Genomic DNA, 55780 nt, shown 5'->3' with positions numbered 1-55780 from the left:
TGGCGGCATCGCCCTGCTCACGATCGGCATCGCCGCCTGGACGATCCGCGCGGGCGACGATTTCGCCGCCGTCGTCGGCTTCATCGCCTATGGTCTCGTTCTAACGCTCGCCTGGACGCGGCTCGGCGCCTACGACGTCGCGCTGACGGAGGCGGCCATCGGCGGCGGCGCGACCGGCGTCATCCTGATGCGGGCCGGCGCGCGGGTGAAGCCGGCGCCGGCGAGCCGCCCGTCCAGGCTTGCGCGGATCATCGTCGGCGCTCTCTCGGCGGCCGTCGCGGCCGGCCTTGCGGCGGTGGTCCTGCTGCCGCCGCAGCCGGCGCCGAGCCTCGCCCTGGACGTTCGCGAGCATCTCGCCTCGACCGGGCTCGGCAATCCGATCGGCGGCGTCCTGATGGCCTATCGCGCCGCCGACACCTTCCTCGAGACGGTGGTGGTCCTGCTGGCGCTGTTCGGCGTCTGGTCGCTCGGCCGCGACGCGCATTGGGGCGGACGCCCGGGACCTGCCCCGCGGCCGGGGATCGGCGGCCCGCTGCCGCTCTTCGCGCGCATCCTCGTCCCCGCCGGCATCGTCATCGGCATCTACATCGTCTGGGTCGGCGCCGACGCTCCGGGCGGCAAATTCCAGGGCGCGACGATCCTCGCAGCCATGGCGATCCTCGCCGGCATGGCCGGCCTCGTGGCTGCGCCGGCGACATCCGGGCGGCGACTGCGCTGGCTGCTCGCCGCCGGGCCGATCGTCTTCGTCGGCATCGGCCTTGCCGGCATCCCGCTCGCCGGGGCTTTCCTCGCCTATCCGCCCGGCTTCGAAAAACCGCTGATCCTGGTTATCGAGGTGGCGCTGACCGTCTCGCTCGCCGCCATGCTGGCGCTGATCGTCGCCGGCCCGCCGGAGCGGTCTCCATGAGCCTCGCCCCGTTCGACGCCGCCACCCTGTTCGGGCTGATGGGAGCGATCCTCGTCGGCCTCGGGCTCTATGGCGTCGTCCTGCTCGAAAGCTTCCTGCGGCGGCTGCTCGCCTTCAATCTCCTCGGCGGCGGCGTCTTCATCCTGTTCGGCGTCGTCGCCCGCCGCGGCGCCGGGGCGGGCTTCAGCGGCGATCCGGTGCCGCAGGCGCTGGTGATCACCGGCATCGTCGTCGCCTTCTGCGCCACCGCGCTCGCAATCACGCTGATCGAGCGGCTCGGCGAGGAGGACGGCGACGACGCGTCCGGAGGCGGCTCGTGAACGCCGCGATGCTCGCGACGACCCCGGGCGGCGGACTGCTCGTCGCCGCGATCACCGTGCCGGTGATCGGCATCCTGCTGCTCTGGCTGGTCCGCCCGCGCGACGTCGAGACCGTGGCGCTGGCCGCCCTCCTCGCCAATCTCGGCGTCGCTCTCGCGGTCCTCGAGAAGGTGGCGGCGGGCGCCGCTCCGCTCGTCTATCTCATCGGCGGCTGGCAGCCGCCGCTCGGCCTCGCGCTCCGCGCCGACGGCATCGCCGCCGTCTTCATGGCCATGGCCGCCATCGTGCTGGTGCCGGTCGCGGTCTATGCCCGCGGGCAGTTCGGCGCGCCCGGCGAGCGGCGGCCGATGGTCTTCTGGACCATGCTGCTCGCCATCACCGCCGCGCTGAACCTGATCTTTCTCGGCGAGGACCTCTTCAATCTCTATGTGGCGCTCGAACTGCTGACCTTCGCGGCCGTGCCGCTGGTCAGCCTCGACGGCAGCCGCGAGACGCTGAAGGCGGCGCTGCGCTATCTCGTGTTCGCGCTCGCGGGGTCGGTTCTCTACCTGCTCGGCGTCGCGATCATCTACGGCGCCTATGGCACGCTCGATCTCGGCGGCCTCGCCGCGCTGCGCGGGCCGGACGGCGCGCTGCTCGTCGCGGTCGGCCTCATGACCGCGGGGCTCGCGGCGAAGACCGCGCTCTTCCCGCTGCATCTCTGGCTGCCGCCCGCCCATGCCGGCGCGCCGCCGGCGGCGAGCGCCGTCCTGTCGGCTCTGGTGGTGAAAGGCTCGTTCTTCATCGCGCTGAGGCTCTGGTTCGACCTCCTGCCGCCGGAGCGGGCGGTGGCGGGATCGACGCTGCTCGGCGTGTTCGGCGCCGCAGCCGTCGTCGTCGGATCGGCCATGGCGCTGCGCCAGGCGCGGCTGAAGCTGCTCGTCGCCTATTCGACCGTCGCGCAGCTCGGCTATCTGTTCCTCGTCTTCCCGCTCGGCCTCGGCAGCGGCGCCGCGCCGTTCGAGAGCACCGCCTGGACGGCGGGCGCGCTGCAACTGATGGCCCACGCCTTCGCCAAGGCGGCGATGTTCATGGCGGCCGGCCTCGTCTACGAGGCCATCGGCCATGACAGGATCGCCGAATTCCGCGGTCTCGGCCGCATCGCGCCGCTCACCGTGCTCACCATGACGCTCGCCTCGATCTCGCTGATGGGGCTGCCGCCGTCCGGCGGCTTCTCCGCCAAGTGGCTGATGCTGACGGCGGCCTTCGGCGAGGGGGCGTGGTGGTGGGTGCTGGTGATCGCCGCCGGCGGCCTGCTCGCGGCCGGCTATGTCTTCCGCATCCTCGTGCCGGCCTTCACGCCGCCCGAAGAGCCGGCCGCGCGCAAGAAGCCGGTCGTCGTCACGCGCGAAGCGGCGGCGCTGGCGCTCGCGCTCGCCGCCATCCTCATCGGCTTCCTGCCGCTCGCGCCCTGGCCGCTTCTCGCCGTCGGCCGCATCGCCGCGGGGGCGCCATGACGCCGGACGCCGCCCTCTCGCCGCTTGCCCCGCTCCTGCTCGCGCTCGCCAGCCTCTTTCCGCTGGCACTTCTCGCTCTGACGCTTGCTGCACCCGGCTTCCGGCCGAGGCTCGCCGGCCTGCTCTGGCTGGCGCCGCTGCCGGGGCTCGCGGCGGCGCTCCTCGCGACCGGAGGCGCCGTCGCCCTCCCCGCGCCGCTTGCGCTTGGGCTCGCGCTCGACGAGCCCGGCGCGCTGCTGCTCGGTTCCGCCGCGCTCATCTGGTGCGCCGCCGGCATCGCAGCGCCGGCCTGGTGGGGCGAGCGGCTGCGCAGCCTGCCCTATCAGGCCTGGTGGCTGGCGACGCTCGCCGGCAGCATGACGGTCTTCATCGCCGCCGATCTCGTCACCTTCTATCTCGCCTTCTCGCTGGTGAGCCTCGCCGGCTACGGCCTCGTGACGCGCGACGGGACGCCCGCGGCGCTGAAGGCCGGCCGCGTCTATTTCGCCCTGGCCGTCACGGGCGAGGCGTTCCTGCTCTCCGGCTTCGTGCTGCTGGCGCTCGGCGCCGGCGGGGAAACGCGGATCGCGGCGATCGTCGCGGCGCTGCCATCCGCGCCACTCGTGACGCCCGCCCTCGTCCTCGTCCTTCTCGGCCTTGCCGCGAAGCTCGGCCTGGTGCCGCTGCACCTGTGGATGCCGCCGAGCTATGGCGCCGCGCCCTACCCCGCCGCCGCCGTCCTCTCCGGCGCGGCGGTGAAGGCCGGAGTGATCGGCCTCGTGCGCTTCCTGCCCTTCGGGACACCGCTCGAGACGCTCGGCATGGCGCTCGCGGTCGCCGGCTTCTTCTCGGCCTTCTTCGGCGTCGCGGTCGGCCTGACGCAGCGCCACCCCAAGCACGTCCTCGCTTATTCCAGCATCAGCCAGATGGGAGTCATCGCCGCGGTGGCCGGGCTCTCGCTCGCCGCCGGTCGCGCCGTAGCCCCGACCGAGATCGCCTTCTATGGCCTGCACCACGTCTTCGCCAAGGGCGGCCTCTTCCTCGCGCTCGCCGCACTGTCCATGAACGGTGGCCGTGGCCGGGCGGCTCTCTTCTGGCCGGCGGCGATCGTGGCGCTCGGCATCGCCGGCCTGCCGCTGACGGGCGGCGCGCTCGCCAAACTCGCCATCAAGGACGCTCTCGGCAGCGGCTGGCCCAAGACGCTCGGCAGTGTCTCGGCGGTCGCGAGCACCGTGCTGATGCTGCATTTCCTGACGCTCGCGAGCGTGGCCCGGTCCCGCGACGCCTCAGCCATTGCGCCGGTCGCGATCCGCGCCGCCTGGTGGGGTACGGCGCTGGCCTCGCTCGTCCTGCCCTGGCTGCTGTTCCCCATGGTCGGCGGCAGCATCGCCGAAGCCCTCGCGCCGTCATCGCTCCTCGAACTCGCATGGCCGGTCATGGCTGGCGCCGCGCTCTTCGCGCTGCTGCGCCTCTGGCGGAACCGGCCGAGCCTGCCGCCCGGCGACATCCTCGCGATCATCCGGCAGGGGGAGCCCTGGCTTGGCAGGCTCTCGAACGGTGTCGCGGCGATCGAGGGCTTCCTCACCGACTGGACGGTGGCGGGCGCGGTGCTGCTGCTGCTCGCCATCGCGCTGGCCGGCGCGATGCTCTGACGTCTCGCGCGATCAGGCGCCGATGCGGTTCAGGATGTCGCCGAGCGAAGACCCGCCGGGACCCATGCCGGGCCGGCGCATGCTCGGCGCCGCCGTCCTCCGCGCAAGCGCGGCGCGGGCCTGGCTCGGGCTGTAGCCGAACTCGGCGCGGAAGGCACGGCTGAAGGCGGAGGCGTCCGGGAAGCCGACCCGCTCGGCGATCGCCACGATGGCGCTCGTCTCCAGCGGATCGAGAAGCGCACGATGCGCGGCGAGCAGCCGCTGGCGGCGGATATAGGCCGTGACGCCGCCGAGCGGCTCGAACAGGCGATACAGCCGGGAGCGCGACACGCCCAGCATGCGGCCGAGCTGCACCGGACCGAACGCGAAGGCGCCGAGATGCTGGTTGACGATGCGCCGGGCGCGATCGACCAGTGAGGCTGCCAGAACGTCGTTGGCCGCCTCAAGGCGGTCGGCACTCGGCAGCAGGCAGGCGCCGATCATTTCGCGCGTCGCTTCGATCACCGCCGGAAATGCCTCCGGCGGCAATTCCGGCAACCGGCGCGACAGGCTGAGAACGTAGTCCGCGAGGAGCGCGGAGAGCGGACCGGACGGAATCATGTTGTCGAGCCGGTCGAGCGTCGCGGCGCCACTGCGGAAGAGATCGCGCGGCACATAGAGACTGACGACGGTCTCGGCGCCGTTGCCATACCCCTCGAAGGGACGGGCGAGCGAGCGGAGGAAGAGCTCGGGCTCTGCGGACCGCGCCCGGTCCGGGATCACCAGTACGAGACACCAGTGATCGAGCGGATGGCGATCGAGATGATGCCAGACCCGCTCGCCGCCAGGCATGCGGGCCCGCGCCAGCGCCATGCTGCCGAGGTTCCAGACCTCCTGCTCCGCGTCGAAGCCATCGTCGGTGTCGGTGGGGAGTTCGATGTCGATCGCAGCCGACATGAAGTCCCGCCACGCCTCGAACTGCTCGGCGAGCGCGAGTTCCTTCGTGACGATCCGAATCGGCTCGACCTTGCCAGATGGCAGCGTCGACGAAACTTCCCCTAAGGGAACGGCCATGCCCATGGTGCGAACCCCCGATGCCCGCGACCTCCGGCGACACTACACCCGCTGCGACAAAGTCGCAAAAAAGGCCGAAGAGCACGCCGGAATCGCGTCCGGCATAGCGCGTGTCATGCGGACAGGCGAGGCATCGTGTAGTTTTGCACAATCGGAGCGGATGGGAGCCGGCATGGCCAGGAACACGCGACCCCGGACGAAACCCGCGGACGCCGAGAAGGCGGACAGTGCAGCGCCGGAAGGCCGCGACGCCGGCAGCGCGCCGGCCGAGGGACCCATCCTCATCGATCTCGCTCTCCAGGGCGGCGGCTCGCATGGCGCCTTCACCTGGGGCGTGCTGGATCGCCTGCTGCAGGACGAGCGCTTCACGATCGACGGCGTTTCGGGAACATCGGCCGGGGCCATGAACGCGGCCGTGATGGCGGCCGGCTTCGCGAAGGGCGGCGTCGCCGGCGCCCGCGCGGCTCTCGATGCCTATTGGCGCAGCGTCGCCGATGCGGCGCAGTTCAGCCCGTTCCAGCGCGGCCCGCTCGACGTGCTCCTCGGCCGCTGGACCCTCGATCACTCGCCGCTGTTCGTGACGATGGACATGATGTCCCGTCTGTTCTCGCCCTATGACTTCAATCCCACGGGCCGCAATCCGCTGCGCGGCCTGCTGGAGGAGGCGATCGATTTCGAGGCGCTGAAGGTCTCGCCCATCCGCGTCTTCATCACCGCCACCAATGTGCGCACCGGGCGCGGCCGCGTCTTCCGCAATGCCGAGATCACGCCCGACGTCCTGCTCGCCTCGGCCTGCCTGCCGACCCTGTTCCAGGCGGTGGAAATCGACGGCGAGAGCTACTGGGACGGCGGCTATTCCGGCAACCCGACCATCACGCCGCTGGTGCGCGAGTGCCAGTCGAACGACACGATCCTCATACCGATCAATCCGGTCGAGCGGCGCGGAACGCCCGAAACCGCGCGCGACATCATGAACCGCCTGAACGAGGTCTCGTTCAACGCGGTGCTGCTGAAGGAGCTGCGCATGATCGCCATGCTGCGGCAGGTCGCCGATCCCGGCCACAGCGAAGGCGCGCAATGGGCGAGGATGCGTATCCACATGGTGCGCAACGAGATCATGTCGACGCTCGGCTATTCCTCCAAGCTGAACGCCGAATGGCCGTTCCTCTCCATGCTGCGCGAGGAGGGCTCCAAGTCCGCATCCGACTTCCTCGCGATCAACGGCGACGAGATCGGCAAGCGCTCGACGCTCGATCTCGATCGCCTGCTGGAGGGCGTGTGATGGGCCTCGCGCTGGGGCTGGTCGGCATTCTCTGCGGGCTCGGCCTGCTGGTCTTCCTCGCCTATCGCGGCTGGAGCGTCCTGCTGCTGGCCCCCGCCGCGGCGCTCATCGCGGCGCTCTTCTCGGGCGAGCCCCTGCTGGCGCACTGGACGCAGACCTTCATGGGAAGCGCCGCACTGTTCATCGGCCAGTTCTTCCCGCTCTTCCTGCTCGGCGCGTTGTTCGGCAAGCTCATGGAGGACAGCGGCGCCGTCGCCACCATCGCCGAATTCATGACCGAGAAGCTCGGCACGGGACGCGCGGTTCTGGCCGTCGTCCTCGCCGGCGCCATCGTCACCTATGGCGGCGTCAGCCTCTTCGTCGCTCTGTTCGTGATCGCGCCGATGGCCGAGGCGCTGTTCCGGTCGGCGGACATACCGCGCCGGCTGATGGCTCCCGCGATCGCGCTGGGCACCTTCACCTTCACCATGATGGCCCTGCCCGGCACACCGGCGATCCAGAACGCGATCCCGATGCCGTTCTTCGGCACGACGCCCTTCGCAGCGCCCGGCCTCGGCATCATCGCCTCGGCGATCATGCTCGGTTTCGGCCTCTGGTGGCTCGCGATGCAGGAGGGCAAGGCACGGCGCGCGGGAGAGGGTTTCGGCGGTGTCGTCGGCGCCGCCGCCCCAGACCTCGCCGATCCGGTCCTGCGCGAGAGGGCGACGACGGCGCGCGAATTCGATCCGGCCGAGATCGCCCATGGCCATCAGAGCGCGGACCACCCGCCGATCGCCATCGCCGCGCTGCCGCTCGTGCTCGTCATTCTCGTCAATCTGCTGATGTCCTTCGTCGTCCTGCCGCGGCTCGATTTCGCCTTCCTCGCCGAGCCGCGCTGGGGCGGCATTTCGCTGGCGGCTGTGAGCGGCGTCTGGTCGGTCGCGGTGGCGCTGTTCGTGGCGATCGTCGCGACGGTGGCTCTCAACAGGCGCCGCCTGCCGAAGCTGCGCGAGACCATGGATGCCGGCGCCAATGCCTCGGTGCTGCCCATCATGGGCGTCGCGAGCCTTGTCGGCTTCGGCGCGGTGGTCGCCGCCCTCCCCGCCTTCGCGCTGGTGCGCGACTGGGTGCTGTCGATCGGCGGCGGCCCGCTCGTCTCGATGGCGGTGGCGACCAACATCCTCGCCGCGCTCACCGGCTCGGCGTCCGGCGGCCTCACCATCGCGCTCGACGCGCTGGGCGGCACCTATCTCAAGCTCGCGGCCGAACTCGGCATCGATCCGTCGCTGCTGCACCGCGTCGCCGTCATGAGCGCGGGCACGCTCGACAGCCTGCCGCATAGCGGCGCAGTGGTGACGCTGCTCGCCGTCTGCGGCGTGACGCCGAAGGACAGCTACCGCGACATCGTCATGGTGGCGATCGTCGGCGCGATCCTGGCGCTGATCGCCGTGATCCTGCTCGGCTCGCTGTTCGGATCGTTCTGAGGAGCGCTTTCCTCAGTGATGCAGGATCTGGCTGAGGAACAGCTTGGTCCGCTCGTGCTGCGGATTGGTGAAGAAGGTCTCCGGGTCGGCCTGCTCGATGATCTGTCCGCCATCCATGAAGATGACGCGGTTGGCGACCTGACGCGCGAAGCCCATTTCGTGCGTCACGCAGATCATGGTCATGCCCTCCATGGCGAGGCCGACCATCACGTCGAGCACTTCCTTGATCATCTCGGGATCGAGCGCCGAGGTCGGCTCGTCGAACAGCATGACGCGCGGATTCATGCAGAGCGAACGCGCGATGGCGACGCGCTGCTGCTGGCCGCCCGAGAGCTGGCCCGGATATTTCGCCGCCTGCTCGGGGATCTTCACCCGCCGCAGATAGTGCATCGCCACCTCTTCCGCCTCGGCCTTCGGCATCTTGCGGACATGGATGAGCGCCAGCGTGCAGTTCTCGAGGATCGTCAGATGCGGAAACAGGTTGAAGTGCTGGAACACCATGCCGACCTCGCGCCGCACCTCGTCGATGCGCTTCAGATCGTTGGTGAGCTCGATGCCGTCGACGACGATCTTGCCCTTCTGGTGTTCCTCCAGGCGGTTGATGCAGCGGATCATCGTCGACTTGCCCGAGCCCGAAGGCCCGGCCACGACGATGCGCTCGCCGCGCATCACCTTGAGGTTGATGTCGCGCAGCACGTGGAATTCGCCGAACCACTTGTTGACGTCGACCATCTCGACGGCGGTGTCGGTGGCCGAGACGGTGAGCCGCGGCGGCTTGGCCTCGATTTCGGACGAGAGGGTCTCGGACATGGAATCCCCTTGTGACAGCCTTATCGGCGGCGGCCTCTGTCGAGCCGCCTTTCGGTGAACGCGGCATAGCGGGACATCGCGAAGCAGAATGCCCAGAACACCATGGCCGCAAAGATATAGCCGGTGATGCCGGTGACGGGCGATGCCCATTTGGCGTCGTTGGCGGAGGCCTGGATCTGCCCGAGCAGATCGAAGAGGCCGATGATCGCCACCAGCGTCGTGTCCTTGAAGAGCGAGATGAACGATCCGACGATGCCGGGAATGACCAGCCTCAGGGCCTGCGGCAGGATCACGAGGCGCATCCGCTGCCAGAAACCGAGGCCGAGCGCCATCGCGCCTTCGTATTGCCCGCGCGGGATCGCCTGCAGGCCGCCGCGGATCACCTCCGCCAGATAGGCCGCCTCGAACAGCGCCACGCCGACCAGCGCGCGCAGCAGCTTGTCGAAGGTGACGCCGTCGGGAAGGAAGAGCGGCAGCATCACCGAGGCCATGAAGAGCACGGTGATCAGCGGCACGCCGCGCCAGAACTCGATGAAGGCGATCGACGCCGTCCGCACGACCGGCATGCTGGAGCGCCGTCCGAGCGCCAGCCCCACGGCGAGCGGCAGCGACGCCACCATGCCGGTGACGGCGACGACGAGCGTGACCAGCAAGCCGCCCCAGTTCGACGTCTCGACCGGAACGAGCCCGAAATCGAAGCCGGTGACGAGGAAGACGACGGCGAGCCCGCCGATGACGACGGCGATGCCGGATCCCGACTGTGCCGCCGGGCTGCCCGTCAGCCAGCTGACGAAACCCATGGCCAGCAGCACCGCCCCGGCGACCAGCGCGAATTCGATGGCAAAGCGGAGCGGTCCCGGCGCCACGATCTCGGCGGGCAGGAAACTGCCGCGATAGCCGAGGCCGCCGCCCGTCAACAGCACGAAGGCCGCGAGCGGATAGGCCGTCAGGAGCAGGATGGCGTTGAGACGCTTCCACGGCACGCGCGGGATCAGCATCGGCACCAGCATCAGGACGAGCAGCAGGAAGACGATGTCGACGCGCCAGCGCTCCGGGATCGGATAGCGGCCGTAGATGAACTGCGGCAGATAGGCCTTCACATAGGCCCAGCACGCTCCGGTCGCCTGCGCGCAGGCGGCGCGGTCGTCGCCGGTCCAGACCGCGTCGACGATCGTGAAGCGGATCACCGGCACCAGGCACCAGACGATGAACGCCGCGGCGAGGATCGTCAGGACGGTGTTGAAGGGGCTGGAAAAGAGGTTGGTCCGCGCCCAGCCGACGGCGCCGACCGTGCTCGGCGGCGCCGGTCGCTCGGCGATGATCTGTTCGCGCACGTAGCTGGCGGGGGCGGCGGTGTCGCTCATCGACTCACCGCTCCACCAGCGCGACGCGCCGGTTCCAGACGTTCATGACATAGGAGGTCAGGAGGCTGAGGCCGAGATAGAAGATCATCCAGATGCTGACCATCTCGACGGCCTGGCCGGTCTGGTTGAGCACCGTGCCGCCGACCGAGACGAGATCGGGATAGGCGACCGCGACGGCCAGCGACGAGTTCTTGGTCAGGTTCAGATACTGGTTGGTGAGCGGCGGGATGATCACGCGCATCGCCTGCGGCACGATCACGTAGCGCAGCGTCTGGCCCTGGCGCAGGCCGAGCGAATGCGCCGCCTCCGTCTGGCCTTCGTTGACCGCGCGGATGCCGGCGCGGACGACTTCCGCGATATAGGCCGCGGTGTAGATCGACAGCGCAATCAGCAGCCCGAAGAATTCGGGGATGACCGTGAGGCCCGAGCCGGCCTGGAAGCCCCGCCGCAGCAGCGGTCCCTGTTCGTTGAAGACCGGAACGTCGAAGGAAATCGGCCGTCCGGCGAGGAAGAACACGACGAGCGGCAGGCCGACGACGAGCGCGAGGCTGATCCAGCCGGACGGCGGCGCCTGGCCCGTCGCGTCGAGGCGCTTCCGCCCCCAGCGCACGACGATCAGCGCGGCCAGAATGCCGATGAGCAGCGCCGCGCCGACCAGCGCCGCGCCGTCGGCGAAGACGGGCCGGGGAATGTGCAGGCCGCCGATATTGATGTGGAAGACGCCGAGAAAGGACCATTTCTCGCGCATGCCCGGCACCGAGCGGAGCACGGCGAAATACCAGAAGAAGAGTTGCAGCAGCAGCGGGATGTTGCGGATGATCTCGACATAGGCGGTCGCGATGCGGGCGACCAGCCAGTTGGACGAGAGACGGGCGACGCCGACGAGGAAGCCGAGCGCGGTGGCGAGCAGGATTCCGAGGCCAGCGACGAGCAGCGTATTGAGCAGGCCGACAAGCAGCGCCCGCCCATAGGACCGCGCCTCGTTGTAGTCGATCAGCGCCTGGACGATGCCGAAGCCGGCCGTGCGGTCCAGGAAGCCGAAGCCCGAGGCGATGTTGGCCTTCTGGAGATTGCGCGCCGTGTTCTCGATGATGTCGTAGGCAAGCCAGCCGAGCACCACGAGAAAGGCGATCTGGAAGAGAACGCCCCTGACCTCGGGATTGTTGATGAAGCCGGCCGCTCGTCCGGCCTTCCGGCCCGCATCCTGTCCGCCTGATGCCATATCCCCTCTCGGGCCGGAACCCGGCCGCTCTGGCGATTGCGCCCCATCCGCGCGGCCGGGTCTTGCTGCCCGGTATCGGCGCCGGATGTCGGCCGCGGGCGTCGCCGCCCGCGGCCTTCATACGATAGGCGTCAGCGGATCGGCGGCGCGTACTGGATGCCGCCCTTCGACCAGAGATTGTTCAGACCGCGCGCGATGCCGAGCTTGGTCGAGGGACCGACATTGGCGTCGAACAGTTCGCCGTAGTTGCCGACATCCTTGATGACATTGTAGGCCCAGTCGTTGGTAAGGCCGATCGCGCTGCCGAAGTCGCCCTCGACGCCGACGAAGCGCTTGATCTCCGGATTGTCGGAGGTCTTCTTCTCGTCGATGTTGGCCTTGGTGAGACCGAGTTCCTCGGCGTTGAGCAGCGCGAACAGCGTCCACTTCACAACCGTGAACCACTTGTCGTCGCCCTGGCGAACCGCCGGTCCGAGCGGCTCCTTGGAGATGATCTCCGGCAGGATCATGTGCTCGTCGGGGCTCTGCAGCTTGAGGCGCTCCGCATAAAGGCCGGAGGCGTCGGTCGTGTAGGCGTCGCAGCGGCCGGCCTCGTAGGCCTGAAGCACTTCCTCGTTCTTCTCGAACGCCACGACCTCGTAGGGCATGTTGTGCGAGCGGAAATAGTCGGCGAGGTTGAGCTCGGTCGTCGTGCCAGTCTGCGTGCAGACCTTGGCGCCCGACAGTTCGAGCGCCGAGGAAACGCCGAGCGACTTCCTGACCATGAAGCCCTGGCCGTCATAATAGGTCACGCCGGCAAACATCAGGCCGAGCGAGGAATCGCGCGACATGGTCCAGGTCGTGTTGCGCGACAGCAGATCGATCTCGCCAGACTGAAGCGCCGTGAAGCGCTCCTTGGCGTTGAGCGGCACGAACTTGACCTTGGTCGGATCGTTGAAGATGGCCGAGGCGACGGCGCGGCAGAAATCGACGTCGAGACCGCTCCACTCGCCCTTTTCGTCCGGGGCGCCGAAGCCGATCAGGCTCGGGTTGACGCCGCACTGCAGGACGCCACGCGCCTTGACGTCTTCCAGCGTGCCGGCACCAGCGGCGGAGGCGCCGGCCACCATGGCGGCACCAGCGACGATGGATGCGATGAGTTTCTTCATTGTCTGCAGCCCTCTGTTCTTGTCGGGTCTTTTGACCCTCGACGCCGAAGCGCGGGTCGCCGTCTCATTCTCGGGGAAGCGATCCGCCGAGCGAACCTCTCCATTCCCGCCGCCGCACTGGCAGGCGCATCGCAGCACAACCAGCGCGGGGAGCCTTCGTGCCCCGGACGACGTTTGACCCCGGTATCACAGGCGATTATGGCAAGCGGGTCAAGTGCGGAACGCCGCTTCGTGCCCGGTTTGCGCACATTCGAGCGGCACGATGAAATCCGCGCCAGTCGATGAGCGCTCCGGAGAACAAACATGGTGGCATCGGGCCGCAGGCAGGAAAACCGCCGGCTCCTGACGAAGATCGCGCAGGGCGGCCGGGATCCGGCGCTCACCGGCCCCTTCGTCAATCCGCCCGTCGTTCACGCCTCGACGGTGCTGTTCGGCGACGTCGACAGCATGCGTCCGGGCGGGCAGCCCTATGTCTATGGCCGCATCGGCACGCCGACGACGGAAGCGCTCGAATCCGCCATCACGGAGCTCGAGGGCGCGGAGAGCACGGTGATCTGCCCCTCCGGCCTGGGCGCGATCTCGGCGGCGCTGCTGGCGCTGCTGTCGAGCGGCGACCATCTCCTGATGGCCGACAATGTCTATGATCCGGCCCGCACGCTCGCCACGACGCTTCTCGCCCGCATGGGCGTCGAGACTACCTTCTTCGATCCGACGATCGGCGCGGGCATCGAGAGCCTGATGCGCGAGACGACGCGCGTGGTCTATCTGGAAAGCCCAGGCTCGCTCACCTTCGAGATGACCGACATTCCGGCAATCGCGAGCGTGGCTCATGCCCGCGGCGCACTCGTCGTGGCCGACAACACCTGGGCGACGCCCTATTTCTGCCGCCCGCTGGCGCTCGGCGCCGATGTGTCGCTGATGGCCGGGACGAAATATATCGGCGGACACTCGGACGTCATGATCGGCACCGTCGCCGCCGCGCCCTCGGCCTTCGCCAGAATCCGCGAGGCCTATGTCACCCTCGGCCTCTGCGTCGGGCCGGACGATATCTTCCTCGCGCTCCGGGGCCTGCGGACGCTCGGCGTTCGTCTCGAACACCACATGCGCTCCGGCCTTGCCGTCGCCCGCCACCTCGCCGGCCGGCCGGAAGTGGCCGCCGTGCTCCACCCCGCCCTCCCCGATCACCCCGGCCATGCGCTGTTCGAGCGCGACATGGACGGCGCCTCGGGCCTCTTCGGCGTGGTGCTGGACGGCTGGAGCCGCGAGAAGACGAACGCCTTCCTGGAGGCGCTGTCGATCTTCTCGCTCGGCTATTCCTGGGGCGGCTTCGAGAGCCTCGCGATCCCGGCACGGCTGAACCGCACCGCGACGCGTTGGGACGCCGCCGGGCCGCTCATCCGCCTGCATGTCGGGCTCGAGGACACGGAAGACCTGATCGCCGATCTCGACGCCGCCTTCGCGCGGGTCGACAATCTCGCCTGATCAGGCCGCCTCGCGCCGCTCGCGGCGGATGAACCAGACATTGCGCAGATAGATGAACAGGCCGCCGGCCTGTCCGGCGATGAACACCGGATCCTTGCGATAGATCGCATAGACGAGCAGCAGCGCGCCGCCGAGGATCGAGAAGGTCCAGAACGAGGCGGGCACGACGCTGCGCCGGGCCTTCTCGCTCGCCACCCACTGCACGACGAAGCGCATGGTGAAGAGCACCTGCGCCGCGAAGCCGAGCATCACCCAGGCGTCGAGCTGCTGCACGAACACGGCATGCAGCCAGCCGCCGAGCGTGTTGAAGATGTCAGCCATCGATGGAAATCTCCGTGGGGCTGGGGATCCGCTTGCGCCGCCGCTTCAGCCACCAGACGCCGATGAGGTCGAGCGCGCCCTGAAGGCCGCGGTCGAGAATGCCGTATTTCGACTGGCCGTGCCGGCGGTTGCGGTCGACCACATCGATATGCGTGACGCGGTAGCCCTCGCGGATGGCGAGCGCCGGCAGATAGCGGTGCCATCCGTCGAAATAGGGAAAGAGCAGGAACATCTCGCGGCGCAGGGCCTTCAGCCCGCAGCCGGAATCGCGCGTGCCGTCCTGGAGGATCGCGCCGCGCACCTTGTTGGCGACGCGCGAGGCGATGCGCTTCGCGCCGGAATCGGTCCGCTTCAGCCGCTGGCCCGCGGCGATGCCCATCATCGGCCCGCCTGCCACCAGCGCGTCGATCAGTGCCGGCATGAAGGCCGGGTCGTTCTGCCCGTCGCCGTCGATCGTGACGACGATCGGCGCCCGCGCGGCGAGAAGACCGGTGCGCACAGCGGCGCTCTGGCCGCAGGATTGCGCATGACGGACGAGCCGCAGCCAGGGACGCTCCCGCATCAGGGCGAGGATGGCGCGGTCGGTGCCGTCGTCCGATCCGTCGTCGACGACGATGACCTCGAAGGCGCGGGCGCCGAGCGCAACGCGGATTTCCTCGATCAGCTCGGGCAGGTTCTCGGATTCGTTCTTGCCCGGAATGACGACCGATACCGATGGCGGGCCCGCGTCAGGCGCCATCGCTCGGCTCTGTCCGGTGAGTAAGTCTTGCATCGGCGCCGTCTCCAAGCGAAGCCAGCGCCGGGATATAGCGCGGCCGGCCGGCCATCGCGTCGACGAGGCCGGCCAATGCCGTCACGGTCCGCGCGGGGCTTCGCCATGCGCCGCGGATCGTTCCGAGGCGCGCCGTTATAGTGCCCGAGCGGCCACGGCGGAAGGCCCAACCGGCGCGCGCAAAGACCGCAGCCAGCCACATCGTGAAGCCGAAGCCCAGCAGCAGGCCGGCGGTGACGTCGGAGGGATAATGCGCGCCGACCACGACGCGGCTTGCGCCGATCAGGAGGCCGAACAGCAGCAGTGCGATCCGCCAGCGCGTGAAGACCAGCAGGCCGAGCGCGATCAGCGCCCCGCCGGTGACCGAATGGCCGGAGGGGAAGCTCTGGAACGCCCAGTCGAAGCGCAGCGGCTGCAAGGTCAGCGCTCCGAATTCGTCGAAGGTCGGCGGCCGGCCCCGGCCGATCGGCTGCTTGACGATGTTGACGAGGAGCCCGACGCCGCCGATCGAGGCGAAGACGAAGGCGGCGATCGCCCCGACCTCCGCCCAGAAGGCCCGAACGAAACGCGGCACGCGCCCCCAGTTGCCGAAGAGGAGGAACAGGAAGAACAGCCCGGCCGGCCACAGTTCCCACTGCGACTTGCCCGCGTCCGAGATGATCTCGAAGATGCCGTGGATGAAGGGCGGCACGGCCCGCGCGCGGGCGACCGAGAGCGCGTCGAAGGCGAAGCCGACCGCAAGGACGATCAGGAAACAGGAAATCCAGATCGCGATCCACTCCGCCGCCGAAAGGCGCGGCGCAGGCCGCTGACGCGCGCCGACGCGGAGCGCCCGCGCGCGAATCGCCGCGACATTGGCGGAGAAGCGATTGCCGAGCGCCCTGGCCCCGGTCGGCTCCCTGGACCTGGTCGGCTCCGGCCCCGTCACTTCGCAGCTCCCGAAGCCGTGAAGACGTGCATTTCGAGGAACCGCCCGCCATTGATGTTGTAGCCGCCGACCACCGCCCTCTCCTTTGGCGCAAGGCCGAGATCGTCGGCGCGCGAATTGAACATCGGCAACTGGCGCTTCTCGACGAAGGCCACGCGGCAGCCGCCCTCGGCGAGGAAGCTGGCGGCGCGCTCGCCGTCGACGAGCGCGATCGACGTTCCCCCGAGGAAGACGAGGCTCGGCTCCTCGAAACCGGCACTCGCGAAGGCGGGCCTCGCACAGGAAGCCGCGGCGTCGCCGGCGGCGACGAGCCGCTCGCTGAGACGCGTCTGCTGCAGGCCTGGAAGGACCTGACCGAAGGCGCCCCAATAGGCCACGACCGCCGCGAGACCGGCGACGAAGGCACTCGCAACCGTCGAGACGCGGAAGAGGCCGGCCGAGACGAGGCCGACGCCCGCCGCGACGACAAGGATGAGGACGCCGGCCACCGAAACCGGATCCCCGAGCAGCAGCGCGATCGCGACGCCGACGATGGCGAGCGCGAGCGGCATCAGGACTGGCGCCAGCGCAAGGAAACGCATGAACCAGTGGCGGCTCTCGCGGTGGATCACGCCGCGGTCGATCGCATCCGCCGTCACCATCGCCATCAGGGGAAAGAGCGGCAGCACGTAATGCGGCAGCTTGGTGGGCACCGCCTCGACGGCCAGCCAGTAGGGGATGACCGAGGCCGCTGCATAGAGAAGCGCCGGCTGCCGCAGCCGGTCGAGGATCGAACCAAGCCCCGCCAGGAAATAGGCGGCGAGCGGCCAGAAGGTGAAGACGAAGATCAGCGCATAGGCGCCGGGCGGCGCGCCATGCGATTCCTGGACGCTCACGACCTTCTGGAAGAGGTCCTTGCCTAGCGCCTCCTGGTAGAAGGCGCCGCCGCTCGCCAGCCCGATGGCGATGAACCAGGGCGCGACCACGATCACCATCCAGACGAGGCCGGGCAGCGGCGCGAGCCGCTTCAGCCAGGCGAACGACCCCTTGGCGATCGACAGGACGACGACCGGGCAGACGATGGCGCCCATCCCGACCGGGCCCTTGAGCAGGATCGACGCTCCCAGAGCGGTCCAGAAGATCGCCGCGAGCCGCAGCGAACGGTCGTGGACCGGCGACAGGAAGGCCCGGGCGAGCGCGCCATGCGCCGCAGTGATCGTCACCAGCAGCATCATGTCGGTCTTGGCGAGCCGCGCCTCGACGCCGAGCAGGATGGTCGTCGCGACCAGCATGCCGGCGAGCAGCGCCGCGCGCGGTCGTCCGAAGGCGATGGTCACCCACCAGGTCAGCATGGCCGCCGCGATGCCGCCGATGATCGACGGCAGGCGATAGATGTAGATCGGCGCGTCGGGCCCGCTGCCGGTCAGGAACACCGCAGCCGATTGCAGCCAGTAGATGCCGATCGGCTTCTTGTATCGGGCCTCGTCCTGGAAGCGGATGTCGAGATAGTTGCCGCTCTCGACCATCTGGTGCGTCGCCTGCGCGAAGCGCGGCTCGTCGCGATCGATCGGCGGCAGCGTCGTGAAGCCGGGCAGGAAAGCGAGGAAGGCGACGATGGCGATCGCGGCCAGACTGGCGGCCGGCGAAGCGGCGAGCCTGTCGACCAGCGTCTCGATGGCGCGAGCGATGCGCCGGAGGCGCTCACCGTCTGCCGCTGTGGGCGTCACCGTGCTGCTCACGCGAACCTTGCCGTTGCCTCTTCCGCCTCCGCCCTTGAAGCGGGATACAGGGAAGAACGCGGCGCAGCAACACTCGTCGCGCCGGCAGGTCCCTCTCTCCCCGGCATCACGGTCGCTCCCCGGGACCGTTCTCCACAAGGGGGGACGGATAGACGCGCATCACAACCTCGCCGCGATGCGCGTGCTATGCCATCCCCCATGGATGGACTTATCGCCCTCGGAATCCTGCTGCTGCTCGCGCTGCCGGTCATTACGGTGGTGTCCTTCTTCATGCTGATCGGCACCCGCCGGCGCCTGTCGGAGGTCGAGAAGCGGCTGATCGCGATGGAGCTTCGGGCGGCCGGCGGGCAGATAATCGCCGCTGCACCGGCCGCTCCGGAGGAGACGACGGCCCCTTCGGCCGAAGCCGCGCAGCCAGAGACCATGGACGCGGCAGCGGCGGTGAACGAAACGCCGGAGACATGGACGGAGGCGGTCGACGAAACGCCTTCCGCGCCGCCCGGGCCGCCTGCCCCGCCTCGGCCGGCGAAGCCGCGCGAGAGCCTCGAGCAGCGTCTCGGCGCGCGCTGGGCGGTCTGGGTCGGCGGCCTCGCACTGGCGCTCGGCGCCATCTTCCTCGTCCGCTACTCGATCGACGCCGGACTAATCGGACCGGGGGTCCGGATCGCCCTCGCCGCGGCCTTCTCGCTCGCCCTGCTCGCCGGCGGCGAATGGTTGCGCCGCTCGCCGCGCGTCACCGCCTTCTCGGCCATTCCCGCCGCCAACATTCCCGGCATCCTGACCGCCGCCGGAACGGTGGGCCTCTTCGCGACCGCCTATGGCGCCTATGCGCTCTACGGGATGATCGGCCCCGCCGCCGCCTTCGTGCTGCTCGCCGCGATCGGTCTCGCCACCATGGCGGCGGCGGCGCTGCACGGCCCCTGGCTGTCGGGCCTCGGTCTCGTCGGCGCGCATGCCGCGCCGCTGCTCGTCACCTCGACGAAGCCCGACTTCGCCATCCTCGCCCTCTACCTCACCATCGTGACCGCCGCCGCCTTCGGCCTCGCGCGGCTGCGGCGCTGGCGCTGGCTGGCGGTGGCGGCGTCCGTGGCGGCGCTCGCCTGGGGCTTCTTCGTGCTCTTCATCGGCGGCGACCCGGTCGTCGAAGCGGCCTATGCCATCGCCTTCATGATCCTCGCGCTGCTCGCGCTCGTCGTCGACGCCCATGATGTAGATGAAAGCCCCGCGCGGCCGGATTTCCTGGCGACGCTGGTTCTCGCCGGCACGGCGGCGCTGCTGCTGACGGGCGCGATTGCGGATGATTTCGGGGCGACCGGCGTCTTCGCGGCACTGATCGGCGGCGCGCTGCTGCTGGCCGCCGCCTGGCGCTATGACGCGGCGGCTCTGCTCTCCGGCGTCGCGGCGCTGCTGCTGCTCGGCCTCACCTATTTCTGGCCGGCCGCCGCGCAGGTCGCCGCCGCGCCGACGACCTATGTCGCCGATGCCGTCGCCGCCTGGTTCCCGCTGCCCGACGCCGTCGCGTTCTTCGCCAATACGGCGGCGATCGGCGGTGCGGCGCTGATCGGCGTTGCGCTGCTGCATCCGCGCCGCCGGCCCGCGCCCGTCGCCTTCGCCGTGGCCGCGCTCGCCGGCGCCGCAGCGGCAGGCCCGCTGCTCGCGCTCGCCGTCGCCTATCTCCGGATCTCCGGCTTCACCTCGAACCTCGTCCTCGCCGCGATCGCCTTCGCGCTCGCCGGCCTTTACGCCGCGCTCGCAAGCCGGTCGGTGGCGCGGGAAGCGGATGATCCGACGGCCTCGATCGCGACAGGCATGTATGCCGCCGGCGCGGTCGGCGGCGTCGCCTTCGGCCTCACCATGGCGCTTAACGGCGGCATGCTGACGACCGCGCTGGCGCTGGCGAGCCTCGGAACCGCCTGGGTGGAGACGCGCCGGCCGATCCCGGCGCTGCGCTATGCCGTGCTCGTCATGGCCGCGGCCGTGTTCGGCCGCATCGTCTGGGACCCCTATGTCTTCGACGTGAGGAGCGGCGGCGCCGTCTATGGCTCCATCCTCGCCGGCTACGGCATCCCGACGCTCGCCTTCGCCGGCGCCGCCATGCTGCTGCACCGCCGCGCAGGCGACCGGCCCGCGCTGGCCGCAGAGGGCATCGCGATCACGCTGTTCGCGCTGATGGTCGTGTTCGAGATCCATGCCGTGACCTTCGGCGGTGACCTCCTCACGCCGTCGACCCGCCTTGGCGAACAGGGCCTCCTGACGGCGGCTGCCTTCGCCTTCTCGCTCGGGCTGGCCCGGATCGGCCGCAAGCGTTCGAGCCCGGTCTTCGCCGCGGCGGCGATCATCTTCCGCGCGCTCGGCCTCGCCAATGCCGTGCTCTCGCTCGGCGTCGCGCTCAATCCGCTGGTGACGGGCGACGCGGTCGCGGGCTCGGCCCTGCTCAACGAGATCGTGCTCGCCTACTGGCTGCCGGCGATCCTCGCGGGGCTTCTCGCCCTCCAGCCCCTGCCGGCCGGCGCGACGGCCGTGCGGCGCTGGCTCCGTGTCGCGACGGGCCTCGTCGCGCTCGCGCTCGCCTTTGGCGGCGTCTCGCTGGAAATCCGCTTCCTCTTCGCCACCGGCCCCGATCTCTCGGCGGGCGGCGTCGGCGCGGCCGAGTCCTACACCTATTCCGCCGTCTGGCTCGCGATGGGCCTCGGACTGCTGCTCGCCGGTCTCTTCGCCGATGCCAAGGCGATCCGCATCGCCTCGGCGGCGCTCATCCTCATCGCGGTGCTCAAGGTCTTCCTGATCGACATGAGCAATCTCGAAGGCGTCTGGCGCGCCCTCTCCTTCATGGGCCTCGGCCTCGTGCTGATCGGCATCGGGCTTCTCTATCAGCGGCTGCTCTTCGGGCGGCGACCGGCCGATGCCCTTCCCGACAGCTGACCGGAACCCTGCCGGGGGCGGCGCGTTCCCCTGAAGAACAGGGAGAACGCTCATGTCCGATCCGACCCAGCCTTATCCGCTTCCCGGCCAGCCGGGCGAGGGCGTACCGCCCGGGCAGCCGATGCCGCCGATGCACGATCCGATCCCGTCGCCGGAGCCGACCCGCCAGCCGCCGGACATCCCGGGCAACGTACCGCGCGAACTGCCGCAGCAGGAGCCGCAGGAGCTTCCGCCCACCAATCCCAAGGGCGGGCGCACGCCCTATCCGGTCAATGATCCGCCGATCGAGGACCAGCCAGGATCGGAGCCGGACTATGTGCCGCCGCTGCAACCCGAGCCGCCGGTGATGTGAGGCGGTACAATCCGCTTGACGCTTCGGGACGGCTTGGCCATGACAAGTCCGAGCCCGGCATGAAAGACAGCGACCGCACAGCGCCCATCCTGATCGTCGGCCCGTCCTGGGTCGGCGACATGGTCATGGCCGCGAGCCTGGTCGCAGCGCTGAAGAAGCGTCATCCCGGCCGGGCGGTCGACATGCTCGCCCCGCCCTCCTCTCTTCCCATCGCGGGCCTCATCGCCGGCGTCGAGCGGACCATCCCCCTCGCGCTCGGTCATGGCGAGCTCGGCCTTCTCGACCGCTGGAAGATCGGCCGCGCCCTCCGCGAGCATCGCTACGGCACGGCGATCATCCTCCCGCGTGCGTTCAAGGCGGCCATCCCGCCCTTCGCCGCCGGTATTCCCGAGCGCATCGGCTATGCCGCCGAGGGGCGATCCATTCTCCTGACCGACGCCCGCCGTGACAGCGATCGCAAGACGGCCCGCACCATCGACCGTTTCGTCGCGCTCGCGGGCCCGGCCGGAGATCCGCCGCCCTCTCCCCGCCCCGTGCTGCGCATGCCGCACCACGACCGGAGCGAGCTCGAGGCGAAACTCGGGCTCGACCTGTCGCTGCCGTCGATCGCGTTCTGTCCGGGCGCCGAATACGGGCCGGCGAAACGCTGGCCGGCGGAGAAATTCGCGGCGCTCGCCGGCATCGCCCATCGCGGCGGCTACCGCGTGCGCCTGTTCGGCGGGCCGAAAGACAAGCCGATCACCGCCGAGATCGCCGCGAAGGCCGGTGTGCCGCTCGACGACCTCGCCGGTCGCACCAGCCTCGTCGATGCCGCGGTCCTGCTCGGTCTCTCCGATGTCATTGTCAGCAACGATACCGGCCTGATGCATGTCGCGGGCGCCCTCGACCGGCCGCTGGTGGTGCTCTACGGCTCGAGCTCCGAGAAGATGACGCCGCCGACGGCGCCGAATGCCGAGTCGCTGTCGCTCGAGCTCTCGTGCCGGCCCTGCTTCCAGCGCACCTGTCCGCTCGGCACGCTCGCCTGCCTCGAAGGCATCGAGCCGCAGTCCGTCTTCGCCGCCGTGCGCCGCGTCGCCGCCGCGGCTCTTTCCATGCCGGGGCAGCTTGGGCTATCCACGCGGCGGCCGTCGGGCATTTGACCGCGGCAGGCGGGACGGACGCATGGCGAAGACGGCAAGGAACGGGCGCGACACGATCCTGGTGACGGGCGGCGCGGGCTTCATCGGCTCCAACATCGCGCGGGCGCTGGCCGCCGATGGCTGGCGCGTCGTCGTGTCCGACTGGTTCGGGACGGGCGGAAAGTGGAAGAACCTCGCCGGCGTCCTCCTCGACGACGTTCTCAGGCCCGAAGAGACCGCACACTGGCTCACGGCGAACCACGGCCGCGTCGAGGCCGTCGTCCACATGGGCGCCATTTCGGCGACGACCGAGCCGGATGTCGACCTCATCGTCGCGCGGAACATCCGCGCCACCTTCGACCTCTGGGACATCGCCGCGCGCGAGGGCATCCGCTTCGTCTACGCCTCGTCGGCGGCGACCTATGGCGATGGCAGCGCCGGCTTCGTGGACGATGCCTCGGCCGAGCACCTCGCGAAGCTGCGGCCGCTCAACGCCTATGGCTGGTCGAAGCTCGTCGCCGACCGACGCTTCGTGGACGACGTCGTCGCCGGGCGGGCGACGCCGCCGCAATGGGCGGGCTTGCGCTTCTTCAACGTCTACGGACCTCACGAGACGCACAAGGACGACATGCGGTCGGTCATCCACAAGATCTGGCCGCTCGCCGCCGCCGGCGAGACGGTCACGCTCTTCCGATCGCATGACCCGGCCTATGAGGATGGCGGCCAGCTGCGCGACTTCATCCATGTCGACGACTGCGTGGCGGTCGTGCGCTGGCTGATCGAGACGCCGACCGTCAGCGGCATCTTCAATGTCGGCACCGGTGTCGCCCGCTCCTTCGCCGATCTCGCCCGCGCGGTCTTCGCCGCCGTCGGCCGCGAGCCGCGGATCGAGTATGTCGACATGCCGGAACGGATCCGCGGCGCCTACCAGTATTTCACGCAGTCGGACCAGACCAAGCTGCGCGCGGCGGGCTATCAGGGCCAGTTCACCACGCTCGAGGACGGCGTCGCGCGCTACATCGCCGCGCTCGAGGCGGCGAAGGCGTGACGACCGCCCGGCGACCGGCCGCCTTCCTCGACCGCGACGGCGTCATCAATATCGACCATGGCTATGTCGTCCGGGCCGAGGACCTCGCCTTCGTCGAAGGCGCTCCGGCGGCGATCCGGCGGCTGAACGAGGCCGGCTATCTCGTCGTCGTGGTCACGAACCAGTCGGGCGTCGCGCGCGGCTATTTCACGGAAGCCGACGTCGGCCGGTTTCACGACCATCTCAGAGCCGAACTCGCGGCCCATGGCGCGCGGATCGACGCGATCTACACCGCCCCGCATCATCCGGAGGCGACGATCGCGGCCTATCGCGCCGATCATCCGGACCGCAAGCCGCGGCCGGGCATGCTGCTCAAGGCTTTTGCGGAGCTTCCGATCGAGACGCGTGGCTCGTTCCTCGTCGGCGACAAGGCCAGCGACGTCGAGGCGGCACGCGCCGCCGGCATCCCCGGCCATCTCTTCCCCGGCGGTGATCTTGACGCCTTCATCGCCGGCGTGCTCGCTCTCGCCACAACGAATCCGGTCTTCGGGGAGGATCGATGAGCCCGACCAGGACGCTCGCCCGCATCGCCGTCATCGGCGATGTGATGGTCGACCGCTATATCACCGGCTCGGTCAGCCGCATCTCGCCCGAGGCGCCGGTGCCGGTGCTGCTGCACGGGGCGGAGCGGATCGTCGCGGGCGGCGCCGCCAATGTCGCCGCCAATGCCGCGGCGCTGGGCGCCGCCGTCGCCCTGGTCGGCCTCGTCGGTCATGACCAGCCGGCCGAGCAGCTGCGCGGCGTCCTCTCGGACCACCCCTCGATCGATCTTTCCGGCCTCGTGATCGACCCGGCCCGGCCGACCGTGACCAAGACCCGCGTCATGAGCGGACACCAGCAGATCGTGCGCATCGACGCCGAGCTGAGCGCGCCGGCGGCCGGTCATGTGGCAGAAGAGCTTGTCGCCCGCGGCCGCGTCGCGATCCGCGGCGCCTCGGTCGTCGTGCTTTCGGATTACGCCAAGGGCGTTCTGACCGACGCCGTCATCGGGGCGCTGATCGCGGAGGCGCAGGCGCAGGGCGTGCCCGTGATCGTCGATCCGAAGCGGCGGACCTTCGAGGCCTATCGCGGCGCGACGCTGGTGACGCCCAACCGCAAGGAGCTGTTCGAGGCGACGGGCCTCGCCGACGACACCGACGAGGAAGCGGCCCGCGCCGCCGAAGCCGCCGCCCGGCAGTTCGGCGGCGATGTCATGGTCACGCGCGCCGAGAAGGGCATGACGCTCTGGCGCCGGGGCGGCGACGTGAAGCATGTGCCGGCCCATGCCCGCGAGGTCTTCGACGTCTCGGGCGCCGGCGACACGGCGCTGGCCGCCCTCGCCGTCTCGCTGGCCGACGGACGCGAGATCGAGACGGCGATGGAGATCGCCAACGCCGCCGCCGCGATTGCCGTCTCGAAGCTCGGAACGGCAATCGTCACCCGCGGCGAACTCGAAGCCGCGCTCAACCGGCAGATCGCCGATGCCGTGCCGCCGGGCGCGCTGGTCAGCCGCGAGGAGGCCGTCGCCATCGCCGCCGCCTGGCGGGCGGCGGGCGAGACAGTCGTCTTCACCAACGGCGTGTTCGACCTCGTCCATCCCGGTCACATCAGCCTGATCGAGCAGGCGGCCCTCGAGGGGGACCGCCTCATCGTCGGCCTCAACTCGGACGCGTCGGTGAAGCGGCTGAAGGGCGAGAGCCGGCCGCTGCAGGACGAGAGCGCCCGCGCCCGCGTGCTCGGCGCGATGCGCGACGTCGATCTCGTGGTGCTCTTTGGCGAGGACACGCCGGGCGAACTGATCGAGGCGATCCGGCCCGGCGTGCTGGTCAAGGGCTCGGACTACAAGCCCGACCAGGTGGTCGGCGCCGATTTCGTCATCGCCTCGGGCGGCCGCCTGGTGCTGGCCGATCTCGTCGCCGGACGGTCGACGACGGCGCTCGTCAAAGCGGCGCGAACGTGAAGACGCTTGCCCCCGCGCGGGACTGGGCGACCCGCCTCGCCTTCCCGCTCTGGTCGTCGACCGGCTTCGACGCCAGTCTCGGCCTCTATCACGAGCGGCTCGATCTCGACCGCCGGCCGATCGGGGCGAGCCCACGCCGGCTGATGGTGCAGGCCCGGCAGATCGCGACCTTCGCCCGCGCCACGCTCGCGGGCTGGCACCGTCCCGGCCCGGAGGCCGACGCGCTCGACCGCGCCATACGCCTCTATCACCGCCGCGACGACGCGCCGGGGTGGATCTTCTCCGTCTCGCCGACGGGCGCACCGGATCGCGACGTGCGCGATCTCTATACCCACGCCTTCATCCTCTACGCGCTCGCCTGGCATCACCGCGTCACCGGCGATCCGGGACTGATCCGCCTCGCCGACGAGACGCTCGGCGAAATGGACGCGATCTTCGCCGCCCCGCATGGCGGTTTCAGCGACGCCGTGCCGGCCGCCGACGCGATCCGCCGCCAGAACCCGCATATGCATCTCCTCGAGGCGCTGCTGGCGCTCTACGAGGCCTCGGGTGGCGAACGCTTCATGGCGAGGGCCGAACATCTCATCGCGCTCGCGACCGATCGCTTCATCGCCGCCGATGGCGGCGCGCTGATCGAGGATTTCAGCCTCGACTGGCAACCGCTGGCCGCGCCGGGCGGCAACCGCGTCGAGCCGGGACATCTCTATGAATGGGCCTGGCTGCTCGGCGAATTTGTGCGCCTCGGCGGCACGGTCGAGGACGGGCTGCGCGAGCGGCTGATCCAGTTCGCAACCCGCACCGGCGTCGATCCCGAGAGCGGGCGGATCGTCGACGCCGTCAACGATCACGGCGGCATCATCGCTGCCTCGACCCGCTCCTGGCCGCATGCCGAGGGCGTGAAGGCCTTCGCCGCCGCCGCGATGCGGGGGAGCGACGGGGCGGAGGCTTCCGCCGACCGCCTGCTGGGCTATCTCATGACGACATTCGCGCCCGACCGCCTCGTGGGCGGCTGGATCGACCGCTTCGATGCGGAAGGCCGGCCACTGGTCGACCATATGCCGGCCAGCACGCTCTATCACATCGCCGGCGCGATCTTCGAAGCGGAACTTGCTTTCGGATCAGACACTTCCGGCCGTTGACGGAATCAGTTTGCGAAGTTCGCCGAACACATCCGCAGGCGCGTGATCGGCGAGACAGGGCGGTCCCTCGCCGAAATCGGGCTTCAGCGCGCAGCGGCTCTTTTCGCAGGGGACGCAGGGAAGCCGCCCGACGAATTCGCGCGTCCGCGCGCCGACGAGGCCGGTGAGGCCCGGATTGGTCGGGCCATAGAGGCCGATGGTCGGCAGGTCGAGCGCCGCGGCGAGATGGCCGAGACCGGTGTCGACCGTGACGACGCCCGTCGCACCGGCAAGGGCCGGAATGAGTACCTCGAGCCGGCCGGGGGGCAGAAGGCGCACGCTGCCGATTCCCGCCGCGATGGCGGCGACCCGCTCCTCCTCGCGTGGTCCATGCGCGAAGAGCACGGTCTCCAGCCCCAGTTCCCCCGCGCGCTCCGCCACGGCCCGCCACCCCTCGACCGTCCAGGTCTTGGTGGGCCAGGTCGTGCCGTGAATGAGGACCACATAGGGTCTCTGAGGCGCATCGCCCGCGATCGCCACGCGGTCGAGGCCTGCATCGGGCGGGGTCGCCGGCATCGGATAGCCGAGGGACGCCGCGAAAAGGCGGCGGATGCGGACCGCCATGTGCTCGACCTCGGGGATGTCGTGGCCGACATGATAGGTCAGCGCCGCCATCCCCTCGCGGGCGGTGGCGCGGCTGAAGCCGTGCCGCCGGGCGCCGCGCGCGAGGCGGGCGGCCAGCGCGCTCTTCATCAGGCCCTGCGCGTCGATGATGACATCATAGCGCCGCGCCGAAAGCAGGCGCCGCGCGGCGCGAAGATCCGCGAACGCCGCCAGCGGTTTCTTCTTCATGCGCCGGATCGGCAGCGGGATGACCGTTTCGACCGCCGGATGCAGCCGCGCCAGCGGCGCGAAGGATTCGTCGACCAGCCAGTCGATCGCGATGCCCGGCACCGCCCGGGCGGCATCGGTGAGCGCCGGGAAGCTGTGGACGACATCGCCGAGCGAGGAGAGCTTCACCAGAAGGACGCGCATGCCGCGAGCCTATCGCCGAAGCGCCGGGGCTTGGCAAGATGCAGCCCCGGCAGGATCACCCGGTGATCGGGATCGGATCGGCGAGCGCGCGGCGATGGGCGACGGCGGCGATGAGCACGACCGCGGCGCCGAACTGGTGCGTCAGCGCGAGGTCGATCGGCACCACCATCAGCAGCGTCATGACGCCGATGCCGGCCTGCGCGATGACGAGCAGCGCCAGGAAGCGCGCCCGCCGCGCCGCCCGCGAGCCGGGCGCAACGCGAAACGCCTGGAAGGCGTGGATGAAGGCGGCGACGAGCAGCAGATAGGCGACCATGCGGTGGTCGAACTGCACGGTCATCACGTCCTCGAACACGCTGCGCCAGGCAGGTTCATACGCGTAGACGCGGCTCGGGATCAGCGCGCCGTCCATGAGCGGCCAGGTGTTGTAGGTGAAGCCGGCATCGAGGCCGGCGACGAGACCGCCGAGGAAGATCTGGACGAACACGAGGACGACCAGAAAGGTCGCCATGCCCTTCAGCGGAGCGACCCTGTCGCGGGCGTCGCCGTCATCGGCACCGAGCCCGCGCCGGATCCACACCGTCGCCGCGAGGATGACGCAGGCGAGCGTCAGATGGGTCGCGAGGCGGTACTGGCTGACATCGACGCGGTTCACGAGACCGCTTGCCACCATCCACCAGCCGACCGCGCCCTGAAGCCCGCCGAGCACGAAGAGCCCGACGAGAGGCGGCACGAGCTTCCGCTCGATCCGCCCGGTCACCCAGAAGAAGACCAGCGGCAGGAAGAAGACGGCGCCGATGAGCCGGCCGAGCAGGCGATGTGCCCACTCCCACCAGAAGATCGACTTGAAGGCGTCGAGCGACATGCCCTTGTTGATCTGCTGGTATTGCGGGATCTGGCGGTACTTGTCGAACTCCTCCTGCCATTCGGCGGCATTGAGCGGCGGGACGACGCCGTGGATCGGCTTCCATTCGGTGATCGACAGGCCGGAATTCGTGAGCCGCGTGGCGCCGCCGACGACGATCATGGCGACGATCATGAGGATCACGACGCCGAGCCAGGTGCGGATCATGGCGCGGTCGCGCCGACGGTCCCGCACGGCTGCGGGCGCGATGGAACCGGGCATCGGGATGCTGTCCGTCATGTCAAACCTTCGCCGGCCCCCCGGCACGAGCGACTTAGCGCCCCCTCGCCCCGGCGACAACCGGCACCTCGTCGCATGGCCCCTCCGGCAAAGGGCTTGCCGTGTACCGGACCGGCGTCTAGCTAGTCGGCAATCGGAACCGAGGAGAGACCATGCCGGAACGGCTGCGCAAATTCATCGGCATGATCGCGCTGGTGCTGTTCGTGGTGGTCTACGCGCTCGTCGTCGTGACCATTCCGATCCAGAACATTCCGCCGGCGCTGTTCTGGCCGGCCTATGCCCTGGCCGGGCTGGCCTGGGTGCCGCCGGCCGGCCTCATCATAAGATGGATGCAGAAACCGTCGCGGCCACGGGCGTGAAGCTGCGCAGACGCTTGACGCTCCGCTCCAGCGCATAGGGAACGCCGGAGAGGAAGAGGTCGATATAGCGGATCGCCTGATAGCCGCCATTGACCGAAATGCGTGGCAGGGCATGCAGCCGGTCGCCGGCGCCGTCGAGGACACCGCGGCGCGTGGTGACCGCGGTTGCGAAGCCGAGCTCGCGCGCCAGCGCGAACTCGCGCTCGTCGGCGGTGTGCGGCGAGCCGTAGGGGAACGCGAAGTGGCGCGCCTCGACCCCCGCCATTTCCTGAAGCCGGGCCCGGCTCTCGCTCATCTCGCGGCGCGCCCGGGCCGCGTCCAGCCTCGCGAGCGCGTAATGCCCGACCGTATGGGCCCCGATTGTCGCCAACGGATCCGCGGCAAGCTGACGCACCTCGCGCCAGTCCATGATGAGTTCGTCGCCGAGCGCAGCCGCGTCGATGCCGTGCGAGGCGGCGATGCGGGCGACGATCCGGCGCTGTTCGTCCTCGCAGCAGTCGCCCAGCGCCTGGATGATCGCCTCGAGGGCCGCATGCTTCTCGCGCCGGCTGCGCGCGGGGACATCGAGGTCGCGCGAGCCGAACCGCGCGGTGATGCGCTCGTTGGCGGCAACGACTGCGCCCACCACGTCCCACCAGGGAAGCGCCGTACGGTCGACCAGCCCAGACGCGACATAGACGGTAAACGGCGCCCCGGCCGCCTTCAGGATCGGGAAGGCCTCGGTAAGATTGTTGCGGTATCCGTCGTCGAAAGTCAGGACGACGAACCGCCGTCCGGACGATCCGCCAGCGAGCCGCCGCGCCGCCTCGTCGAGATCGACGATGTCGATGTCGCGCTGCCTCAGCCTGCGGATGACGGCGGCGAGGAAGTCGGGAGTGACGTCGAGATGCGGATTGGGTCGGAATCGTCCGGCACCGGGGCGGCGGACGTGATGAAACATCAGGATCGCGCCGACACCCTCCGTCATGGGCCCGACGAGCCGGTGCGCATTGCTCCAGTAAAGGGCGTTCAGCGCCGTCTTGAGTCCGATCGTGGTCAGTTCATTCATGGTCGGTCGGGTGTCCGGCTGGCCAGGGAGCCCGGAGCATGCGTGCCGCGAGCTTCGCTTCACGATGATGTTAACATCGCGTTGACGGCTTATGCCGCCACTCGCTCAAGTTTTAGGAAAGTTTGGTAAATGGCGCGGTCCGACGCCCCGGCCGTCGCCGCATTCGTCCCGGCCGTGGCGGATCGCTTCGAGCGGCTCGTCGTCGGGGTCCATTCCGACATCGCCCCGATGGAGGCGGAATGGCGAGCTCTCGCCTCCGAAGAAGGCGTCAGCGTCTACCAGTCCTTCGACTGGGTCGCCGCCTGGCTGGAAGCCGCGGCGCCGGCGCAGGCGATCCGCCCGGCGATCGTGGCTGTGCGCGCCGAGGGGCGTCTCGTCATGATCTGGCCCCTCGGGGTCGAGCGCGTCGGACCGGTCCGCATCGCCCGCCCGCTCGGCGGCGAGCACGCCAATATCCGCATGCCGATCGTCGCGGCCGACTGGCGCTGCGAGGCCGGCGATGCCGCCGTCGACCGGCTGCTACGGCGCATCGCCGCCAGCATACGGGGCGTCGACCTCTTCGACTTCGACGCGCTGCCGCTCGATCATGAAGCGGCGCCGCTGTTCCTCGCCCGTCACTCCGCGGCCCTGCCCGCGCGCTGCAATGTCGGCACGATCCGCCTCGCCGGGGATTTCGCCGCCGTGCTCGCCGAGCATCGCGGCGCGAAGAAGACCAAGAAGCATCGCTGGCAGAAGAATGCGCTCGCGCCGGTCGGCGGCTACCAGTTGCGCCGCGCCTCCTCGCGCGAGGAGGCCGACGCGATGCTCGACGCCTTCCTCGCCGAGAAGGCCGCATGGTTCCGCCGCAACGGCCTCGACGACAGCTTCGCGGCGCCCGGCATCGTGGCGTTCTTCCGCGCCCTGATCGCGCGTCGATGGGACGAAGGCCGCGAAGGCGTCATCGACATCGACGCGATCGAATTCGCCGGCGGCATCCATGCGATCCTCGGCAGCGGCACGGCGAATGGCCGCCAGAGCGGCTACTTCCTCGCGACGACGGACGACGAGTGGCGGCGGATCAGCCCCGGCGAGCTTCTGATCCACGACGTGATCGAAGCCGCCTGCGCGCGGGGGACGACGCTGTTCGACCTCGGCCGCGGCGACGAGCGCTACAAGTCCTCCTGGCTCGACCGCACGGAAACGCATGTCCGTCTCATCCGGCCGGTGACGCTGATCGGCCATGCGGCCGCGCTCGCCATCGCGCTCCGTGATCGTGCCGAGAAGAAGATCCGCGACGACGAACGGCTGTGGTCGCTGGTCGGAAAGTTTCGCCGCAGCCGCGGCGCGGCACGGACCACGCAGCCGCCGGTCTCCGAGGACTGAGCGTCGCTCAGGCCGCCTCGGTCTCCGGATCGGGCTCGGGAGCCTCGTCGCCGGGAGGCGGCTCGGCGATCAGCAGCATCACCTCGCCCGCCGCAACGGAGGCGAACGCCGCCTCCGACGCGGCCGGACCGACCTCGCCCTCGGCCGCCTCGGCGACCAGGACGACCACGCCGGCGGACGGCGCCAGGCGGAGCGCCAGCGCTTCGTCCGCGTCGAGCAGGATGTGGTCATAGGTGGCGTCGAGCGCGTCGAGGATCGTGGCAAGGCCCTCGTCCGCGGCCGCATCGTCGGGGAGAGGGTTGCTGCCGGCCGGAATGATGTGGGCCCGCGAGGAGCGGTCGCGGAAGATCGCCTGCGCGAAGGATGCTTCGCCGGCAAAGAGATCGGAGAAGCCGGTCAGCCGCTCGCCGCCCGGCGCCATCGCGGCCCCGTCGGCGCCATCGGCGTGGAGATCGACGAGCAGCACCCTGCCCCCACGCCGCGACAGCTGCCGCGCCAGGGCGACCGCCGCCAGCGGACGGCCACCGGCCGGCGTTCCGGCCATGGTGACCACGATACGCCGCGCCTTGAGGCTGGCGATGCGGTCGACGAGCGCCCGCAGCGAATCCTGGAAATCGGCGGGCAGCATGTCGGGCCGCGCGAAGGACGGCGCCGCGGGCATCAGACGGCGCACATCGCCACCTTCGGACCAGCGCACGGGCGCGTCGACCGCGGCAGGCACGGGCGTGGCGGCGACCGGTTCCGAAGGTACGGCGGCGGCGACGACCGGCTGCGGCATGACGACAAGCTGCGGCTGGACGGGAAGCTCGACCGCGATCCGGCGGAGCGCCCGGCCGCTCATCAGCTCGCGAACGAGGACGAAGGCAATCGCCAGGAGCAGCAGCGCGACGGTAGCCGCGGCGGTGATCGGGATCTTCTTCGGGAAGGACGGCTCCAGCGGCACGGCGGCGCGCGAGATCACGCGCGCATTGGCGGGGAGATAATCGCCGTCCTGCCGCGAGGAGGCTTCGCGATAGCGGCGGAGATAGCCTTCGAGCAGGTCGCGCTCGGCCGAGGCCTCGCGCTCCAGCGCGCGCAGCTGCACCTCGGCATCGTTCGAGACGGCCGTCTGCGCCTTCGCCTTGGCGATGTCGCCGGCGATCTCGGCCTCGCGCGCCTTGGCGGTCGCGACCTCGCCTTCGAGGCTGGCGACGACCTGACGGGCCGCCTGGCGGATCTGCGCGTCGAGATCCGCGAGTTGCGCATTCAATTCGCGGATGCGCGGATGATTGGGCAGGAGGGTCGCCGACAGCTGCGCCACCTGGGCGCGGAGCGAGACCTGCTGCTCGCGCAGCCGCTGGATGAGCGAGGAATCGAGCACCTCGGGAATGTCGAAGTCGGTGCCGTTGGCGAGCGCAGTGCGGACCGATGCCGCCTTGGCATCGGCGGAGGCACGCGCAGCCTCGAGCCGGGCCATCTCGGCATTGAGATCGGACAGCTTCTGCTGCGGCAGCGACTGGTTGTTGTTCTGGCCGCCCATGAACAGGCCGTTCGACGCCCGGAAGGTCTCGACCTTCGCTTCGGCGGCCTTCACACGGCCGCGCAGCGCCTCGATCTGGGAATCGAGCCACCGCGTCGCATCGGCATCGGCCTGACGCTTCGCGTCTCGCTGCAGGGTGAGATATTCCTCGGCGACCGCGTTGGCGACCCGCGCCGAAAGCTCCGGATTCGACGAAGAGAACGCGATGGTGATGACGCGGGTCTTGTCGACGGAGTAGACCTCGAGCTTCTCGGCGAAGCGCTCGAGCACGCGCTCCTGGCGGTTCTGGTCCGAAGCCTTCACGAGGCCGATCCGGGCAAGCAGGCCGCGGAAGAAATCCGCCGTCGGCGTCGCGTAGAATTCCGGCAGCTGGTCGAGATCGAGCTTGTCGACCACCGTCACCGCGAGATCGCGGGAATCGATGAGCTGAACCTGGCTCGCGACGCCCTCGGCATCGAGAAGGGCCCGCGATTCCTCGGTATCGCCGCCACTCTGCGTGAACGAGGATTCGCCCTTCTCGATGATGAGCTTGGTCTCGGCCGTATAGCGCGGCGTCACGAAACCGAGCCCGACATAGAGCGCCACCGCGAACAGGATGAAGGCCGGAATCAAGAGCGGCAAGGCTCGACCGAGCGCGCGCATCAGCGCGCCCATGTCGAGCTCAACGTCGTCGACCTGCCCTACCCGTCCGTCGCTCATCGCAGCATGGTCCCGCCTGCACGTCGCGGCATCCTGCAGAATTAGGGTAACCGCGCGGTTAATGCCGACGCCCGCCCGCTGAGGGCGCGATAACCATGTTGCGGCGATTTTACCGGGAATTAACCACGACGGGGGACAGTCCGGTCAGTCTTTCCCTCATGCCGGACCGCTGCCGATGCGTCTCGTGGTTCTCCTGCTCGGGCTGTTCAGCGCCTTGCTGCTCGGCGGCTGCGCGAGCTCCTATCCGCCCAAGGACCCCGCCACCTATACGGCGCTGATCGCTCCCTACAAGCTCGACAGCGGCGACCGGCTGCGGATCGTGGTCTTCGGCCAGGCGGACCTTTCCAACACCTATCTGATCGACCAAGCCGGCTATATTTCCATGCCGCTCATCGGAGCCGTCGCCGCGCGCGGCCGCACCGCGCAGGAGCTGGAAGGCGAGATCGCCGGCAAGCTCAAGGGCGGGCGCTTCGTGCGCGATCCCGATGTCTCGGTCGAGGTCGACCGCTACCGGCCGTTCTTCATCATGGGTGAGGTCACCAATGCCGGCCAGTATCCCTATGTCTCGGGCATGACGGTGCAGACCGCGGTCGCGATCGCCGGCGGGTTCACCCCGCGCGCGCAGAAGAGCGATGTCGACGTCACGCGCCAGGTCAACGGCAAGGTCACGACGCTGCGCCTGATGCCGACGCAACCGGTCAACCCCGGCGATACGATCAATGTCCGCGAACGCTTCTTCTGACGATCATGCCGCAGCACGCTCCGGGGGCAGCGAGCCGGCAGCTTCGCATCGTTCACTGCTTCCGATCGCCGGTCGGAGGTCTCTTCCGTCACGTCCGCGATCTCGTCCGCGCACAGACGGCTGCCGGGCATGAGGTCGGCATCGTCTGCGACGCTTCGACGGGGGGCGCGCGCGAGGACGAACTGTTCGAGGAGGTCCTGCCTTTTCTCCGGCTCGGCCTGCAGCGCATCCCGATGCAGCGGCAGATCACGCCGACCGACATCACGACGCTGACGCGGCTCTATCGCCGCATCGGCGCTCTCGATCCCGACGTCATCCATACCCACGGCGCCAAGGGCGGCGTCTATGGACGGGCGATCGGCACCCTCTTGCGGGTCTCTGGTAAGCGCGTGGCCCGCATCTACTGTCCGCATGGCGGAAGCCTGCACTATGACGCCCGTTCGACGGCCGGGAAGATTTTTTTCGGCCTCGAACGGGTCATGGAGTGGATGACGGACGGTTTCGTCTTCGTCAGCCGCTACGAGGCCGAGGCCTTCGCCGCCAAGGTCGGAATCTCGCAAAAGCCCTTCCGCATCGCCTTCAACGGCATCGCCGACGAAGAGTTCGAGCCGTTGCCGGAGCCGCGCGCGCCACGCGCCGACTTTCTCTATATCGGCATGATGCGCGATCTGAAGGGGCCGGACCTCTTCATCGAGGCGCTGGCGCGGCTGCGCGACCGGCGCGGCGTGGCGCCGACGGCGCATCTCGTCGGCGACGGCCCCGACACCGAACGCTACAAGGCGCTCGCCATGCGCCTCGGCCTCGGAGAGCTCGCCTTCCACCCGGCGATGCCGGCGCGGCGCGCCTTTGCGATGGCGAAGCGGATCGTCGTGCCGTCGCGAGCCGAATCGATGCCCTATATCGTCCTCGAAGCCCTCGCCGCCGGGCTTCCCATGGTCGCCACCAATGTCGGCGGCATCCCGGAGATCTTCGGCGCCGCGTCCGATCGCCTCGTGCCGCCGGGCGACCCCGCCGCGCTCGCGAGCGCGATGGAACGGCTCATCGACCATCCGGACGAGGCCGCCGAAGAAGCCGCGCTGCTCCGCGGCTCGATCGCCGACCGGTTCTCGATCGCGGCCATGGCGGCGACGGTCGACGAGGTCTACACCCTCGCGCTCGGCCGCTGAACCACGATCGGCGCCGCCGGGTCGTGCCTCCCCGCCACGGCAAAGCTTTTGTTAGCTCCGGCCTGATAAGGCTCGCCTGATCCAATCCGGCCTCGCGTGTGCGTATGATGGCGGCAGGAAACGACGGGCATCTCGACAGTCCGGCCGCGGCCTCCGCGCCGGGGCTGGAGGCGCTCGCCGTCGCGGACAGCCTTTCGGCGCGACCCTTGCCCGCCGTGGCGCTGGCGGGCATCGTCCATGCCGCCGAGCTCGCCGGGCTCGTCTTCATCGGCATCGTGCTGCGCCATGTCGTGGGCCAGGAAAGCGGCCAGGGCCTCGCCGCCGCAGGATGGCTCGGATGGGCCGGCATCCTGCTCGCGCCGCTCGTCGCGACCAGCCTCGCGCATTCGGGCGGCTGCTACCGCCTTTCGGCGCTGCGCGATCCCGTGCGCCCTCTCGGAAAGCTGCTCGCGATCTGGATGGGCGTCGTCATCGTCTTCGCCGGCCTCGCCTTCCTCGGTAGCCTCGGCAGCGAAACGGCCCCGCGCTGGATGCTGGCGACAAGCATAGCCGGCTTCGTATTCCTGCTGATCGAGCGAATTCTGCTGGCCCGCCTGATGGCCCGCTTCGCGCGCGAGGGCCGGCTGGACCGCCGCGCGGTGATCGTCGGCGGCGGCGAAGAGGCAAGGGCGCTGATCGAGACGCTCGCGGCCGAGAGCCCCGATGTCAGGATCTGCGGCGTCTTCGACGATCGCAGCGAGGACCGTGCGCCGGGGGCGGCAGGCGGTCCTCCGCGGCTCGGCACGATCGCGGAACTCGTCAGCTTCGCCCGCAAGGCCCATGTCGATACCGTGATCGTCTCGCTGCCGCAGACGGCTGAACAGCGGCTGCTCGAGATCCTGCGCGCGCTCTGGGTTCTTCCGGTCGACATCCGCCTGTCGGCGATGAGCGCGCGTCTGCGCTTCCGCCCGCGGGCCTATTCCTATATCGGCTCGATCCCGTTCCTCGACCTCGCCGACCGCCCGATCGCCGGCTGGGACGCGGTCGCGAAGCGGGGCTTCGACCTGCTGGTCGGGACAGTCGCGCTGGTCCTGCTTTCGCCGGTCATGCTGGCGACGGCGCTGGCGATCCGCCTCGACAGCCCGGGCCCGGTCTTCTTCCGGCAGAAACGCTACGGCTTCAACAACGAGGTCATCTCGGTACTGAAGTTCCGCTCGATGTATCACCATCTGAGCGATCCGAACGCCAAGGTCGTGGTCACGCGCGGCGATCCCCGCGTCACCCGCGTCGGACGGTTCATCCGCCGCGCCTCGATCGACGAGCTGCCGCAGCTCTTCAACGTGCTCGCCGGAACGCTGTCGATCGTCGGCCCCCGACCCCATGCGGTCAATGCCCATACCGCCGACCAGCTCTGGGACGAGGTGGTAGACGGCTATTTCGCGCGTCATCGCGTCAAGCCCGGCATCACCGGCTGGGCGCAGATCAATGGCTGGCGCGGCGAGATCGACGTTCCGGAAAAGATCCAGCGCCGCGTCGAGTTCGACCTCGAATATATCGAGCGCTGGTCGGTGCCGTTCGATCTCTACATCGTGCTGATGACGCCGCTGCGCCTGCTGACGGGGGAGAACGCCTATTGAGCGCGCCGGCCCTCCCCGCCCCGATCGGGCTGCCGACCTGGATGATCGCCAACGCGACGATCGCCGTGCTCGTGTTCCTGTCCGGCTTCGTGATGGTGGAACCCGCCCCCTCCGACCTGCTGCTCTGCCTGGTCGTTGCCGTCTGGGCATTCGTCGGACTGCGCTTCTCGCGCTCCATGGCGCCGATGATCGTGCTGATGGCGCTCTACTGCGCCGGTGGCTTCCTCTCCTTCACCCAGCTGCAGGAGTTCCAGAAGCCGATCACCTATATGGCGACGACAGTCTTTCTCGCCATCTCGTCGATCTTCTACTGCGCAGTCATCCAGTCGGACACCGAGAGGCGCCTCGCGATCATCGAGAAGAGCTATGTCGCCGCTGCGGTCATCTGCTCGCTCGTCGGTATTCTCGGCTATTTCGGCGCCATTCCTCACGCCGATCTCTTCACGCTCTATGACCGGGCGAAGGGCGCCTTCAAGGATCCCAACGTCTTTGGCCCCTTCATCGTGCTGCCGCTCGTGGTCCTGGCCCGCTCCATCCTGACGCGGCCGCTGCGGAAGTCCGGCCTCGCCGTCGTCGCGTCGCTGATTCTCTTTCTCGGCCTGTTCCTTTCCTTCTCCCGCGCCGCATGGGGCCTCGCCGTCCTCGCGCTGCTGGTCATGACGCTGCTCGCCTTCGCTACCGAGCCGCGCGCCTCGCGAAGGCTTCGCATGATCCTGATGCTCGTCGCGGGCGTCATGGCCGTCGCCTTCCTGCTGGCCGTCGCCGTGTCGATCCCGGCGGTGCAGGAACTCGTCGTGCAGCGCGTCAAGCTGGTGCAGGACTACGACGCCTCGCGACTCGGCCGCTTCGAGCGCCACATCATCGGGTTCTTCATGATCCAGGAGCACCCGCTCGGACTGGGGCCGTTCCAGTTCGGCCTCACGCTCGGCGAGGACGAGCACAATATGTGGCTGAAGGGATTCACGGTCTACGGCTGGCTGGGCGGCTTCGCCTATATCGCCCTGGTCGTCTGGACGCTGGTGATCGCCACGCCGCTCGTCTTCCTCAAGCGGCCATGGACGCCTTTCGTCCAGTGCGTCTACGCGGTGTTCGTAGGCCATCTGATGGTCCACAACGTGATCGACAACGATCACTGGCGCCATCTTTTCCTGCTCTACGGCCTGCTCTGGGGCGCCTATGCCGTGGAACGCGCCGGCTTCAGGGCCCCGCTTCCCGTGGTCCCGGTCGCGGCGCCGCCTGAACCGGCTCATCGCCGCCCGATCCGCATTTTCGGACCCATCGCGCTGCCGCGATCGGAGTGAGACTACCGTCACGGTCTCTTTCGATCGGAAATAAACCGTTCAGCGCGGGAACCATCCTGGGGCGTGGCCGTTGCGCCAACAGGCTTTCGTTCCAAGGAGGCGCTTATGCTGAACGACTTCGACTCCGCTCCCATCCTGCGCGCTGCGACGACGCTGGGGGACATGCCCGGCGATAGACCGATGTCCGCAGCGGACGAGCCGATGACCATTCAGGCGCTGCGCGAGGAGCGCGGCCTCGGCGTCGTGGAACTCGCGGGCATCGCCGGAATCCTGCCCGATCACCTGCGGGCGATCGAGGCCGGCGTTGACCCCACCCTGCCGGAGCGCCAGGCGCTGGCCGCGGCCCTCAACGTTCCCGTCGAGCGGATCGCCTGACGGGCAGACTTCCCTCCCCCTCAGACTTCGAGGGCCCGGCGCGAGCCGGGCCCTTTTTTCATGCCGCGCAACTGCGAGGACCGCGTTCCCGGCATGAACGCACAAAAAGAAACGGCCCGGCGATGAGCCGGGCCGTTCTTGTATCGCGCGTCGAGCGGTGGATCAGAACTTGTAGTTCAGACCGACCTTGACGACGTTCGTGGTGTTCTTGACGTCAACGCCGAAGCCGACGTCGTCGTAGTTGTACACGGCCTTGCCGAGGTCGTAGTAGTCATACTCGGCGAAACCGGTGATGTTCTTCGTGAAGGCCTTCTCGAGGCCGGCGCCGAGCGTCCAGCCCGAAGCCCACTTGTTGGTCGACCAGTCGCTCGTGACAGCGCCGTTATAGGCGGTCAGCTGACCCTGGGTGTTGCCGTAGGCCACACCGCCCTTGACGTAGGGCAGCCAGGTGTCGATCGCATAGCCGACGCGAACGGTCGTCGAACCCAGCCAGTCCATGTTGATGTTGGCGCCGTAACCATCGATGATCGAGGTGCCGCTGGTCAGGTTGGTGTAGGCGAAGTCGGTCTGAACGCCGAGGACGATCTGGTTGATCTGGTAGTTATACCCGATCTGAACGCCGCCGATGGCAGCCTGGGCGTTGCCGAAGGCATCGTTCCAGACGTCGGTGCCGAAGTCGCCCCAGGCGCCGCCGAGATGCACACCGGCGTAGAAACCGGTCCAGTCGAACGCAGCCGGTGCAACCACGGGGGCGATCGGAGCAGGCTCCATCGTCAGGTCAGCAGCGGAAGCCGCGGCAGTCAGGGCCAGGACGCCCGCGCCAGCAAGAAGAATACGCTTCATCGGAAATCTCCAATCTTTACTCATCGGGCCTACTCAACCCCCGCGCGATTGCGGCCTCGTCAGGAACATACGCGCATCCTGTTTTGCTACAAGCGGCTTTCGCGATGGTTAGCGCTTCGGTCGAAAAGTGTTGCCAAAACGCTTCACAGTCACTGGGCAAGTATAGCTAACAAAAAGCTAAGACCGGACTGGGGGTATCTTCATCCGACCCAACCCGGCTTCTGACGTCCAAAACGGGCAAAAATGAGATGGGTTCCAGACAGCGACGCGGCAAGGGCGGCCGACGCCGCCGCTGCGCCTCCGATGCGCTCAAAACGCTCCCTCAAAGCAGCTCTATCGCACTGCAATGCGCGTCCGAAACGGCAGAACTCTGCGAATTCGAACAAGTTCTGTGCTGTTCGCGCAACAGCCATTCGATTAGTGAGCAGAGGACAGCGCTTTCTGCACGGTTCGGCGGCCTTCTCGGTTGCGACGCGGCAAGCCAATTCGCGCCGCCCATCACGACCATCCGGCGCCGCCGGCGAGTCGCACAGCCTCGTCCGGGGCCGGGATGGCCATGCAACGGCACCGCCTCCGGGGAATGGTTAACCGGGACGTCCGTCCTCACGCCGCCGTGAACGAATATTTCACCAAGCGCCGTCGCCCGCTCGCGAATGCTTATACGGCTCGATCGGGATCTGTCGCGGACGACATGATCGCGCCCGGCAAAGCGAATTGGGAGTTCGAAGGGATAGTCTGAGATTGAAGGAATGGTCGGAGTGGCCGGATTTGAACCGACGACCACTTGTCCCCCAGACAAGTGCGCTACCAGGCTGCGCTACACTCCGCCATCAGGCATGCCGGCCGCACAGGGCGTTGAGCGGAAAGGGGGGATCCGCACCGGACGCGCCGCTGTTAGCATGGTTCGAAGCGGTTTGTCACCGGCTATCGATCACTGTCCACGACCGCGCGCTCGATGGAGCCCGCGCCCCCTTCCAGGACCGGAAAGCGGCTCAACGCGCCTGATCGAGGATGCGCTTGCATTCCAGGAGTTCGACCAGCGCCGCCTGCAGCCGCTCGATGTCGCTGCCGGAAAGAAGCGGCTCGGCCGACGCAGCCGGCGCCGGTGCCGGTCGGGCCGCCATCGGGGCGTCGTCGTCCTCGAGCGGCGGCGCGAATCCGCGCAGCGCCCCTTCGAAAGGCGGCTGGCGGGGCGGCTCGCTCCGGCGGGGCTCGACCGGCCTTGCGGGATGAGTCGCCTGGGGCGGCAGATAGACATCCGCCTCTTCCGGCTCTTCGGGCGGCGCGGCCGGGATGCGCGACATCGGCAGCGGTCCGAAATCGACATTGCGCGACTCGGTGGCTCGCGGCGGCTCGGGCTCCATCTGCGGGGCGCGATAGGACGGCGGCGGCTCGCTGCGCCCGCCGAAGACCGGCTCGCGGCGACGATCAAGGAAGCCGCCGACCTGGGGAGCGGGTCCGCGCGGCGCGTGATGCTCGTCCACGAGGATTCCTTCGGGGACGTCGCCTTCGAAGTCAGGTTCGAATCGATGGCCGGGTGGGGCGGGATCAAGCGCACCGCCGAGGCCCGCCGCTACGACATGCCGGGCGCCCTGTTCCTTCAGGATGCGCTGGACGCCCTTGATCGTATAGCCCTCGCCATAGAGCAGCTTCCGGATCCCCCGCAGCAGTTCGACGTCGTCAGGACGATAATAGCGGCGGCCGCCGCCGCGCTTCATGGGCCGAATCTGCGAGAAGCGCGTTTCCCAGAAGCGCAGCACATGCTGCGGCAGGTCGAGCTCCTCGGCCACCTCGCTGATCGTCCGGAATGCATCGGGACCCTTGGACAAGGCCGAACCCTCGGACATTCAGTTGCAGGGACGGCGCCAGGCGCCGCGACTCACTCCTCCTCCGAATGGGAGGCATCCCCATTCGGCAGCAAGGTACCGTTGATCCGCGCCTTCAGCACATTGCTCGGCTTGAAGACCATGACGCGACGCGGCGAAATGGGCACTTCCTCGCCCGTCTTCGGATTGCGGCCGACGCGCTCGCTCTTGGAGCGGACCACGAAGGAGCCGAACGACGACAGCTTGACCGGTTCGCCGCGGACGATGCACGCGCTGATTTCGTCGAGCACGAGTTCCACCAGTTCCGCGGATTCGGTTCGCGAGAGACCGACCTTCTGGTAGACGGCCTCGCAAAGATCGGCACGCGTCACCGTCTTGCCTGCCATGGTCCGCTTCTTCCTCTCTCCGGGCGCCATGGGCGCCTTCCCCCAACGCAAGACCCTATTGCCAGCGAAGGGGGCGGTCAACGTCCTTGATCGTAAGGCTTGGACAAACAAGCGATATTCCGGAAGCGCCGGCTACCAGCGCAGCAGGGCCGAGCCCCATGTGAAGCCGCCGCCCATCGCTTCGAGCAGGATCAGATCGCCACGCTTGATGCGCCCGTCCTCGCGTGCGACGGCAAGAGCCAGCGGGATCGACGCCGCCGAGGTGTTGCCGTGGTCGGCGACCGTGCGCACGACCTTCTCGCTGGCAATCCCGAGCTTCTTGGCGCTGCCGTCGATGATCCGGATATTGGCCTGGTGGGGCACGAACCAGTCGACGTCGTCGGCGCCATAGCCGGTCGCATGGAAGGCGTCCTCGATGACGTCGGTGATCATGCCGACGGCGTGCTTGAAGACCTCGCGGCCCTCCATGCGCAGATGACCCACCGTTCCGGTCGAGGACGGCCCGCCATCGACATAGAGCTTTTCGCGGTGGCGCCCGTCGGACCTCAGATGCGTCGTCAGCACGCCGCGATCCTCGCGCGTGCCATCCTGCACGGAAGCACCGAGCACCACGGCGCCGGCCCCGTCGCCGAACAGGACGCAGGTCGTACGGTCGGTCCAGTCGAGAATGCGGGAAAAGGTCTCGGCGCCGATCACGAGCACATGCTTGGCCTGGCTGGCGCGGATGAAGGCATCGGCCGTCGACAGCGCGAAGACGAAGCCCGAGCAGACGGCCTGCAGGTCGAAGGCCGAGCCGTGCTCCATGCCGAGCTTGCGCTGCACCGTGACGGCGGTCGAGGGGAAGGTATCGTCGGGCGTCGCCGTCGCGACGATGACCATGTCGATCGCGCCGATCGAAAGGCCGGCATCGGCGAGGGCCGCCACCGCCGCGGCGGTCGCTAGATCGGAGGTGAGCTCGCCCTCGGCCGCGATGTGGCGGGCCCGGATGCCGGTGCGCTGCACGATCCATTCGTCGGACGTCTCGACCATGGTCGAGAGCTCGGCATTGGTGAGCTTGCGTTCGGGCAGATAGCTGCCGCAGCCAAGGACAACCGATCGAATGAAGCTCACTTGGCGTCCCTTGCTTTCACTTGGCGTTCCATTGCTCCCGATGCGTCCAGCGCCGGCATCTCGGCCTCACTCGCCCTCTGCGAGGCTCGCCTCGGCGATTTCGCGCACGAATCCGTCGCGGTGATAATCCCCGAGATCCTGGCGAATCTTGGAGAGAAGCCCGTTCTTGACCATGCTGTAGCCGACCTCGATGGCATTGGCATAGCCGACGCCGTCCGTCCCGCCATGGCTCTTGATGACGATTCCATTGAGGCCGAGCAGCACGGCCCCGTTGGAAGCGCGCGGGTCAAGCTTCTGGCGAAGCTCGCGGAAGGCGCCGCGGGCGAAGAGATAACCGATGCGGCCCATGATGGTTCGGCCCATCGCATCGCGCAGATGCGCGGCAATCTGGCGCGCCGTTCCCTCGGCCGTCTTCAGCGCGATGTTGCCGGCGAAGGCGTCGGTCACAACGACATCGGCGGTGCCGCGGCCGATATCGTCGCCCTCGACGAAGCCGACATAGTTCAGATGGTCGAAATTCGCTTCCTTGAGGATCTGGCCCGCGACCCGGACCTCCTCGAGGCCCTTCATCTCCTCGACGCCGATATTGAGCAGGCCGACCGACGGCCGCGAGACATCGAGCAGGGCGCGCGCCATGGCGCCGCCCATCATCGCGAAATCGACGAGCTGCTGGGCATCGGCATTGATGGTCGCGCCGACATCCAGCACGACGCTTTCGCCGCGCAGCGTCGGCCAGAGCGCCGCCAGCGCCGGCCTCTCGATGCCGGCCATGGTGCGCAGGCAGAACTTCGACATCGCCATCAGCGCGCCGGTATTGCCGGCCGAGAGGGCAACGTCCGCCTCCCCCTTCTTGACCGCTTCCAGCGCGCGCCACATCGACGACTTCCAGCGGCCCTTGCGCAGCGCCTGGCTCGGCTTGTCGTCCATCTGCACCGTCACGTCGCAATGCGTGAAGGTCGATACGGCCTTGAGGCGGGGATAGGATTCGAGCAGCGGCTCGACGGCCGCGCTCTCGCCGAACAGCTGGAAGCTGACATCGGGCCGGCGCACCAGCGCGATATCCGCGCCCGCCAGCACGATCGACGGCCCCTTGTCGCCGCCCATGGCATCGATCGCAATTTTCACCATGGCCGTCGTCCGGTGCCCTTCATGCGCAGTCCAGCGCCCGCGCCGATGTCGCGGCGGCGCTGGAAAATACCCTTTTCGAGAGGCGACACAACCCCGGCCCTCAGTCCTTGGCGTCGCGCCTCAGCCCGGCGAGCGCCGCGAAGGGCGACGCAGACGGATCGGACGCCTCGCCGATCTCGGCGGCGAGGTCCGCTCCCGGCGCGCGGGGATAGGGGTCGATGCCGAGCGCCAGCTGCTCCGCGACGATCGCGCCGAGATCGATCACCGGCCCGGTGAGCGGATCCGGCGGATCATCCTCGTCGAAGGCGACGATCACCTCGGCCTCGGCGACCGTCTTCGGGTCGGCAGCCTTGTCCTGCGGCGGCAGGAAGGCGAGCTCGAAGGCATGGTCGAGATGCTGGGGCACCGGCTCCAGAGTGACCACGCAGGCCTGGACGAGATCGGCGATGAGCCGGCCCGAAACCTTGATGCCGACGCGCTGCCAGGGCGCGACGGTGAGCTCCGCGTCGAGCCGGTCGAGGGCGAGAAGGTCATACGCTTTCGCCAGCGCGGCACGCTCCTCGCCGGTCGCGTCGATGCGCTCCGAGAGCGCGCTATCGCCAAGTCGGCGGGTATCGAAGGGGCGCGACAGCGGCAGCGCATCCATCAGGCGGTCTCCGGAACGGGCAGGGCCGGGAAGCTCAGCGAGCCGGCGAGAATCCGATCGAGCGGCTGGCGCGCCAGATCGGCCGCCGACGCGACGACATAGGCGGCGATCCGCGGCACCGCCTCCCCGCCCCCGTCGGGAAAGAGATTGCGGGTGAGCGCGGCCTCGAGCGCGCCGAGATCGCCGGAGGAAAGCGCCGAATCATAGGCGGCCATGCGTCCGTAGAACGCCTCCGCCATCTTCTTCAGCTTCTTCGGGACGCCGATATCGCTGACGCCGAGTTCGCGCAGGCTCCGGTCCATATCCTTCAGGAAGATGTCGAACACCTCCTGGCCAAGGCGGCGGTTATCCTCGTTTTCGCCCTTGAGGCGATGAAACAGCAGGAAGCCGTGCAGGACGATCATGTCGAAGCGGCCATCCAGCGTGTCCGGCACCTTGTACGCGGCATAGAAGGCAGGCTGGCGGGCCTGCGCCACGATGGTGCCGTAAAGCGCATATGCTATGGCTTCGTTTCGGCGCCGCCTCGCGAACAGACGTTCAAACATCGGATCGATCTCCGGGATGCGTGTCGGCGGCCCCCTGCCAAACGATTTCCGTTCTCCCACCAGATGGGTCACGGCGGCGCGAAGGCAAAGGCGCCGGAGCGTGGCGGGCGTCGGAAGCCTTTGCGGCGGCGGTGCTCATTGTCACGAGCCCTAGCGCAGGCTAGGGAGATTGCCAACCCGTTCGTGGGGGCGGATGGACGCGGACAAGTCCGACAGGCTCGGATGACGGGAAGACGATGAGGGTTCAGGAGAGCAGCATGCGGTTTGGCGTGACGGATCAGCGGTTTGCCATCGGCCCGGCCGGCCGCGTCGGGGTCGTGCTGGTCGCGCTCGCCGCCGCCGGTGGACTGGCCGGCTGCAAGAGCACCAATATTTTGAACGGCGCCAACGAGACCTACCATTCAGGCTTCGTGATGCCCGCCAACGGCCTCGAGCAGATCCCGGTCGGCGCCAGCCAGGACCAGGTTCGTATCGTGCTCGGCACGCCGTCCACGACCAACGAGTTCGGCGGCGAGGTCTGGTACTACATCTCGCAGACCCGCTACAAACGCATGGAGTTCCAGAACTCCAAGATCATCGACCAGCGCGTGCTCGCCGTCTATTTCGACAAGAATCACGTCGTCGAGCGCGTCGCCGATTACGGCCTCAAGGACGGCCACGTCTTCGAGTTCATCACGCAGACGACGCCGACCGGCGGCAAGGACCAGGCCTTCCTGGAACAGGTGCTCACCGGCGCCCTCGGCGTCGGCGCCAGCAACCCGTTCGGCGGCGGCTGATCGGCCGGAGCCGCCGGCTCCCCTCGCGGATACGAAAATGCCCGGGACAAGCCCGGGCATTTTCATTCTTGGGCAAAAGGCGCCGCCCAGGAGGACCGCGCCTCGCTCGCGCTCAATGATGGGCGAGCACCGCGAGCAGCAGCAGCGCGACGATGTTCGTGATCTTGATCGCCGGGTTCACGGCCGGGCCGGCGGTATCCTTGTAGGGATCGCCGACGGTATCGCCGGTCACCGAGGCCTTGTGCGCGTCGGAACCCTTGAAGTGAGTCTGCCCGGACGCGTCGGTGAAGCCGTCCTCGAACGACTTCTTCGCATTGTCCCAGGCGCCGCCGCCGGACGTCATCGAGATGGCGACGAAGAGGCCCGTCACGATGACGCCGAGCAGCATCGCTCCCACGGCCGAGAAGGCTTCGCTCTTCCCCGCGATGGCGAGGATGATGAAGTAGACCACGATCGGCGCCAGAACCGGCAGCAGCGAGGGAATCACCATTTCGCGGATCGCCGCCTTGGTGAGGATGTCCACCGCCTTGCCATAGTCGGGCTTGTCGGTGCCGGCCATGATGCCCGGCTTCTCGCGGAACTGGCGCCGCACTTCCTCGACGATGGCGCCCGCCGCCCGGCCGACGGCGGTCATCGTGATGCCGCCGAAGATGTACGGGATCAGGCCGCCGAGCAGCAGGCCGACCACGACATAGGGGTTGGAGAGCGTGAAATCGGGAACGACGCCCTTGAAATACTGAAAGGCGGTCGCCCCCTCCTTGTTGGCTTCGGCGATGAAGTAGGAGAGATCGTAGTTGTAGGCTGCGAACAGCACGAGCGCGCCGAGACCGGCCGAGCCGATCGCGTAGCCCTTCGTGACCGCCTTGGTCGTGTTGCCGACCGCGTCCAGCGCGTCGGTCGACTTGCGCACCTCCTTGGGCAGGCCCGCCATCTCGGCGATGCCGCCGGCATTGTCGGTGACCGGGCCGAAGGCGTCGAGCGCGACCACCATGCCGGCGAGGCCGAGCATGGTAGAGACGGCGACGGCGGTGCCGAAGAGACCCGCCAGCGCATAGGTGACGATGATGCCGGCGACGATGACGATCGTCGGCAGAGCGGTCGCCTCCAGCGAGACGGCGAGGCCCTGGATGACGTTGGTGCCATGGCCGGTGACCGAGGCCTGGCTGATGGACCGCACCGGCCGATAGCCGATGCCGGTATAGTATTCGGTGATCCAGACGATCAGTCCGGTGACCACGAGGCCGACGACGCCGCAGAAGAAGAGGTTGGTGCCGTTGATCGTGGCGCCAGAGACGGTCGTCAGGTCGCCCCAGCCGGTGAAGAGCGTCGTCGCCACCGCGAGGCCGACGATCGAGAACAGCGCCGAGGCGATGAAGCCCTTGTAGAGCGCGCCCATGATCGACTGGCTCGGGCCGAGCTTGACGAAGAAGGTTCCGGCGATCGAGGTGAGGATGCAGACGGCGCCGATGCCCATCGGCAGGAGGATGATGCTGGGCAGCATCGGCGAGCCGGCGAAGAAGATCGCCGCCAGCACCATGGTCGCGACAAGCGTCACCGCATAGGTTTCGAAGAGGTCGGCCGCCATGCCGGCGCAGTCACCGACATTGTCGCCGACATTGTCGGCGATCGTGGCCGGGTTGCGCGGGTCATCCTCGGGAATGCCGGCCTCGACCTTTCCGACGAGATCGCCGCCGACATCGGCGCCCTTGGTGAAGATGCCACCGCCGAGGCGGGCGAAGATCGAGATCAGCGAGGCGCCAAAACCCAGTGCGACGAGGGCGTCGATCACGACGCGGTCGCCCGGCTGGTAACCGGAAAAGCCCGTCAGCACGAGGTAGTAGACCGAGACGCCGAGCAGCGCGAGGCCGGCCACGAGCATGCCGGTGATGGCGCCCGACTTGAAGGCGATGTCGAGGCCTTCCGCGAGGCTCTTGGTCGCCGCCTGCGCGGTGCGCACATTGGCGCGCACCGAGACGTTCATGCCGACGAAGCCCGCGATGGCCGACAGGATGGCACCGATCGCGAAGCCGATCGCGACCGTCAGCGACAGCAGGAGGGCGACGATGACGAAGATGACCACGCCGACGACGGCGATGGTTATGTACTGGCGGCGCAGATAGGCGCTGGCGCCCTCGCGGATCGCGGCGGCAATCTCCTGCATGCGCGCCGAGCCGGCGTCGGCGGCGAGCACGGACTGTGTCGCCCAGGCGCCATAGGCTAGCGCCACGAGCGCACAGAGTATGATCAGGTAAATCACGTCCTCTTCCCTCCCCTGTCCGGCCTAGATTATGCCGACGCAGGCGCGCCGGGCCGGCTTCGAATGCCGGGGAAGAGCACCGTTCCTCCCGTCTCTTTCCCAGCGGAACTAGAGTTGAGAACGGGTTTGGGCGGCGGTCAAGGGGAAGGCCGAGCGATTGTCCCGCGGGCCAGCGAGGCGAGCGCCAGCGCGGCGAGCGCGAGCGCGACCGTTGGGAAGACGATGCTGTTCACCGCGATCCATCCCGGACCGCCGATCAGCACCCCGGCAAAGAACGAGGCCAGCGCCGACATCGCGAAGATGAGGAAGTCGTTGAGGCCCTGGACGCGCCCGCGCTCCTCCGGACGATAGGTCTCGGTGAGCATCGCCGTCGCGCCGACGAAGCCGAAATTCCAGCCGATGCCGAGCAGGACGAGCGCGATCCAGAAATGCGCGAGCGTGATGCCGGCGATCGCCACGACCGAGCAGGCGCAGAGGATGAGAAGGCCGGCGATCACGATGGCATTCTTGCCAAAGCGTTCGATGAGGCGACCGGTGAAGTAGCTCGGCGCGAACATCGCGAGGACATGCCACTGGATGCCGAGGGCGGCGTCGTCCTGCGTCAGCCCGCAGCCCACCATCGCGATCGGCGCGGCGGTCATCACGAGGCTCATCATGGCATAGGAGGCCATGCCGCACAGCACGGCAGCGATGAAGCGCGGCTGGCGCATGATCACGAGGAGCGGCCGGCCGCGATCGTGACTGCTTCCGCGCGGGCGCGGCGGCACGAGATCGCGCACGCGGCTGACGATCAGCGCACCCACGACGGCGAGCACGGCGATGGAGGCATAGGCGCCGGCGAAGGGAATGGGGCTGAAGAGATCGCGGGTCAGGATGGCGGCCTGCGGACCGATGACGGCCGCGAGGATACCACCGGCCATCACGAGGCCGAGCGCACGGCTCCGCGCCATCTCGGTGCCGGCATCGACGGCCGCGAAGCGATATTGCTGCCCGAAGGCGGCGGACGCACCGATCAGGATCGAGGCCGCGGCGAACAGCCAGAACGAGCCCGCGACGATGGCGAGCGCCGTGAGCACGCCGCCGAGGATGCCGGGAACAGCGCCGAGGACGAGGCCGGCCCGCCGGCCGATGCGCGCCATCAGGATCGCCGCGGGGATGGTGGCGACGGCCGAGCCGAGCGTCAGCGCCGTCACCGGCACGGTCGCGAGCGACTTGTCGGGACCGAGCAGATAGACGCCGGCGAGGCCGCCGAAGGCGACGGCGATCGGCATCATCGAGCCGCCGAACGCGGTCGCCGCCGTCAGCACGATGGCGTTGCGCTTCACCGCGGCGTCGAGCGCGGCGCCTTCCAGCGGCTCAGAAGTGGTCATGCGACGCCCTCGCGAGATGGATGATCCGTCCCTCGCCGTCGACCACCTGCGGCGGGCCCGGCTCCGCGAGGATGGTGCCAATGCGGGTGACGGGAACGCCGACCGCCCCCGCCTCGGCCTCGAAGGCGGCAGCGCGGTCGGGCGGCACGGCGGCGAGGATCTCGTAGTCGTCGCCGCCGGAGAGGATGCTCACGAGCGCCGAAGGATCGGCGCCGACAAGCGCACGCGCCGCATCCGAGAGCGGTACGCGATCCGCCTCCAGCCGCGCGCCGACGCCGGAGGCCTTCAGCATATGGCCGAGATCTCCGACGAGCCCGTCCGACACGTCGAGCGCGGCATGGGCGTGCAGCCGCACCGCCTCGGCGAGGGCGAGACGTGGCCGCGGATGGAGATAGCGGTCGAGAAGATGCGCCTTCCCCTCCCCGGCGGCCGTGCCGTCGATGGTGCCGAGGCGCAGGCGGAGGCCGAGCGCAGCGTCGCCGATCGTGCCGCTGACATAGAGGGCATCGCCCGCCCGCGCGCCGGCGCGGCGCACCATGCCGCCATCCGGCACGGCGCCGATGGCCGTGATCGACAGCGTGAGCCCGCCGGCCGCGCGAACGGTGTCGCCGCCGAGAAGCGGGATGCCGTAGGCGGATTGGTCGCCGGCGAGCCCGGCCGCGAAATCGGCCATCCATGCGGGGGTCCAATCGCCCGGCAGAGCGAGGCCGAGCAGATAGCCGACAGGCCGCGCGCCCTTCGCCGCGAGATCGGACAGATTGACCCGAAGCGCCTTGCGGGCTATCGAGACGGCAGGGTCGTCGGGAAAGAAGTGAACGCCGGCCGCCACCATGTCCTTGGTGAGGACCAGTGTCTGGCCGGGCGGCGGCACGAAGGCCGCCGCGTCGTCGGTGAGATTCAGCGCGGCGGGATCGTCCGCCAGCGGTCGCAGGTAGCGGGCGATCAGATCGAACTCGCCCGGCCGCGCCGCATCCTCAGCCATTTCGGCCCCGGCTGTCGCCTTCGAACTCGGCCGGTCGCAGGCGGCGGGCGGTCGTGTCGAGCACGGCATTCACCAGCCGCAACTCGTCGCCGTCGCCGAAGAAGGCGCGCGCGACATCGACATATTCGGTGATCACGACCTTGCCCGGCACATCCTTGCGCCCGACGAGCTCATAGGCGCCGCAGCGCAGGATGGCGCGCAGCGTCACATCGATGCGCGACAGCGGCCAGTCTGCCGAAAGCGAGGTGTGGATCACCGGGTCGAGATTGCGCTGCTCGCGGACGACGCCGGCGATGATGTCGCGGAAGAAGGCGGCGTCGGCGTTGCGATACTGCTCGCCGTCCACTTCCTTCCCGAGGCGGAAATTCTCGAACTCGGCGACGACCTCGGTGAGCGAGGCGCCGCCGACATCCATCTGGTAGAGCGCCTGCACCGCGGCGAGGCGCGCGACGCCCCGCTGGTTGGCGGGCCGGATCATGCGGGGAACCGGCCCCGAGGCTGGCGCCTTGTCGGCTGGCGGCATGTCAGAGCCCGAATTTCTTGCGGAGCGCGATCATGGTCAGCGCCGCGTCGGCCGCCGCGCCACCCTTGTTCTTGTCGCTCGCCTTGGCGCGGGCCCAGGCCTGCTCGTCGTTCTCGACCGTCAGGATGCCGTTGCCGACGGCCAGCGCCTCGATCACCGCCATGTCCATGATGGCGCGGGCCGATTCGTTGGCGACGATGTCGTAATGCGTGGTCTCGCCGCGGATCACAGTGCCGAGCACGACGAAGCCGTCGTAATCGGCCTCGCCGTCCTCCATGGCCGCCAGCGCCATCGAAAGCGCGGCGGGAATCTCCAGCACGCCCGGAACGGAGATGCGCTCGAAGGTGGCGCCGGCCTTCGTGAGGGCCTGGCTCGCGCCCTCGAAGAGCGCATCGGCGATATCCTCGTAGAAGCGGGCCTCGATGACGAGGAGATGGGGGGCAGCGTCGCTCATGTCGGAAATGGCCTTGCTGGTCGGGATCGGGCGGCAGGTGAACCATGCGCCTCCGGCAGTGTAAAGCGAAAAGGCACGGCGCGCGCGCCATGCCGCGCCGCCGGCCGTGATCGCAATCCGCCCGGCCCGCCCGCCGCATTCGCGCGCTGCCCATGACGGCGGCTCGCAGCGCCGCATCATGAGGCTTGCGCCCGTCCGGGCGGCTTCCGAAACTGCCGCTTCGCCCTCCCGAAGTTGACGTGCCGACGAGGACTGCCCATGCCGCACATCGTGAATATCGACCAGGCGCTGGAGACCGTGCGCGCCTGGCGCGGCGTCGATCACGTCTTCTCGGATATCGATCCGGCCCGGACGGCGCATCTCGTGATCGACATGCAGAACGCGTTCCTCGAGGAGGGAGCCGAGCTGGAGGTGCCGCTTTCGCGCGACACGGTCGACAACATCAACCGCATCTCGTCCGCGATGCGCGCCAGGGGCGGGCTCAACATCTTCACGCGCATGTCGCTCGACGCCGATGTCGAGGAGCGCTGGACCATCTGGCTCGGCTATTTCTGCGACAAGCGCCGGTCGGACAATGTGAAGGCGATCCTGCGCCCCGGCACCCATGGCCGCGAGATCTACGCCGGGATCGAGGTCGCGGAGGGCGACATCGTCATGGACAAGAACCGCTATTCCTGCTTCGCGCCGGGCGCCTCGCCGCTGCAGTCGATCCTCGCCGAGCGCGGCATCGACACGCTCATCATCTCGGGCACCGTGACGAATTGCTGCTGCGAATCGACGGCCCGCGACGCGATGCAGATGAACTACCGGGTGATCTTCACCTCGGACGCGACCTCGGCGCTGAACGACGCCGACCACAACGCCTCGCTCACCAACATGGTGACCATCTTCGCCGACGTGATGTCGACGGACGAGGTGATCGGCTTCATCGAGAACCCCCTGCCTGTCTCCCTGTGAAGGCGGCGGCGGTCAGGCCTCGTTGAGACGCGCGACATAGCGGGCCATCTGGTCGACCTCGAGATGCACGCGGTCGCCGATCTGGCGCGCGCCCCAGGTCGTCACGTCGGCCTGAAGCGTGTGCGGGATGAGCAGGACCGAGAAGCGATCGCCGTCGACCCAGTTGACCGTGAGCGACGTGCCGTCCAGCGCCACCGAGCCCTTGGTGGCGATGAAGCGGGCATAGGCATGCGGTACCTCGAAGACGAAACGGGTCGTCTCGCCGAGATCCTCGCGGGCGACGATCGTGGCCAGCGCATCCACATGGCCGGACACCATATGGCCGCCGAGCTCGTCGCCGATCTTCAGCGAGCGCTCCAGATTGATGCGCGTGCCGGCGTCCCATTTCGCGACCTCGGTGAGTGCCAGCGTCTCCGGCGCCGCCTCGACGTCGAAACGCGTGCCGCCCTCGGCCTTCGGATCGAGCGAGATCACGGTGAGGCAAACGCCCGCGCAGGCGATCGAGGCGCCGATGGCGATCGTCGCCGGGTCGTAGACGCTGTCGATGGTGATGCGGTGCACGTCGTTGCGCCGCTCGACGGCGGTCACGGTGCCGACATCGGTGATGATCCCGGTGAACATGGTCAGGTGGTCCTTTCGAAGCGGATCAGGCGGTCCTCGCCGAGCGAAACGTCCTCGACGATGCGATAGCGCGGGCTGCGCTCGATGGCGGAGAGGGCTCCTCCGGCGAGCGCCCGCACGCCATCCGGGCCGATCACAACCGGCGCGCGGAACAGCACGACCTCGTCGGCCAGCCCCTGCCCCACGAAACTCGCCGCGATGCGGGCGCCGCCCTCGACCAGGAGCCGCGTGATGCCGCGCTCGGCGAGATGGCGCATGACGGCCCTGATATCGAGACCGCCGCTCCCGGTGCCGACCGTCAGGACGGTCACACCCGCCTCCTCGAGCCGCGCGACGGCCGAGGGCGGCGCTTCCGGGCCGACGAACAGCCAGAGCGGCACCTCGTGCGCGCCAGCGACGAGCGCCGAGCCCGGAGCGAGCCGGGCATCGGCGTCGAGCACGATGCGGATCGGCGAGAGATGGCGCAGGCCCGGGACGCGAACCGCGAGGCTCGGATCGTGGACGAGCGCCGTTTCGATGCCGATCAGCGAGGCGTCGCTCTCGATCCTCAACATCTGCAGGCGGCGAAAGGCCTCGGGCCCGGAAACGAGCATCCGCTCGCCGCTCTTGCGCCCGATCATGCCGTCGGCCGAAACGGCCAGCTTCAGCGTGACATGCGGCCGGCCGTCGCGCACGACGCTGACGAAGCCGGCATGGGCGCGGCGCGCCTCCTCGCCGAGCACGCCGGCGGTCACATCGATCCCCGCCTCGCGCAGCCGCGCATAGCCGGATCGGGTCCGGCGCGGATCGGGGTCGTCCATCGCGGAGACGAGGCGCGTGACACCCGCCGCGATCAACGCATCGGTTTCGGAATAGCCGTCGCCGTGGCGCATCATCGGCTCGAGCGTCGTGTAGAAGGTTGCGCCCCGCGCTGCCTCGCCGGCCTCGGTGAGCGCCGCGACGGTGGCAGGCGTGAGCCCGGCCGGCGATGTCACGCCGCGGCCAACGACGACAGGCTGGCCGCTGTCGAAACGAACGACGAGCGCGCCGACAGACGGGGCTGGGTGGGTGCGGCCCTGGTTGCGCCGCCCATGCCGCAGGGCAGCCGCCATCAGCCGCCGATCGGTCTCGGGATCGCTCGTGAGCCGCGCCGCGTCCGTCATGCTGCCCCCGGCGACGGCACGCGGGCCGCGGCGTCGCGACTATTTCCGATCGAGTTCCACCGGCTCCGGCGACGCGAGTTCGCTGAGGACGGTCGAGAAATCCTTCGCCTCGCGGAAGTTCCGGTAGACCGAGGCGAATCTCACATAGGCAACGTCGTCGAGCCCTTTCAATCCCTCCATGACCAGCACGCCGATCTGGTCGGAATTGACTTCGCTCTCGCCGCTGCTCTCGAGCTGGCGGACCACGCCGTTGATCATCCGCTCGACCCGCTCCGGCTCGACCGGACGTTTCCTGAGCGCGATCTCCACCGAGCGCATCAGCTTGTCGCGATCGAAGGGAACGCGGCGCCCGCTCTTCTTGAGCACGGTCAGCTCACGCAGCTGGACGCGCTCGAAGGTCGTGAAACGGCCGCCGCAGGTCGTGCAGACCCGGCGGCGGCGGATCGAGTTGCTGTCCTCCGACGGACGCGAATCCTTGACCTGCGTATCGTCGCTTCCGCAATAGGGACAGCGCATGGCGGACTTTCGTCAGGAATAGATCGGGAAGCGATCGGTGAGCGCGTGGACACGCTCCTTGACCGACGCCTCGACGAGCGGCGCGCTGCCGTCCTCGGACTGGGCGACCGCGCCCAGCACCTCGGCGATCAGACGGCCGACCTCCTGGAACTCGGCGACGCCGAAGCCGCGGGTGGTCGCCGCCGGCGTGCCGAGACGGATTCCCGAGGTCACGAACGGCTTCTCCGGATCATAGGGAATGCCGTTCTTGTTGCAGGTGAGCCCGGCGCGCACGAGCGCCTTCTCGGAGATGTTGCCGCGCAGGCCCTTCGGACGAAGATCGACCAGCATCAGGTGGTTATCGGTGCCGCCCGAGACGATGTCGAAGCCGGCAGCGCGCAACGTTTCCGCAAGCGCACGAGCGTTTTCGACGACGTTCTTCGCGTAGATCTTGAAGTCGGGACGCAGCGCCTCGCCGAAGGCCACCGCCTTGGCGGCGATCACATGCATCAGCGGCCCGCCCTGGAGGCCCGGGAAGACGGCCGAGTTGATCTTCTTGGCGATCGCCTCGTCATTGGTGAGGATGAGGCCGCCCCGCGGACCGCGCAGCGACTTGTGCGTCGTCGAGGTCACGACATGCGCATAGGGCATCGGCGAGGGATGCACGCCGCCGGCGACGAGGCCGGAGAAATGCGCCATGTCGACCATGAGATAGGCGCCGACCGAATCGGCGATCTCGCGGAAGCGCTTGAAATCCCAGACGCGCGAATAGGCGGTGCCGCCGGCGATGATCAGCTTCGGCTTCGACTCCTCGGCGATCCTCTGGATCTCCTCATAGTCGAGCAGCTGGTCCTCGCGGCGCACGCCATAGGGCGCCACCTTGAACCACTTGCCGGACAT

52 protein-coding genes and 1 tRNA gene (2 of these 53 only partly in view) are annotated in these 55780 nt (G+C 68.9%); 23 read left to right on the top strand and 30 right to left on the bottom strand.

What is annotated here, in order from left to right:
- The 4 genes in view from QO015_RS00570 to QO015_RS00555 are tightly spaced (each overlapping or abutting the next) and all read left to right on the top strand, a layout consistent with a single transcriptional unit that may run on beyond the window.
- Positions 1-907, top strand: partial view of a hydrogenase subunit MbhD domain-containing protein gene (locus tag QO015_RS00570; RefSeq protein ID WP_266282167.1) — the 3' portion only. 20 nt of this gene lie to the left of the window's left edge; 907 of the gene's 927 nt are visible here — the last part of the coding sequence; the start codon falls outside the window, past its left edge; its stop codon occupies positions 905-907.
- Positions 904-1227 (top strand): NADH-quinone oxidoreductase subunit K, encoded by a 324-nt coding sequence (locus QO015_RS00565; protein WP_266282168.1) that lies wholly within the window; start codon positions 904-906, stop codon positions 1225-1227. The genes QO015_RS00570 and QO015_RS00565 overlap by 4 nt, the downstream gene beginning before the upstream one ends.
- Positions 1224-2723 (top strand): complex I subunit 5 family protein, encoded by a 1500-nt coding sequence (locus tag QO015_RS00560; RefSeq protein WP_266282169.1) that lies wholly within the window; start codon positions 1224-1226, stop codon positions 2721-2723. The genes QO015_RS00565 and QO015_RS00560 overlap by 4 nt, the downstream gene beginning before the upstream one ends.
- Positions 2720-4354 (top strand): proton-conducting transporter transmembrane domain-containing protein, encoded by a 1635-nt coding sequence (locus QO015_RS00555; protein ID WP_266282171.1) that lies wholly within the window; start codon positions 2720-2722, stop codon positions 4352-4354. Before QO015_RS00560 ends, QO015_RS00555 begins: the two co-directional genes overlap by 4 nt.
- A gap of 12 nt (positions 4355-4366) precedes the next feature.
- On the opposite strand, the gene QO015_RS00550 is transcribed toward QO015_RS00555, so the two are convergent.
- Positions 4367-5407, bottom strand: coding sequence for a helix-turn-helix domain-containing protein (locus QO015_RS00550; protein WP_266282173.1), 1041 nt, complete (start codon positions 5405-5407; stop codon positions 4367-4369).
- A 172-nt stretch (positions 5408-5579) separates the two neighbouring features.
- Between QO015_RS00550 and QO015_RS00545 the strand changes: the two genes are divergently transcribed.
- A complete protein-coding gene (locus QO015_RS00545) occupies positions 5580-6689 on the top strand; it encodes a patatin-like phospholipase family protein (protein WP_266282175.1) in 1110 nt (369 codons plus the stop codon).
- An 11-nt stretch (positions 6690-6700) separates the two neighbouring features.
- Complete coding sequence (locus QO015_RS00540; RefSeq protein WP_266282532.1) at positions 6701-8152, top strand: GntP family permease; 1452 nt, start codon at positions 6701-6703, stop codon at positions 8150-8152.
- A 12-nt stretch (positions 8153-8164) separates the two neighbouring features.
- Here QO015_RS00540 and QO015_RS00535 read toward each other — a convergent pair whose 3' ends face one another.
- From QO015_RS00535 to QO015_RS00520, 4 genes are all read right to left on the bottom strand, one after another.
- The gene (locus QO015_RS00535; protein WP_307287994.1) at positions 8165-8962 is read right to left on the bottom strand and encodes an amino acid ABC transporter ATP-binding protein; all 798 of its coding nucleotides are present in this window, start codon (positions 8960-8962) and stop codon (positions 8165-8167) included.
- A gap of 20 nt (positions 8963-8982) precedes the next feature.
- Positions 8983-10326 (bottom strand): amino acid ABC transporter permease, encoded by a 1344-nt coding sequence (locus tag QO015_RS00530; protein ID WP_266282176.1) that lies wholly within the window; start codon positions 10324-10326, stop codon positions 8983-8985.
- A 4-nt stretch (positions 10327-10330) separates the two neighbouring features.
- Positions 10331-11548 carry an amino acid ABC transporter permease gene (locus QO015_RS00525; protein WP_266282178.1) on the bottom strand — a complete coding sequence of 406 codons (1218 nt, stop codon included), beginning with the start codon at positions 11546-11548 and terminating at the stop codon, positions 10331-10333.
- 131 nt (positions 11549-11679) lie between these two features.
- Positions 11680-12696 carry an amino acid ABC transporter substrate-binding protein gene (locus tag QO015_RS00520; RefSeq protein WP_266282180.1) on the bottom strand — a complete coding sequence of 339 codons (1017 nt, stop codon included), beginning with the start codon at positions 12694-12696 and terminating at the stop codon, positions 11680-11682.
- Between the two features lie 303 nt (positions 12697-12999).
- Between QO015_RS00520 and metC the strand changes: the two genes are divergently transcribed.
- On the top strand, positions 13000-14178 hold the full coding sequence (gene metC, locus QO015_RS00515; protein ID WP_266282181.1) for a cystathionine beta-lyase: 1179 nt from the start codon (positions 13000-13002) through the stop codon (positions 14176-14178).
- Here metC and QO015_RS00510 read toward each other — a convergent pair whose 3' ends face one another.
- Genes QO015_RS00510 through QO015_RS00495 form a run of 4 tightly spaced genes read right to left on the bottom strand, consistent with a single transcriptional unit; the run spans position 14179 to position 17917 of the window.
- On the bottom strand, positions 14179-14499 hold the full coding sequence (locus tag QO015_RS00510; protein WP_266282182.1) for a lipid-A-disaccharide synthase N-terminal domain-containing protein: 321 nt from the start codon (positions 14497-14499) through the stop codon (positions 14179-14181).
- The gene (locus tag QO015_RS00505) at positions 14492-15238 is read right to left on the bottom strand and encodes a glycosyltransferase family 2 protein (protein WP_266282183.1); all 747 of its coding nucleotides are present in this window, start codon (positions 15236-15238) and stop codon (positions 14492-14494) included. Before QO015_RS00505 ends, QO015_RS00510 begins: the two co-directional genes overlap by 8 nt.
- The gene (locus QO015_RS00500; RefSeq protein ID WP_266282184.1) at positions 15228-16199 is read right to left on the bottom strand and encodes a phosphatase PAP2 family protein; all 972 of its coding nucleotides are present in this window, start codon (positions 16197-16199) and stop codon (positions 15228-15230) included. Before QO015_RS00500 ends, QO015_RS00505 begins: the two co-directional genes overlap by 11 nt.
- On the bottom strand, positions 16196-17917 hold the full coding sequence (locus QO015_RS00495) for an ArnT family glycosyltransferase (RefSeq protein WP_266282185.1): 1722 nt from the start codon (positions 17915-17917) through the stop codon (positions 16196-16198). The genes QO015_RS00500 and QO015_RS00495 overlap by 4 nt, the downstream gene beginning before the upstream one ends.
- A 186-nt stretch (positions 17918-18103) precedes the next feature.
- On the opposite strand from QO015_RS00495, the gene QO015_RS00490 reads away from it, so the two are divergent.
- Genes QO015_RS00490 through QO015_RS00460 form a run of 7 tightly spaced genes read left to right on the top strand, consistent with a single transcriptional unit; the run spans position 18104 to position 26474 of the window.
- The gene (locus QO015_RS00490) at positions 18104-20839 is read left to right on the top strand and encodes a DUF2339 domain-containing protein (protein ID WP_266282186.1); all 2736 of its coding nucleotides are present in this window, start codon (positions 18104-18106) and stop codon (positions 20837-20839) included.
- A 52-nt stretch (positions 20840-20891) separates the two neighbouring features.
- Complete coding sequence (locus tag QO015_RS00485; RefSeq protein WP_266282188.1) at positions 20892-21191, top strand: hypothetical protein; 300 nt, start codon at positions 20892-20894, stop codon at positions 21189-21191.
- Between the two features lie 59 nt (positions 21192-21250).
- Positions 21251-22330: a lipopolysaccharide heptosyltransferase II gene (gene waaF, locus QO015_RS00480; RefSeq protein WP_266282190.1), complete on the top strand. Its 1080-nt coding sequence runs from the start codon at positions 21251-21253 to the stop codon at positions 22328-22330.
- A 22-nt stretch (positions 22331-22352) separates the two neighbouring features.
- Positions 22353-23357 (top strand): ADP-glyceromanno-heptose 6-epimerase, encoded by a 1005-nt coding sequence (gene rfaD / locus QO015_RS00475; protein ID WP_266282192.1) that lies wholly within the window; start codon positions 22353-22355, stop codon positions 23355-23357.
- Positions 23354-23899 (top strand): D-glycero-alpha-D-manno-heptose-1,7-bisphosphate 7-phosphatase, encoded by a 546-nt coding sequence (locus QO015_RS00470; protein ID WP_266282194.1) that lies wholly within the window; start codon positions 23354-23356, stop codon positions 23897-23899. The genes rfaD and QO015_RS00470 overlap by 4 nt, the downstream gene beginning before the upstream one ends.
- The gene (rfaE1, locus tag QO015_RS00465) at positions 23896-25335 is read left to right on the top strand and encodes a D-glycero-beta-D-manno-heptose-7-phosphate kinase (protein WP_266282195.1); all 1440 of its coding nucleotides are present in this window, start codon (positions 23896-23898) and stop codon (positions 25333-25335) included. The genes QO015_RS00470 and rfaE1 overlap by 4 nt, the downstream gene beginning before the upstream one ends.
- Positions 25332-26474: an AGE family epimerase/isomerase gene (locus QO015_RS00460; protein WP_266282196.1), complete on the top strand. Its 1143-nt coding sequence runs from the start codon at positions 25332-25334 to the stop codon at positions 26472-26474. The genes rfaE1 and QO015_RS00460 overlap by 4 nt, the downstream gene beginning before the upstream one ends.
- On the opposite strand, the gene waaC is transcribed toward QO015_RS00460, so the two are convergent.
- The gene (gene waaC, locus QO015_RS00455) at positions 26454-27488 is read right to left on the bottom strand and encodes a lipopolysaccharide heptosyltransferase I (protein WP_266282198.1); all 1035 of its coding nucleotides are present in this window, start codon (positions 27486-27488) and stop codon (positions 26454-26456) included. The two genes, QO015_RS00460 and waaC, sit on opposite strands and share 21 nt — an antisense overlap.
- Before the next feature lie 55 nt (positions 27489-27543).
- Positions 27544-28632, bottom strand: coding sequence for a COX15/CtaA family protein (locus QO015_RS00450; protein WP_266282199.1), 1089 nt, complete (start codon positions 28630-28632; stop codon positions 27544-27546).
- 152 nt (positions 28633-28784) lie between these two features.
- On the opposite strand from QO015_RS00450, the gene QO015_RS00445 reads away from it, so the two are divergent.
- A complete protein-coding gene (locus QO015_RS00445; protein ID WP_266282200.1) occupies positions 28785-28991 on the top strand; it encodes a DUF2842 domain-containing protein in 207 nt (68 codons plus the stop codon).
- Here QO015_RS00445 and QO015_RS00440 read toward each other — a convergent pair.
- Positions 28951-30039 carry a polysaccharide deacetylase family protein gene (locus QO015_RS00440; RefSeq protein ID WP_266282201.1) on the bottom strand — a complete coding sequence of 363 codons (1089 nt, stop codon included), beginning with the start codon at positions 30037-30039 and terminating at the stop codon, positions 28951-28953. The two genes, QO015_RS00445 and QO015_RS00440, sit on opposite strands and share 41 nt — an antisense overlap.
- A 129-nt stretch (positions 30040-30168) precedes the next feature.
- On the opposite strand from QO015_RS00440, the gene QO015_RS00435 reads away from it, so the two are divergent.
- Positions 30169-31401 carry a GNAT family N-acetyltransferase gene (locus tag QO015_RS00435; RefSeq protein ID WP_266282202.1) on the top strand — a complete coding sequence of 411 codons (1233 nt, stop codon included), beginning with the start codon at positions 30169-30171 and terminating at the stop codon, positions 31399-31401.
- Positions 31402-31408: 7 nt separating this feature from the next.
- Here the strand turns inward: QO015_RS00435 and QO015_RS00430 are convergent, their stop codons facing one another.
- Complete coding sequence (locus tag QO015_RS00430) at positions 31409-33619, bottom strand: GumC family protein (protein WP_266282203.1); 2211 nt, start codon at positions 33617-33619, stop codon at positions 31409-31411.
- A 175-nt stretch (positions 33620-33794) separates the two neighbouring features.
- Here QO015_RS00430 and QO015_RS00425 point away from each other — a divergent pair, with 175 nt between their 5' ends.
- From QO015_RS00425 to QO015_RS00405, 5 genes are all read left to right on the top strand, one after another.
- Complete coding sequence (locus QO015_RS00425) at positions 33795-34361, top strand: polysaccharide biosynthesis/export family protein (protein ID WP_266282204.1); 567 nt, start codon at positions 33795-33797, stop codon at positions 34359-34361.
- 5 nt (positions 34362-34366) lie between these two features.
- On the top strand, positions 34367-35527 hold the full coding sequence (locus QO015_RS00420) for a glycosyltransferase family 4 protein (RefSeq protein ID WP_266282205.1): 1161 nt from the start codon (positions 34367-34369) through the stop codon (positions 35525-35527).
- Positions 35528-35631: 104 nt separating this feature from the next.
- Positions 35632-37143, top strand: a complete 1512-nt coding sequence (locus QO015_RS00415; RefSeq protein WP_266282206.1) for an undecaprenyl-phosphate glucose phosphotransferase — start codon at positions 35632-35634, stop codon at positions 37141-37143.
- On the top strand, positions 37140-38444 hold the full coding sequence (locus tag QO015_RS00410) for an O-antigen ligase family protein (RefSeq protein ID WP_266282208.1): 1305 nt from the start codon (positions 37140-37142) through the stop codon (positions 38442-38444). Before QO015_RS00415 ends, QO015_RS00410 begins: the two co-directional genes overlap by 4 nt.
- 105 nt (positions 38445-38549) lie before the next feature.
- The gene (locus QO015_RS00405) at positions 38550-38819 is read left to right on the top strand and encodes a helix-turn-helix transcriptional regulator (RefSeq protein ID WP_266282209.1); all 270 of its coding nucleotides are present in this window, start codon (positions 38550-38552) and stop codon (positions 38817-38819) included.
- A gap of 162 nt (positions 38820-38981) precedes the next feature.
- Here the strand turns inward: QO015_RS00405 and QO015_RS00400 are convergent, their stop codons facing one another.
- From QO015_RS00400 to QO015_RS00365, 8 genes are all read right to left on the bottom strand, one after another.
- Positions 38982-39662: an outer membrane protein gene (locus QO015_RS00400; RefSeq protein WP_266282210.1), complete on the bottom strand. Its 681-nt coding sequence runs from the start codon at positions 39660-39662 to the stop codon at positions 38982-38984.
- Positions 39663-40412: 750 nt separating this feature from the next.
- Positions 40413-40489, bottom strand: a tRNA-Pro gene (locus tag QO015_RS00395).
- 165 nt (positions 40490-40654) lie between these two features.
- Positions 40655-41491 (bottom strand): MerR family transcriptional regulator, encoded by an 837-nt coding sequence (locus QO015_RS21780; RefSeq protein WP_370877379.1) that lies wholly within the window; start codon positions 41489-41491, stop codon positions 40655-40657.
- 50 nt (positions 41492-41541) lie between these two features.
- Complete coding sequence (locus tag QO015_RS00385) at positions 41542-41874, bottom strand: integration host factor subunit alpha (protein ID WP_266282211.1); 333 nt, start codon at positions 41872-41874, stop codon at positions 41542-41544.
- A 132-nt stretch (positions 41875-42006) separates the two neighbouring features.
- A complete protein-coding gene (locus QO015_RS00380) occupies positions 42007-42984 on the bottom strand; it encodes a beta-ketoacyl-ACP synthase III (protein WP_266282213.1) in 978 nt (325 codons plus the stop codon).
- 66 nt (positions 42985-43050) lie between these two features.
- The gene (gene plsX, locus QO015_RS00375) at positions 43051-44112 is read right to left on the bottom strand and encodes a phosphate acyltransferase PlsX (RefSeq protein WP_266282214.1); all 1062 of its coding nucleotides are present in this window, start codon (positions 44110-44112) and stop codon (positions 43051-43053) included.
- A 100-nt stretch (positions 44113-44212) separates the two neighbouring features.
- The gene (locus tag QO015_RS00370) at positions 44213-44758 is read right to left on the bottom strand and encodes a YceD family protein (protein ID WP_266282216.1); all 546 of its coding nucleotides are present in this window, start codon (positions 44756-44758) and stop codon (positions 44213-44215) included.
- Positions 44758-45303, bottom strand: a complete 546-nt coding sequence (locus tag QO015_RS00365) for a ubiquinol-cytochrome C chaperone family protein (protein ID WP_266282218.1) — start codon at positions 45301-45303, stop codon at positions 44758-44760. The genes QO015_RS00370 and QO015_RS00365 overlap by 1 nt, the downstream gene beginning before the upstream one ends.
- A gap of 257 nt (positions 45304-45560) precedes the next feature.
- On the opposite strand from QO015_RS00365, the gene QO015_RS00360 reads away from it, so the two are divergent.
- Positions 45561-46079: an outer membrane protein assembly factor BamE gene (locus QO015_RS00360; RefSeq protein ID WP_266282219.1), complete on the top strand. Its 519-nt coding sequence runs from the start codon at positions 45561-45563 to the stop codon at positions 46077-46079.
- A gap of 112 nt (positions 46080-46191) precedes the next feature.
- On the opposite strand, the gene QO015_RS00355 is transcribed toward QO015_RS00360, so the two are convergent.
- The 5 genes from QO015_RS00355 to ribH all read right to left on the bottom strand — a co-directional run bounded on the left by QO015_RS00355 (position 46192) and on the right by ribH (position 51665).
- A complete protein-coding gene (locus tag QO015_RS00355; RefSeq protein WP_370877445.1) occupies positions 46192-48327 on the bottom strand; it encodes a sodium-translocating pyrophosphatase in 2136 nt (711 codons plus the stop codon).
- 146 nt (positions 48328-48473) lie between these two features.
- On the bottom strand, positions 48474-49706 hold the full coding sequence (locus QO015_RS00350) for an MFS transporter (protein WP_266282221.1): 1233 nt from the start codon (positions 49704-49706) through the stop codon (positions 48474-48476).
- Positions 49693-50688: a thiamine-phosphate kinase gene (gene thiL / locus QO015_RS00345; RefSeq protein ID WP_266282222.1), complete on the bottom strand. Its 996-nt coding sequence runs from the start codon at positions 50686-50688 to the stop codon at positions 49693-49695. Before thiL ends, QO015_RS00350 begins: the two co-directional genes overlap by 14 nt.
- On the bottom strand, positions 50681-51211 hold the full coding sequence (gene nusB / locus QO015_RS00340) for a transcription antitermination factor NusB (RefSeq protein WP_266282223.1): 531 nt from the start codon (positions 51209-51211) through the stop codon (positions 50681-50683). Before nusB ends, thiL begins: the two co-directional genes overlap by 8 nt.
- Before the next feature lies 1 nt (position 51212).
- Positions 51213-51665 carry a 6,7-dimethyl-8-ribityllumazine synthase gene (gene ribH / locus QO015_RS00335; protein ID WP_266282224.1) on the bottom strand — a complete coding sequence of 151 codons (453 nt, stop codon included), beginning with the start codon at positions 51663-51665 and terminating at the stop codon, positions 51213-51215.
- Positions 51666-51923: 258 nt separating this feature from the next.
- On the opposite strand from ribH, the gene QO015_RS00330 reads away from it, so the two are divergent.
- Positions 51924-52622: an isochorismatase family protein gene (locus QO015_RS00330; RefSeq protein ID WP_266282225.1), complete on the top strand. Its 699-nt coding sequence runs from the start codon at positions 51924-51926 to the stop codon at positions 52620-52622.
- 12 nt (positions 52623-52634) lie between these two features.
- Here the strand turns inward: QO015_RS00330 and QO015_RS00325 are convergent, their stop codons facing one another.
- The 4 genes in view from QO015_RS00325 to glyA are tightly spaced (at most 39 nt apart) and all read right to left on the bottom strand, a layout consistent with a single transcriptional unit that may run on beyond the window.
- The gene (locus QO015_RS00325; protein WP_266282226.1) at positions 52635-53243 is read right to left on the bottom strand and encodes a riboflavin synthase; all 609 of its coding nucleotides are present in this window, start codon (positions 53241-53243) and stop codon (positions 52635-52637) included.
- 2 nt (positions 53244-53245) lie between these two features.
- Positions 53246-54385 (bottom strand): bifunctional diaminohydroxyphosphoribosylaminopyrimidine deaminase/5-amino-6-(5-phosphoribosylamino)uracil reductase RibD, encoded by a 1140-nt coding sequence (gene ribD / locus QO015_RS00320; RefSeq protein ID WP_266282227.1) that lies wholly within the window; start codon positions 54383-54385, stop codon positions 53246-53248.
- Positions 54386-54424: 39 nt separating this feature from the next.
- Entirely contained in the window at positions 54425-54901 is a 477-nt protein-coding gene (gene nrdR / locus QO015_RS00315; protein ID WP_266282228.1) for a transcriptional regulator NrdR, read from the bottom strand.
- 12 nt (positions 54902-54913) lie between these two features.
- Positions 54914-55780: the 3' portion of a serine hydroxymethyltransferase gene (gene glyA / locus QO015_RS00310; protein WP_266282229.1), read on the bottom strand. 438 nt of this gene lie beyond the right edge of the window; 867 of the gene's 1305 nt are visible here — the last part of the coding sequence; its start codon lies off the right edge, out of view; the stop codon is at positions 54914-54916.

The sequence above is a fragment of the Kaistia geumhonensis genome (assembly GCF_030815145.1).
Taxonomy (GTDB): domain Bacteria; phylum Pseudomonadota; class Alphaproteobacteria; order Rhizobiales; family Kaistiaceae; genus Kaistia; species Kaistia geumhonensis.
The sequence above is the reverse complement of the archived record's forward strand: the minus strand, read 5'-3'. Positions and strand labels throughout refer to the sequence as shown.

Excerpts from the sequence above, each read along its gene's own strand:
- QO015_RS00425 (WP_266282204.1), top strand. The coding sequence starts at position 33,795 with ATGCGTCTCGTGGTTCTCCTGCTCGGGCTGTTCAGCGCCTTGCTGCTC.
- plsX (WP_266282214.1), bottom strand. The coding sequence starts at position 44,112 with ATGGTGAAAATTGCGATCGATGCCATGGGCGGCGACAAGGGGCCGTCG.
- QO015_RS00555 (WP_266282171.1), top strand. The coding sequence starts at position 2,720 with ATGACGCCGGACGCCGCCCTCTCGCCGCTTGCCCCGCTCCTGCTCGCG.
- QO015_RS00450 (WP_266282199.1), bottom strand. The coding sequence starts at position 28,632 with ATGACGGACAGCATCCCGATGCCCGGTTCCATCGCGCCCGCAGCCGTG.
- QO015_RS00520 (WP_266282180.1), bottom strand. The coding sequence starts at position 12,696 with ATGAAGAAACTCATCGCATCCATCGTCGCTGGTGCCGCCATGGTGGCC.
- QO015_RS00485 (WP_266282188.1), top strand. The coding sequence starts at position 20,892 with ATGTCCGATCCGACCCAGCCTTATCCGCTTCCCGGCCAGCCGGGCGAG.
- QO015_RS00360 (WP_266282219.1), top strand. The coding sequence starts at position 45,561 with ATGCGGTTTGGCGTGACGGATCAGCGGTTTGCCATCGGCCCGGCCGGC.
- ribH (WP_266282224.1), bottom strand. The coding sequence starts at position 51,665 with ATGAGCGACGCTGCCCCCCATCTCCTCGTCATCGAGGCCCGCTTCTAC.
- QO015_RS00565 (WP_266282168.1), top strand. The coding sequence starts at position 904 with ATGAGCCTCGCCCCGTTCGACGCCGCCACCCTGTTCGGGCTGATGGGA.
- QO015_RS00490 (WP_266282186.1), top strand. The coding sequence starts at position 18,104 with ATGCCATCCCCCATGGATGGACTTATCGCCCTCGGAATCCTGCTGCTG.
- QO015_RS00370 (WP_266282216.1), bottom strand. The coding sequence starts at position 44,758 with ATGGATGCGCTGCCGCTGTCGCGCCCCTTCGATACCCGCCGACTTGGC.
- QO015_RS00325 (WP_266282226.1), bottom strand. The coding sequence starts at position 53,243 with ATGTTCACCGGGATCATCACCGATGTCGGCACCGTGACCGCCGTCGAG.
- QO015_RS00385 (WP_266282211.1), bottom strand. The coding sequence starts at position 41,874 with ATGGCAGGCAAGACGGTGACGCGTGCCGATCTTTGCGAGGCCGTCTAC.
- QO015_RS00435 (WP_266282202.1), top strand. The coding sequence starts at position 30,169 with ATGGCGCGGTCCGACGCCCCGGCCGTCGCCGCATTCGTCCCGGCCGTG.
- QO015_RS00420 (WP_266282205.1), top strand. The coding sequence starts at position 34,367 with ATGCCGCAGCACGCTCCGGGGGCAGCGAGCCGGCAGCTTCGCATCGTT.
- rfaD (WP_266282192.1), top strand. The coding sequence starts at position 22,353 with ATGGCGAAGACGGCAAGGAACGGGCGCGACACGATCCTGGTGACGGGC.
- waaF (WP_266282190.1), top strand. The coding sequence starts at position 21,251 with ATGAAAGACAGCGACCGCACAGCGCCCATCCTGATCGTCGGCCCGTCC.
- QO015_RS00400 (WP_266282210.1), bottom strand. The coding sequence starts at position 39,662 with ATGAAGCGTATTCTTCTTGCTGGCGCGGGCGTCCTGGCCCTGACTGCC.
- QO015_RS00405 (WP_266282209.1), top strand. The coding sequence starts at position 38,550 with ATGCTGAACGACTTCGACTCCGCTCCCATCCTGCGCGCTGCGACGACG.
- QO015_RS00510 (WP_266282182.1), bottom strand. The coding sequence starts at position 14,499 with ATGGCTGACATCTTCAACACGCTCGGCGGCTGGCTGCATGCCGTGTTC.
- QO015_RS00545 (WP_266282175.1), top strand. The coding sequence starts at position 5,580 with ATGGCCAGGAACACGCGACCCCGGACGAAACCCGCGGACGCCGAGAAG.
- metC (WP_266282181.1), top strand. The coding sequence starts at position 13,000 with ATGGTGGCATCGGGCCGCAGGCAGGAAAACCGCCGGCTCCTGACGAAG.
- QO015_RS00445 (WP_266282200.1), top strand. The coding sequence starts at position 28,785 with ATGCCGGAACGGCTGCGCAAATTCATCGGCATGATCGCGCTGGTGCTG.
- QO015_RS00440 (WP_266282201.1), bottom strand. The coding sequence starts at position 30,039 with ATGAATGAACTGACCACGATCGGACTCAAGACGGCGCTGAACGCCCTT.
- QO015_RS00550 (WP_266282173.1), bottom strand. The coding sequence starts at position 5,407 with ATGGCCGTTCCCTTAGGGGAAGTTTCGTCGACGCTGCCATCTGGCAAG.
- QO015_RS00525 (WP_266282178.1), bottom strand. The coding sequence starts at position 11,548 with ATGGCATCAGGCGGACAGGATGCGGGCCGGAAGGCCGGACGAGCGGCC.
- QO015_RS00415 (WP_266282206.1), top strand. The coding sequence starts at position 35,632 with ATGATGGCGGCAGGAAACGACGGGCATCTCGACAGTCCGGCCGCGGCC.
- QO015_RS00350 (WP_266282221.1), bottom strand. The coding sequence starts at position 49,706 with ATGACCACTTCTGAGCCGCTGGAAGGCGCCGCGCTCGACGCCGCGGTG.
- QO015_RS00365 (WP_266282218.1), bottom strand. The coding sequence starts at position 45,303 with ATGTTTGAACGTCTGTTCGCGAGGCGGCGCCGAAACGAAGCCATAGCA.
- QO015_RS00535 (WP_307287994.1), bottom strand. The coding sequence starts at position 8,962 with ATGTCCGAGACCCTCTCGTCCGAAATCGAGGCCAAGCCGCCGCGGCTC.
- QO015_RS00330 (WP_266282225.1), top strand. The coding sequence starts at position 51,924 with ATGCCGCACATCGTGAATATCGACCAGGCGCTGGAGACCGTGCGCGCC.
- thiL (WP_266282222.1), bottom strand. The coding sequence starts at position 50,688 with ATGGCTGAGGATGCGGCGCGGCCGGGCGAGTTCGATCTGATCGCCCGC.
- QO015_RS00530 (WP_266282176.1), bottom strand. The coding sequence starts at position 10,326 with ATGAGCGACACCGCCGCCCCCGCCAGCTACGTGCGCGAACAGATCATC.
- waaC (WP_266282198.1), bottom strand. The coding sequence starts at position 27,488 with ATGCGCGTCCTTCTGGTGAAGCTCTCCTCGCTCGGCGATGTCGTCCAC.
- nrdR (WP_266282228.1), bottom strand. The coding sequence starts at position 54,901 with ATGCGCTGTCCCTATTGCGGAAGCGACGATACGCAGGTCAAGGATTCG.
- nusB (WP_266282223.1), bottom strand. The coding sequence starts at position 51,211 with ATGCCGCCAGCCGACAAGGCGCCAGCCTCGGGGCCGGTTCCCCGCATG.
- QO015_RS00505 (WP_266282183.1), bottom strand. The coding sequence starts at position 15,238 with ATGGCGCCTGACGCGGGCCCGCCATCGGTATCGGTCGTCATTCCGGGC.
- rfaE1 (WP_266282195.1), top strand. The coding sequence starts at position 23,896 with ATGAGCCCGACCAGGACGCTCGCCCGCATCGCCGTCATCGGCGATGTG.
- ribD (WP_266282227.1), bottom strand. The coding sequence starts at position 54,385 with ATGACGGACGCGGCGCGGCTCACGAGCGATCCCGAGACCGATCGGCGG.
- QO015_RS00430 (WP_266282203.1), bottom strand. The coding sequence starts at position 33,619 with ATGAGCGACGGACGGGTAGGGCAGGTCGACGACGTTGAGCTCGACATG.